At 68.6% G+C, this 57,671-nt stretch carries 51 protein-coding genes, 2 pseudogenes and 1 riboswitch (2 of these 54 only partly in view); of the genes and pseudogenes, 31 read left to right on the forward strand and 22 right to left on the reverse strand.

What is annotated here, in order from left to right:
- On the reverse strand, positions 1–277 hold the 5' end (the start) of the coding sequence (locus SBI80_RS02510; protein WP_318972844.1) for a bifunctional o-acetylhomoserine/o-acetylserine sulfhydrylase. The gene continues 1,058 nt to the left of window position 1, outside the view; the window shows 277 of its 1,335 coding nt (coding positions 1–277); it begins with the start codon at positions 275–277; the stop codon falls past the left edge of the window.
- 136 nt (positions 278–413) lie between these two features.
- A riboswitch (SAM riboswitch) is annotated at positions 414–534 on the reverse strand.
- 86 nt (positions 535–620) lie between these two features.
- Positions 621–1,688 carry an alpha/beta hydrolase gene (locus SBI80_RS02515; RefSeq protein WP_318972845.1) on the reverse strand — a complete coding sequence of 356 codons (1,068 nt, stop codon included), beginning with the start codon at positions 1,686–1,688 and terminating at the stop codon, positions 621–623.
- Between the two features lie 179 nt (positions 1,689–1,867).
- On the opposite strand from SBI80_RS02515, the gene SBI80_RS02520 reads away from it, so the two are divergent.
- Together SBI80_RS02520 and SBI80_RS02525 are read left to right on the forward strand one after the other, a co-directional pair.
- A complete protein-coding gene (locus tag SBI80_RS02520) occupies positions 1,868–4,105 on the forward strand; it encodes an NADP-dependent isocitrate dehydrogenase (RefSeq protein WP_318972846.1) in 2,238 nt (745 codons plus the stop codon).
- 58 nt (positions 4,106–4,163) lie between these two features.
- A pseudogene (locus tag SBI80_RS02525) lies at positions 4,164–5,380 on the forward strand (NADP-dependent isocitrate dehydrogenase).
- Here SBI80_RS02525 and SBI80_RS02530 read toward each other — a convergent pair.
- Positions 5,377–6,216 (reverse strand): epoxide hydrolase EphH, encoded by an 840-nt coding sequence (locus SBI80_RS02530; protein WP_318972847.1) that lies wholly within the window; start codon positions 6,214–6,216, stop codon positions 5,377–5,379. The pseudogene SBI80_RS02525 and the gene SBI80_RS02530 overlap by 4 nt on opposite strands.
- 98 nt (positions 6,217–6,314) lie before the next feature.
- Between SBI80_RS02530 and SBI80_RS02535 the strand changes: the two genes are divergently transcribed.
- The 4 genes from SBI80_RS02535 (at position 6,315) to adhP (ending at position 10,478) form a co-directional block, all read left to right on the forward strand.
- A complete protein-coding gene (locus tag SBI80_RS02535) occupies positions 6,315–7,115 on the forward strand; it encodes an exodeoxyribonuclease III (RefSeq protein WP_318972848.1) in 801 nt (266 codons plus the stop codon).
- Between the two features lie 45 nt (positions 7,116–7,160).
- The gene (gene trpS / locus SBI80_RS02540) at positions 7,161–8,192 is read left to right on the forward strand and encodes a tryptophan--tRNA ligase (protein WP_318972849.1); all 1,032 of its coding nucleotides are present in this window, start codon (positions 7,161–7,163) and stop codon (positions 8,190–8,192) included.
- A gap of 36 nt (positions 8,193–8,228) precedes the next feature.
- A complete protein-coding gene (gene yhjD / locus SBI80_RS02545; RefSeq protein ID WP_318972850.1) occupies positions 8,229–9,254 on the forward strand; it encodes an inner membrane protein YhjD in 1,026 nt (341 codons plus the stop codon).
- A 129-nt stretch (positions 9,255–9,383) separates the two neighbouring features.
- Entirely contained in the window at positions 9,384–10,478 is a 1,095-nt protein-coding gene (gene adhP, locus SBI80_RS02550) for an alcohol dehydrogenase AdhP (RefSeq protein ID WP_413232653.1), read from the forward strand.
- A gap of 167 nt (positions 10,479–10,645) precedes the next feature.
- Here the strand turns inward: adhP and SBI80_RS02555 are convergent, their stop codons facing one another.
- The 3 genes from SBI80_RS02555 to SBI80_RS02565 all read right to left on the reverse strand — a co-directional run bounded on the left by SBI80_RS02555 (position 10,646) and on the right by SBI80_RS02565 (position 13,962).
- Positions 10,646–11,887 carry a D-alanyl-D-alanine carboxypeptidase family protein gene (locus SBI80_RS02555; RefSeq protein WP_318972852.1) on the reverse strand — a complete coding sequence of 414 codons (1,242 nt, stop codon included), beginning with the start codon at positions 11,885–11,887 and terminating at the stop codon, positions 10,646–10,648.
- 171 nt (positions 11,888–12,058) lie between these two features.
- Positions 12,059–13,444, reverse strand: coding sequence for an aspartate aminotransferase family protein (locus tag SBI80_RS02560; protein WP_318972853.1), 1,386 nt, complete (start codon positions 13,442–13,444; stop codon positions 12,059–12,061).
- Complete coding sequence (locus SBI80_RS02565; RefSeq protein ID WP_318972854.1) at positions 13,441–13,962, reverse strand: Lrp/AsnC family transcriptional regulator; 522 nt, start codon at positions 13,960–13,962, stop codon at positions 13,441–13,443. The genes SBI80_RS02560 and SBI80_RS02565 overlap by 4 nt, the downstream gene beginning before the upstream one ends.
- A gap of 123 nt (positions 13,963–14,085) precedes the next feature.
- Between SBI80_RS02565 and SBI80_RS02570 the strand changes: the two genes are divergently transcribed.
- The 8 genes from SBI80_RS02570 (at position 14,086) to SBI80_RS02605 (ending at position 22,452) form a co-directional block, all read left to right on the forward strand.
- Positions 14,086–15,561 (forward strand): gamma-aminobutyraldehyde dehydrogenase, encoded by a 1,476-nt coding sequence (locus SBI80_RS02570; protein ID WP_318972855.1) that lies wholly within the window; start codon positions 14,086–14,088, stop codon positions 15,559–15,561.
- A 3-nt stretch (positions 15,562–15,564) separates the two neighbouring features.
- Positions 15,565–16,785 carry an enhanced intracellular survival protein Eis gene (locus tag SBI80_RS02575; RefSeq protein WP_318972856.1) on the forward strand — a complete coding sequence of 407 codons (1,221 nt, stop codon included), beginning with the start codon at positions 15,565–15,567 and terminating at the stop codon, positions 16,783–16,785.
- 58 nt (positions 16,786–16,843) lie between these two features.
- Positions 16,844–17,521 carry a TetR/AcrR family transcriptional regulator gene (locus SBI80_RS02580; RefSeq protein WP_318972857.1) on the forward strand — a complete coding sequence of 226 codons (678 nt, stop codon included), beginning with the start codon at positions 16,844–16,846 and terminating at the stop codon, positions 17,519–17,521.
- Between the two features lie 156 nt (positions 17,522–17,677).
- Entirely contained in the window at positions 17,678–18,526 is an 849-nt protein-coding gene (locus SBI80_RS02585; RefSeq protein WP_318972858.1) for a transporter substrate-binding domain-containing protein, read from the forward strand.
- 12 nt (positions 18,527–18,538) lie between these two features.
- Positions 18,539–19,321, forward strand: coding sequence for an amino acid ABC transporter permease (locus SBI80_RS02590; protein ID WP_318972859.1), 783 nt, complete (start codon positions 18,539–18,541; stop codon positions 19,319–19,321).
- A 29-nt stretch (positions 19,322–19,350) separates the two neighbouring features.
- Positions 19,351–20,133 (forward strand): amino acid ABC transporter ATP-binding protein, encoded by a 783-nt coding sequence (locus SBI80_RS02595; protein ID WP_318972860.1) that lies wholly within the window; start codon positions 19,351–19,353, stop codon positions 20,131–20,133.
- Positions 20,134–20,176: 43 nt separating this feature from the next.
- Positions 20,177–21,769 (forward strand): gamma-glutamyltransferase family protein, encoded by a 1,593-nt coding sequence (locus tag SBI80_RS02600; protein WP_318972861.1) that lies wholly within the window; start codon positions 20,177–20,179, stop codon positions 21,767–21,769.
- An 8-nt stretch (positions 21,770–21,777) separates the two neighbouring features.
- Complete coding sequence (locus SBI80_RS02605; protein ID WP_318972862.1) at positions 21,778–22,452, forward strand: YoaK family protein; 675 nt, start codon at positions 21,778–21,780, stop codon at positions 22,450–22,452.
- Between the two features lie 25 nt (positions 22,453–22,477).
- Here the strand turns inward: SBI80_RS02605 and SBI80_RS02610 are convergent, their stop codons facing one another.
- From SBI80_RS02610 to sdhC, 8 genes and pseudogenes are all read right to left on the reverse strand, one after another.
- A complete protein-coding gene (locus SBI80_RS02610; protein ID WP_318972863.1) occupies positions 22,478–23,881 on the reverse strand; it encodes an NAD(P)/FAD-dependent oxidoreductase in 1,404 nt (467 codons plus the stop codon).
- Positions 23,882–23,971: 90 nt separating this feature from the next.
- Positions 23,972–24,832, reverse strand: coding sequence for a universal stress protein (locus SBI80_RS02615; protein WP_318972864.1), 861 nt, complete (start codon positions 24,830–24,832; stop codon positions 23,972–23,974).
- A gap of 25 nt (positions 24,833–24,857) precedes the next feature.
- Positions 24,858–26,368, reverse strand: a pseudogene (locus SBI80_RS02620) (APC family permease).
- A gap of 112 nt (positions 26,369–26,480) precedes the next feature.
- On the reverse strand, positions 26,481–28,202 hold the full coding sequence (locus tag SBI80_RS02625) for an APC family permease (RefSeq protein ID WP_318972865.1): 1,722 nt from the start codon (positions 28,200–28,202) through the stop codon (positions 26,481–26,483).
- 296 nt (positions 28,203–28,498) lie between these two features.
- On the reverse strand, positions 28,499–29,284 hold the full coding sequence (locus tag SBI80_RS02630) for a succinate dehydrogenase iron-sulfur subunit (RefSeq protein ID WP_318972866.1): 786 nt from the start codon (positions 29,282–29,284) through the stop codon (positions 28,499–28,501).
- A complete protein-coding gene (gene sdhA, locus SBI80_RS02635) occupies positions 29,284–31,038 on the reverse strand; it encodes a succinate dehydrogenase flavoprotein subunit (protein ID WP_318972867.1) in 1,755 nt (584 codons plus the stop codon). The genes SBI80_RS02630 and sdhA overlap by 1 nt, the downstream gene beginning before the upstream one ends.
- A 23-nt stretch (positions 31,039–31,061) precedes the next feature.
- Positions 31,062–31,481 (reverse strand): succinate dehydrogenase hydrophobic membrane anchor subunit, encoded by a 420-nt coding sequence (locus SBI80_RS02640; RefSeq protein WP_318973650.1) that lies wholly within the window; start codon positions 31,479–31,481, stop codon positions 31,062–31,064.
- A gap of 80 nt (positions 31,482–31,561) precedes the next feature.
- Complete coding sequence (sdhC, locus tag SBI80_RS02645; protein WP_318972868.1) at positions 31,562–31,987, reverse strand: succinate dehydrogenase, cytochrome b556 subunit; 426 nt, start codon at positions 31,985–31,987, stop codon at positions 31,562–31,564.
- A gap of 248 nt (positions 31,988–32,235) precedes the next feature.
- On the opposite strand from sdhC, the gene SBI80_RS02650 reads away from it, so the two are divergent.
- From SBI80_RS02650 to SBI80_RS02660, 3 genes are read left to right on the forward strand one after another with little or no spacing between them, the layout of a single operon-like run.
- A complete protein-coding gene (locus tag SBI80_RS02650; protein WP_318973651.1) occupies positions 32,236–32,649 on the forward strand; it encodes a cytidine deaminase in 414 nt (137 codons plus the stop codon).
- Positions 32,646–33,971 carry a thymidine phosphorylase gene (locus tag SBI80_RS02655; protein ID WP_318972869.1) on the forward strand — a complete coding sequence of 442 codons (1,326 nt, stop codon included), beginning with the start codon at positions 32,646–32,648 and terminating at the stop codon, positions 33,969–33,971. The genes SBI80_RS02650 and SBI80_RS02655 overlap by 4 nt, the downstream gene beginning before the upstream one ends.
- Positions 33,968–35,056 carry an adenosine deaminase gene (locus tag SBI80_RS02660; protein ID WP_318972870.1) on the forward strand — a complete coding sequence of 363 codons (1,089 nt, stop codon included), beginning with the start codon at positions 33,968–33,970 and terminating at the stop codon, positions 35,054–35,056. The genes SBI80_RS02655 and SBI80_RS02660 overlap by 4 nt, the downstream gene beginning before the upstream one ends.
- A 66-nt stretch (positions 35,057–35,122) precedes the next feature.
- Here SBI80_RS02660 and SBI80_RS02665 read toward each other — a convergent pair whose 3' ends face one another.
- Positions 35,123–36,625 (reverse strand): PucR family transcriptional regulator, encoded by a 1,503-nt coding sequence (locus SBI80_RS02665; protein ID WP_318972871.1) that lies wholly within the window; start codon positions 36,623–36,625, stop codon positions 35,123–35,125.
- Between the two features lie 141 nt (positions 36,626–36,766).
- On the opposite strand from SBI80_RS02665, the gene SBI80_RS02670 reads away from it, so the two are divergent.
- Genes SBI80_RS02670 through SBI80_RS02690 form a run of 5 tightly spaced genes read left to right on the forward strand, consistent with a single transcriptional unit; the run spans position 36,767 to position 41,583 of the window.
- On the forward strand, positions 36,767–38,242 hold the full coding sequence (locus tag SBI80_RS02670) for an APC family permease (RefSeq protein WP_318972872.1): 1,476 nt from the start codon (positions 36,767–36,769) through the stop codon (positions 38,240–38,242).
- The gene (locus SBI80_RS02675; RefSeq protein WP_318972873.1) at positions 38,242–38,925 is read left to right on the forward strand and encodes an SDR family NAD(P)-dependent oxidoreductase; all 684 of its coding nucleotides are present in this window, start codon (positions 38,242–38,244) and stop codon (positions 38,923–38,925) included. The genes SBI80_RS02670 and SBI80_RS02675 overlap by 1 nt, the downstream gene beginning before the upstream one ends.
- A complete protein-coding gene (locus tag SBI80_RS02680; protein ID WP_318972874.1) occupies positions 38,925–39,752 on the forward strand; it encodes an SDR family NAD(P)-dependent oxidoreductase in 828 nt (275 codons plus the stop codon). The genes SBI80_RS02675 and SBI80_RS02680 overlap by 1 nt, the downstream gene beginning before the upstream one ends.
- Positions 39,749–40,717 carry an agmatinase gene (speB, locus tag SBI80_RS02685; RefSeq protein ID WP_318972875.1) on the forward strand — a complete coding sequence of 323 codons (969 nt, stop codon included), beginning with the start codon at positions 39,749–39,751 and terminating at the stop codon, positions 40,715–40,717. The genes SBI80_RS02680 and speB overlap by 4 nt, the downstream gene beginning before the upstream one ends.
- Positions 40,714–41,583 carry a polysaccharide deacetylase family protein gene (locus tag SBI80_RS02690; protein ID WP_318972876.1) on the forward strand — a complete coding sequence of 290 codons (870 nt, stop codon included), beginning with the start codon at positions 40,714–40,716 and terminating at the stop codon, positions 41,581–41,583. The genes speB and SBI80_RS02690 overlap by 4 nt, the downstream gene beginning before the upstream one ends.
- Before the next feature lie 7 nt (positions 41,584–41,590).
- Here SBI80_RS02690 and satS read toward each other — a convergent pair whose 3' ends face one another.
- Entirely contained in the window at positions 41,591–42,859 is a 1,269-nt protein-coding gene (satS, locus tag SBI80_RS02695) for a protein export chaperone SatS (protein WP_318972877.1), read from the reverse strand.
- Positions 42,860–43,251: 392 nt separating this feature from the next.
- On the opposite strand from satS, the gene SBI80_RS02700 reads away from it, so the two are divergent.
- The 3 genes from SBI80_RS02700 (at position 43,252) to SBI80_RS02710 (ending at position 46,140) form a co-directional block, all read left to right on the forward strand.
- Complete coding sequence (locus SBI80_RS02700; protein WP_318972878.1) at positions 43,252–44,346, forward strand: GGDEF domain-containing protein; 1,095 nt, start codon at positions 43,252–43,254, stop codon at positions 44,344–44,346.
- A gap of 63 nt (positions 44,347–44,409) precedes the next feature.
- Positions 44,410–45,453 (forward strand): zinc-binding dehydrogenase, encoded by a 1,044-nt coding sequence (locus SBI80_RS02705; protein ID WP_318972879.1) that lies wholly within the window; start codon positions 44,410–44,412, stop codon positions 45,451–45,453.
- Positions 45,454–45,561: 108 nt separating this feature from the next.
- Positions 45,562–46,140: a hypothetical protein gene (locus tag SBI80_RS02710; protein ID WP_318972880.1), complete on the forward strand. Its 579-nt coding sequence runs from the start codon at positions 45,562–45,564 to the stop codon at positions 46,138–46,140.
- 4 nt (positions 46,141–46,144) lie between these two features.
- Here SBI80_RS02710 and SBI80_RS02715 read toward each other — a convergent pair whose 3' ends face one another.
- Together SBI80_RS02715 and SBI80_RS02720 are read right to left on the reverse strand one after the other, a co-directional pair.
- A complete protein-coding gene (locus SBI80_RS02715) occupies positions 46,145–47,224 on the reverse strand; it encodes a C40 family peptidase (RefSeq protein ID WP_318972881.1) in 1,080 nt (359 codons plus the stop codon).
- A 2-nt stretch (positions 47,225–47,226) separates the two neighbouring features.
- On the reverse strand, positions 47,227–47,514 hold the full coding sequence (locus tag SBI80_RS02720; protein WP_318972882.1) for a hypothetical protein: 288 nt from the start codon (positions 47,512–47,514) through the stop codon (positions 47,227–47,229).
- 49 nt (positions 47,515–47,563) lie between these two features.
- On the opposite strand from SBI80_RS02720, the gene upp reads away from it, so the two are divergent.
- Positions 47,564–48,187, forward strand: a complete 624-nt coding sequence (upp, locus tag SBI80_RS02725; RefSeq protein ID WP_318972883.1) for a uracil phosphoribosyltransferase — start codon at positions 47,564–47,566, stop codon at positions 48,185–48,187.
- On the opposite strand, the gene SBI80_RS02730 is transcribed toward upp, so the two are convergent.
- A complete protein-coding gene (locus SBI80_RS02730; protein WP_413232616.1) occupies positions 48,169–49,746 on the reverse strand; it encodes a phospho-sugar mutase in 1,578 nt (525 codons plus the stop codon). The genes upp and SBI80_RS02730 overlap by 19 nt on opposite strands.
- 95 nt (positions 49,747–49,841) lie before the next feature.
- Between SBI80_RS02730 and SBI80_RS02735 the strand changes: the two genes are divergently transcribed.
- Positions 49,842–51,338, forward strand: a complete 1,497-nt coding sequence (locus SBI80_RS02735; protein ID WP_318973652.1) for an HNH endonuclease signature motif containing protein — start codon at positions 49,842–49,844, stop codon at positions 51,336–51,338.
- A 12-nt stretch (positions 51,339–51,350) separates the two neighbouring features.
- Here SBI80_RS02735 and SBI80_RS02740 read toward each other — a convergent pair whose 3' ends face one another.
- On the reverse strand, positions 51,351–51,797 hold the full coding sequence (locus SBI80_RS02740) for a MarR family winged helix-turn-helix transcriptional regulator (protein WP_318972884.1): 447 nt from the start codon (positions 51,795–51,797) through the stop codon (positions 51,351–51,353).
- A gap of 76 nt (positions 51,798–51,873) precedes the next feature.
- On the opposite strand from SBI80_RS02740, the gene SBI80_RS02745 reads away from it, so the two are divergent.
- Positions 51,874–52,974: an AbrB family protein gene (locus SBI80_RS02745; protein ID WP_318972885.1), complete on the forward strand. Its 1,101-nt coding sequence runs from the start codon at positions 51,874–51,876 to the stop codon at positions 52,972–52,974.
- Here SBI80_RS02745 and SBI80_RS02750 read toward each other — a convergent pair.
- Complete coding sequence (locus tag SBI80_RS02750) at positions 52,920–53,726, reverse strand: purine-nucleoside phosphorylase (RefSeq protein ID WP_318972886.1); 807 nt, start codon at positions 53,724–53,726, stop codon at positions 52,920–52,922. The two genes, SBI80_RS02745 and SBI80_RS02750, sit on opposite strands and share 55 nt — an antisense overlap.
- A 57-nt stretch (positions 53,727–53,783) precedes the next feature.
- On the opposite strand from SBI80_RS02750, the gene SBI80_RS02755 reads away from it, so the two are divergent.
- Both SBI80_RS02755 and SBI80_RS02760 read left to right on the forward strand, forming a co-directional pair.
- A complete protein-coding gene (locus tag SBI80_RS02755) occupies positions 53,784–54,962 on the forward strand; it encodes a M20 family metallopeptidase (RefSeq protein ID WP_318972887.1) in 1,179 nt (392 codons plus the stop codon).
- Positions 54,959–56,128 (forward strand): amidohydrolase, encoded by a 1,170-nt coding sequence (locus tag SBI80_RS02760; RefSeq protein ID WP_318972888.1) that lies wholly within the window; start codon positions 54,959–54,961, stop codon positions 56,126–56,128. The genes SBI80_RS02755 and SBI80_RS02760 overlap by 4 nt, the downstream gene beginning before the upstream one ends.
- Before the next feature lie 38 nt (positions 56,129–56,166).
- Here SBI80_RS02760 and SBI80_RS02765 read toward each other — a convergent pair whose 3' ends face one another.
- Positions 56,167–56,640 (reverse strand): gamma-glutamylcyclotransferase family protein, encoded by a 474-nt coding sequence (locus SBI80_RS02765; protein ID WP_318972889.1) that lies wholly within the window; start codon positions 56,638–56,640, stop codon positions 56,167–56,169.
- A gap of 68 nt (positions 56,641–56,708) precedes the next feature.
- On the opposite strand from SBI80_RS02765, the gene SBI80_RS02770 reads away from it, so the two are divergent.
- Positions 56,709–57,671, forward strand: partial view of an NAD(P)H-quinone dehydrogenase gene (locus SBI80_RS02770; RefSeq protein WP_318972890.1) — the 5' portion only. The gene runs 453 nt beyond the window's last position; only the first 963 of its 1,416 coding nucleotides appear in the window; the start codon lies at positions 56,709–56,711; its stop codon lies off the right edge, out of view.

The raw sequence follows: 57,671 nt of genomic DNA on the forward strand, positions 1-57,671 counted from the left end.
GCCCGGAGGACAGGAACAGTGCGGCGACACCGCCTTCGAGGGCGGCGATGCGCTGCTCCACGACGTCCTGGGTGGGGTTCATGATGCGGGTGTAGATGTTGCCCGGCTCGGCGAGGCTGAACAGGGCGGCGGCGTGATCGGTGTCGCGGAACGCATACGACGTGGTCTGGTAGATCGGCAGGGCGCGCGCACCGGTTGCGGTATCGGGGGCCTGGCCGGCGTGCACCTGTTTGGTCTCGAACGCCCAGGTAGCGGACGGATTCGTTGCATCGGTCATGACGGATGTCTCCTGGAAGAGGGGATGGCTGTGCCCAACGGGGCACGAATCAGGTCTGGGGATGGTTCAGCGAGAACTGCACAACGTGGGCCTCCGCATCAGGTTTCCCTGTCTACTCTGGGGGCCCGTCATGGCGGGCCCGCGCTTGCCGTGTAGCCGACTTCGACTACTCAACCTGGTCAATCACCCGGGGCACCCCACCGCGGTTGGAGGGTTGCCGGCCAGCGAGCCGGGGCTTGACGCTGGCACTCATGACCGAAACGAAGCGTATCTCATCACCGCCAGCAGACGAGAAGTGACTACGAATCTTGCTGGTGGGGGCGTCGCCAGGACGGCGCGAGCGTCAGGCCGGGCAGCCCTGGCGGTTGGGTGAGGCGAGCGCGCCGGGGGCGTCCTCGATGGCCTGGTGGATGACGTCGAGCACCGCTGGATCCCACGTCAACGCCGTCTTCCATTCCAGCTTGGCGGCGTCGGAGACGAAGATGCTGTGCGTGTCGTCGAAGGTGTAGCAGCGGCGGTGGGGCAACACCGGGTCGCTGATGTCCTTGGCCAGGGCGCTCTGCAATGCGACCAGGCCGTCGTTCGGCCAGACCGCCGGGTTGGCTCGACCCGCGGGCGCGGTGAACTTCTTGCCGCCGATCAGTACGACCGGGATCTCGTCCAGCACGCCGGCCTGGAAGTCGTTCCAGCCCGCCTTGCCCATCAGGAAGGCCTGGTTGACCTCGCGTCCGGATCCGGCCATCAGCCGGATCACCTCGGTCTTGAAGCCCGTCATGAAGGTCTCGCAGAGCTTGTCGCCCAGACAGTCGGTCAGCGGCACGATGTCGTTGGCGTAGTCGGACAGGTAGGACCCCTGCCACGGGGTGCCGAGCGTGGTGAGCGAGCGGATGCGCACCGGGGAGTTGGTGCTGGTCAGCACGCGGATCGCGGCGCGCGAGTACAGCCCGCCCATGGAATGGGCGACGAGATCGACGTCGGTGACGCCCTTGTCGGTGTGTAGCCAGTTCAGGAAGCGGGCCAGGTGCTCGCCGGCGGTGTCGATGCTGCCGGTCGAGTCGACGGTCATGTTCTCGGGCAGCGTGACGGGGCAGATGCCGAAGGGACCGAAACCGGTTTGGTCGACGACCTGGCCACGCCCGGCCATGGCAGGCGAGGTGTAGACGGTGTACTTCTGCTCGAGCAGGTACCTGCGCAGTTCGGTGTCGGTGTTGCCGGCGGCCAGACCGGTGGCGCAGGCCTGGTCCGGGGTGGTGAACGGGCTGGTGGCGTTTCCACCCGACACTATTACGACGGCTTGCGCCGCCGAGCGCTGCTCGGGCGTGGGTGCGGAGGGCGCCGATGGCTTGCTGCCGCAGGCGCTCGACGTCAGGATCGCCGCCAGCACGGCGGTCACTGCCAGGATTCGTCTCACGAGGCGGGATGCTAACCCTCGGAGGAGGCATTCGATCATGATTCGCGAGCGTTGTGACCGGTGACCTGTTGGCCTCGCCACGGAATTCACCCACGACATCTACGAGACGCATACGGCCGGTAGGTTCGTATGCGACGCGATACTGATGCACGTCGACCGTGACGCCGAAAAGAGAACACATGAGTGCCGAGAAGCCAACGATCATCTACACGCTGACCGACGAAGCGCCGCTGCTTGCGACGTATGCCTTTCTGCCGGTGGTGCGCGCCTTCGCCGATGCGGCCGGGATCGACGTCAAGACGAGCGACATCTCGGTCGCGGCCCGCATCCTGGCCGAGTTCTCGGACTACCTCACCGAAGAGCAGCGCGTCCCGGACAACCTGGCCGAACTGGGCGCGCTCACCCAGGACCCGGACACCAACATCATCAAGCTGCCGAACATCAGCGCGTCGGTGCCGCAGCTGCTGGCCGCCATCAAGGAGCTGCAGGCCAAGGGTTACGCCCTGCCCGAATACCCCGGTGAGCCGAAGAACGACGAGGAGCGCACGCTCAAGGAGCGCTACGGAAAGTGCCTCGGCAGTGCTGTGAATCCGGTTCTGCGCGAAGGTAATTCAGACCGTCGCGCGCCCAAGGCGGTCAAGGAGTACGCGCGCAGGCACCCGCACAGCATGGGCGAGTGGTCCCAGGCGTCGCGCACCCACGTGGCGACGATGAAGCGCGGTGACTTCTACCACGGCGAGAAGTCGCTCACGCTGGACGCCGCCCACACCGTGCGCATGGAGCTGATCCCCACCAGCGGCGAGACGATCGTGCTCAAGCCGAAGGTCGAGCTGGACGCCGGTGACGTCATCGACAGCATGTTCATGAGCAAGAAGGCGCTCTGCGAGTTCTACGAGGAGCAGATGGAGGACGCCTACAAGACCGGCGTCATGTTCTCGCTGCACGTCAAGGCGACGATGATGAAGGTCAGCCACCCGATCGTGTTCGGCCACGCGGTCAAGATCTTCTACAAGGACGCGTTCGCCAAGCACCAGGCGCTGTTCGACGAGTTGGGCGTCAACGTCAACAACGGCCTGAGCGATCTCTACGCCAAGATCGAGTCGCTGCCCGCCAGCCAGCACGAGGAGATCATCCGCGATCTGCACGCCTGTCACGAGCACCGGCCCGAGCTGGCGATGGTCGACTCGGCCAAGGGCATCTCGAACTTCCACTCGCCCAGCGACGTGATCGTCGACGCCTCGATGCCGGCGATGATTCGCCTGGGCGGCAAGATGTACGGCGCCGACGGACGCACCAAGGACACCAAGGCGGTCAACCCGGAGTCGACGTTCTCTCGGATCTATCAGGAGATCATCAACTTCTGCAAGACCCACGGCCAGTTCGACCCGACGACCATGGGCACCGTCCCCAACGTCGGTCTGATGGCGCAGAAGGCCGAGGAGTACGGCAGCCACGACAAGACCTTCGAGATCCCCACCGACGGCGTGGCCAACATCGTCGACGTCGAGACCGGCGAGGTGCTGCTGAGCCAGAACGTCGAAGAGGGTGACATCTGGCGCATGCCCGTCGTGAAGGATGCGCCGATCCGGGACTGGGTGAAGCTTGCCGTGACCCGCGCTCGCAATTCCGGCATGCCGGTGGTGTTCTGGCTCGACCAGGAGCGCCCGCACGAGAACGAGCTGCGCAAGAAGGTCGCGACGTACCTTGCCGATCACGACACCGAGGGCCTCGACATCTCGGTGATGAGCCAGGAACGCGCGATGCGGCACACCATCGAACGCCTGATCCGCGGGCAGGACACCATCGCCGCGACCGGAAACATCCTGCGCGACTACCTGACCGACCTGTTCCCCATCCTGGAGCTGGGCACCAGCGCCAAGATGCTGTCGATCGTGCCGCTGATGGCCGGCGGCGGGCTCTACGAGACCGGGGCCGGCGGGTCGGCGCCCAAGCACGTCAGTCAGCTCGTCGAGGAGAACCACCTGCGCTGGGACTCGCTGGGTGAATTCCTCGCACTGGGTGCCAGCCTCGAGGACCTCGGCAACAAGACCGGCGACAAGCGCACCGCCCTGCTGGCGACCACGCTGGACGCGGCCACCGGAAAGTTGTTGAACGAGAACAAGAATCCGTCCCGCAAGACCGGTGAGCTCGACAACCGGGGAAGTCAGTTCTACCTTGCCCTGTACTGGGCCCAGGAGCTGGCCGCCCAGACCGAGGATTCCGAGCTGGCCGAGCACTTCGCCCCACTGGCCAAGGCGCTGGCCGAGAACGAGGACACCATCGTCGCCGAACTCCGGGAGGTGCAGGGCGATCCCGTCGACATCGGTGGTTACTACTACCCGGACACCGAGAAGGTGGCAGCGGTGATGCGGCCGAGCAAGACCTTCAACGCCGCGCTGGAGGACGTCAAGAGCTGAGCCGTGGCTACCGGTCGGTAGCCCGAGCGGGCTTCCCGGCGCTTGTAGGGTTGGCCGCATGTCCAAGATCAAGGTCGACGGCACGGTCGTAGAGCTCGATGGCGACGAGATGACGCGAGTCATCTGGAAGCTCATCAAGGAGACGCTGATCCTGCCGTACCTCGACGTCGATCTGGAGTACTACGACCTCGGGATCGAGAATCGCGACGCGACCGACGACCAGGTCACCATCGACGCCGCGAACGCGATCAAGAAGCACCACGTCGGGGTCAAGTGCGCGACCATCACCCCCGACGAAGCTCGCGTCGAGGAGTTCGGCCTCAAGCAGATGTGGCTGTCGCCCAACGGGACGATCCGTAACATCCTGGGCGGCACCATCTTCCGCGCGCCAATCGTGATCAAGAACGTGCCGCGCCTGGTACCGGGGTGGACCAAGCCGATCATCATCGGCAGGCACGCCTTCGGCGATCAGTACCGCGCCTTCAATGCCAAGGTCGACGGGCCCGGCACGTTCACGGTGACGTTCACACCCGACGACGGTGGCGAACCGATGGTGCACGACGTGGTGCACGTCCCCGACGACGGCGGCGTCATCATGGGCATGTACAACTTCAAGAAGTCCATCCAGGACTTCGCCAGGGCGTCGCTCGAATATGGCCTACAGCATGACTATCCGGTCTATCTGTCGACCAAGAACACCATCCTCAAGGGTTACGACGGGATGTTCAAGGACGAGTTCCAGCGCATCTTCGACGAGGAGTTCAAGGCCGACTTCGAGGCAAGGGGCCTGACCTACGAGCACCGCTTGATCGACGACATGGTGGCCTCCTGCCTCAAGTGGGAGGGCGGGTACGTGTGGGCGTGCAAGAACTACGACGGTGACGTCCAATCCGACACGGTCGCACAGGGATACGGCTCACTGGGGTTGATGACGTCGGTGCTGATGACCCCCGATGGCCAGACGGTCGAGGCCGAGGCCGCGCACGGCACCGTCACCAGGCACTTCCGCCAATACCAGGCGGGCAAGCCGACGTCGACCAACCCGATCGCCTCGATCTTCGCGTGGACGCGCGGCCTGCAGCACCGGGCCAAGCTCGACGGCACACCCGTGGTCGGCGAATTCGCCGAGACGCTGGAGGACGTCGTCATCGGCACGGTCGAGGGCGGCCACATGACCAAGGACCTGGCGCTGCTGATCGGCACGACCAGCCGTGGGAGACCAGCGAGGAGTACCTCGGCACCATCGCCGAGGACCTCCAACGCGCCCTGCGCTAACCCGCCGGTGGTGCTTGACGCCGAGGCTCGGCGTGACGGTCGACGAAGTCGGCGATCAGCTCGGTGGCCCGGCCCGGCGCCTCGAGCATCGGGATGTGGCCGAGCCCCTCCAGCCGGATCACCTCGGTGCTGTCGGGCAGGTTCTCGATTAGGTAGCGGTGGCCGCGTGGCGTCGGGAACACCCGGTCCTTCTCGCACAGCACCAGCTGGGTCGGGACGCCGACGTCGGGCAACTCCAGCAGGCCGGGTAGTCGCAGCGTCTTGACCAGCAGCTGGAAGTAGGCCGTGCAATGGGTCGCGTCCTCGACCAGGGCGACCAAGTCGGAGTGGCTTGGCCCGTCGGCGGGTCCGCTGACGGGCAGTGTGGCCAGGCGCCGCACGAAGGGGAAGTCCAGGATTCGCGGGCCGAACAATCGGGCGGCGGCCAGCGCCGGTCCGCCGGCGAGGAATTTCAGCACCGTCTCGTACTTGGTCGGGGAGTGGTGCGACCAACCGCCCGCCGGGGCGATGGCCGTCAGCGTGCGGGCCCGGCCCCGGCGCTCCAGTTCGAAGGCCACCCAGCCGCCCAGGGAGTTGCCGACGATGTGCGCCGTCTCCCAGCCAAGCGTGTCGAGGCGTCGTTCGACGTCGTCCACCAGGTGGCTGGTATCCATGAACCAGGAGGTCGCCCGCGGGCCGCCGTGGTGCCCGACCATGGTCGGGGCGAACACCTCGAACCGACCGGTGTCGGCGAGCTGATCGGCCACCGTGCGCCACACCGCCTGCGAACACAGGAACGGGTGCAGCAGCAGGATCGGTTCACCGGAGCCGACGTGGATGGGGGCGCGTTCTGCCATGCCGCCGACACTAAGGTGATACCGGCGGTACCGCAAGAATGGCCGCGGGTGGCCGGGCTAGGCTCGCGGACCGTGAAGCGCATGCGAGGAGCGGTCGGTTGATCGTCAGCACCATCAACGTCAATGGCATTCGCGCCGCCGTCAAGGAGCGCTCACCCGAGAACCAGGGCCTGTTGCCGTGGTTGAAGCAGACCCTGGCCGATGTCGTGTGCCTGCAGGAGACGCGCGCCGACGACGTGCAGTTGGCCGAGGCCCTGGCGCCGGCCGTGGCCGATGGTTGGCACCTGGCGTCGGCCGATCCGCATCTGCGCGGACGCAACGGTGTGGCGGTGCTGAGCCGTCATCCCGTGACACGCACGCTCATCGGACCCGGCGCCGACGAGTTCGCCGCCCACGGCCGGTACGTGGAGGTCGACACCGGTGACTTGACGGTCGCGAGCGTCTACGTCCCGACCGGTGAGGCAGAGACCGAGCGGCAGCTGGAGAAGGAACGGTTCATGGCGGCCATCGCCGCCAGGATGGCCGAGCTGCGTGACGCCGGCCGCGACGCGGTGGTCTGCGGGGACTGGAACATTTGCCACACGACCGACGACCTCAAGGCCTGGAAGGCCAATCAGAAGAAGGCCGGGTTCCTGCCGGTTGAGCGGCAGTGGCTGACCGATCTGATGGCCAGCGGCTGGGTGGACGTGGTGCGGGTGCTGCATCCGGACGTGGCCGGTCCGTACAGCTGGTGGTCGTGGCGCGGCAAGGCCTTCGACAACGACGCCGGGTGGCGCATCGACTACCAGCTGGCGACCCGCGGGTTGGCCGAGCGCGTGGTGTCGGCCCGCGTCGAGCGTGCCGAGGCGTATGCCCTGCGGTGGTCGGATCATGCCCCGGTGACCGTCGAGTACGCCTGACCCCCGAAGAAATGGGATGACGGGGGTGGAAGGATCGACCACACCATGAGCACTCAGCACGATGGCGCGTCCGAAAGAGTCGTCTTCTCCGGCGCGCAACCCACGTCCGACTCCCTACACCTCGGCAACGCGCTGGGGGCGGTCAGCCAGTGGGTGGCACTGCAGGACGGCTACGACGCCTACTTCTGCGTCGTCGACCTGCACGCGATCACCGTGCAGCAGGACCCGACCCAGCTGCGCCGGCGCACCCTGGTCACCGCGGCGCAGTATCTGGCGCTGGGCATCGACCCTGCCCGCTCCACCGTCTTCGTCCAGAGCCACGTCCCGGCTCACGCCGAATTGGCTTGGGTCCTGGGCTGTTTCACCGGGTTCGGCCAGGCGTCGCGGATGACGCAGTTCAAGGACAAGTCACAGCGGGAGGGCGCCGACGCCACCACCGTGGGGTTGTTCACCTATCCGGTGCTGATGGCCGCCGACGTCCTGCTCTACGACACCGATCTGGTGCCGGTCGGGGAGGACCAGCGGCAGCATCTCGAACTCGCCCGTGACGTCGCCCAGCGTTTCAATGCCCGGTTCCCCGGCACGCTGGTGGTGCCCGAGCCGATGATCCAGAAGGCGACGGCCAAGATCTACGACCTGCAGGACCCGACCTCGAAGATGAGCAAGTCGGCAGCCTCGGACGCGGGGTTGATCAGCCTGCTGGACGATCCGAAGAAGACCGCCAAGAAGATTCGGTCCGCCGTCACCGACAGCGAGCGCGAGATCCGGTTCGACCGGGACGCCAAGCCCGGGGTCTCGAACCTGCTGAGCATCCAGTCCGCGGTCACCGGCACCGACGTCGACAAGCTCGTCGAGGGCTACGCGGGGCGGGGTTACGGCGACCTCAAGGCCGACACGGCCGACGCCGTCGTCGAGTTCGTCACGCCGATCAAGGCACGGGTCGACGAATTGCTGGCCGACCCTGCAGAATTGGAGTCCGCCCTGGCGCAGGGGGCACGGCGGGCCCGAGAGGTGTCTGCGCGGACCCTGCAGCGGGTATACGACCAAGTAGGGTTTCTTCCACCGAGCGCGCCCTGAGCTCATCGCGAGCGCTCCCATCGACAGGAGGCCGGCGTGACCGAACCGGCCAAGCCCGGCCTGCTGGATCGACTGCGGGCCAGGTTCGTCTGGTTCGACCGCGTGATGTCCGCCCAGCAGCGTTACACCGATAGCAAGGGCGACTTCTACGCCGCCGGCATCACCTACTTCACGATCTTCGCGTTGTTCCCGCTGCTCATGGTGGGTTTCGCGGCGGCCGGTTTCGTGCTCGCCGCCAGGGCCGACCTGCTTGCCCAGATCGAGGCGAAGATCCGCGGGTCGGTGTCCGGCGACCTCGGCCAGCAGCTCATCACCCTGATGGACTCTGCGATCGATTCGCGCACCTCGGTCGGCATCATCGGGTTGGCGACCGCGGCCTGGGCGGGGCTGGGGTGGATGGCCAACCTGCGGGAGGCGTTGAGCCAGATGTGGGGCCTGCAGCGCGGTGAACCGCCCGGCTTCCTGCGGACCAAGCTCTCCGACTTGCTGGCGCTGCTGTCGGCATTCGCCGCGATCACCGTCACCGTGGCGCTGACGGTCCTCGGCAGGCGCTCGGTGATGCGCAATGTGCTGGAGTGGACCGGGATCCCCGAGTTTCCGGGGCTGGACGTGCTGCTGCGGATGGCCTCGCTGGTGGTGTCACTGGCCGTGTCCTGGCTGCTGTTCACCTGGATCATCGCCCGGCTGCCCAGGGAGTCGGTGACCTTCCGCAGCGCCGCCCGCGCCGGGCTGATCGCCGCGGTCGCCTTCGAGATCTTCAAGCAGGTGGCCTCGGTGTACCTGGCATCGGTGCTGACCGGCCCGGCGGGTGCGACGTTCGGTCCGGTGCTCGGTCTGATGGTGTTCGCGTACATCACGTCACGGCTGATCCTGTTCGCCACGGCCTGGGCCGCGACGTCACCGGAGAACCTGCTCGCCGCCCCCGTTGGACCGCCGAACCCCGTCGAGATCACCCCGAGGGTGCAGGTTCGCGAGGGGCTCGGCGTCGGGGGTGCCCTCGCCGCTGCGGGCATGGGTGCGCTCGGCGCGCTCGGGCTCTCGCGGCTCACCCGCCGCCGCTGAACCTCCGACCCGTCGGCCTCGCGACGGCTGATCCCGACCTTCGACAGCGTGGACTCCCGACACCACATTCGGGGCCGAAGGGCACTTCTCGGCAACACGATCCGAGGGTGTGATGAGGACATGACAGAGATGATCGAGATCCCCGAGCTGACGCGTGCCGCGACGAACACCATGCGCGCGGCCGTCGTCACCGAATTCGGTGCACCCTTGCACGTCGAGGAACTCGACCTCCCGGTTCCTGGCTTCGGCGAAGCGTTGGTGAAGTTGGCGACCTCGGGCATCTGTCACACCGATCTGCATGCCGCCCATGGGGATTGGCCCGTGAGGCCCCAGCTGCCGTTCATTCCGGGGCACGAGGGCTGCGGCACGGTGGTCGCGCTCGGCGACGGGGTCACCGACCTCGCGATCGGCGACGTGGTCGGCAATGCGTGGCTGTGGTGCGCGTGCGGCAGTTGTGAGTACTGCCGCACCGGTTGGGAGACGCTGTGCGAGAGCCAGCGCAACGGCGGCTATACCGTCAACGGCAGCTTTGGTAGCTACATGCTGGTCAACGCCGCCTACGCGGCCCGCATCCCCGACGGCGTCGACCTCCTCGAAGTAGCCCCGATCCTGTGTGCCGGGGTCACCGTGTACAAGGGGTTGAAGGTCACCGATACCCGGCCCGGGCAGTGGGTGGCCATCTCGGGCATCGGCGGGCTGGGACACATCGCCGTCCAGTACGCCCGCGCCATGGGACTGCGGGTCGTGGCCATCGACGTCGACGAATCCAAGCTCGAGCTGGCGACCCGCCTCGGCGCCGAGGTCGCCGTGGACGCGCGCACCAGCGAGGTGGTCGCCGAGGTACAGAAGCTCACCGGCGGTGTACACGGAGTGCTGGTCACCGCGGTGCATCCGCAGGCATTCGGCCAAGCCATCGGTCTTGCGCGCCGCGGTGGCACGATCGTGTTCAATGGCCTTCCGCCAGGCGAGTTTCCCGCGCCGATCTTCGACATCGTGCTCAAGGGTCTGACGATTCGCGGTTCGATCGTCGGCACTCGTCAGGACATGGTCGAAGCGCTGGACTTCTACGCCCGCGGGCTGATCCTTCCGACGGTGACCAGCGCGTGCCTCGACGACGTCAACGAGGTGTTCGGCCGGTTGGAGCGGGGTCAGATCGACGGACGCGTGGTGATCGACTACCGGGAGGCGCCTCGAACGCCTTGCCAATCGAAACACGTCGATTGACGAGGATCTCGATGCCTCCACGGGTCTCCGTTGATGACCTCGAGGTGCGTGCTACGACCAAGTCTGCACCAGGGTCGCGATTTCGTGCTTGCTGCCGTATTTCACGACCGTGGTGTGCGAGAGGCGTTTAGCGCCGAGAACGACACCGTCCAAGGATGGCCCCGAGCTCAGTGCGTGGGACGACGGTTCAACGACCGAGCGGCCATGATGAGGCCGAACACGACGACCGCACCCACGACGCCGACGCCGACCCGCACCGGTGTGGCATCGGCGGAGGGCAGTCCGGCCGCTGCGACGTCCTGGGCGGGAGTCTTGTCACCCACCGGATTGGCGTCCCTGGCGACCAGCGACGGGTCGGGGTCGACCAGAGTGCCGATCTTCGTGCCCGCCGGGGTGGAGAAGCCGTAGTCGAGCAGATGCGCGGCCTGTTCCCACGGGGCGATCGGCAGGCGGGTGCCGTGCAGCATGATCACCACCAGCCGGCGGCCGTCGCGGTCGGCCGCGCCGACGAACGTCTGGCCGGCGTCGTCGGTGTAACCGGTCTTGCCGCCGAGGGCACCGGGGTAGTTGTAGAGCAGCTGGTTGTCGTTCTCGAGCTGATAGCCGGGGCTGTCGGCGCCACCGTCGCGGGCCGGGTGACCGGGGAAGTCGTAGTCCTTGGTGGAGACGATGTTGGCGAATACGGCGTTCTGCCAGGCGTAGCGGTAGAACAGGCCCAGGTCGTAGGCCGAGGTACTCATGCCGGGACCGTCCAGGCCCGACGGAGTGGCCGCGCGGGTGTCGCGCCCACCGAGTTTGCCGGCCAGGTCGTTGATCTTCTGCAGCGCGGTGTCCATGCCGCCCAGCTGGACCGCGAGCGCGTGCGCGGCGTCGTTGCCCGAGTGCATCAGCAGGCCGTGCAGCAGGTCGTTGACGGTGTACTTGCCGCCCTGGTCGACTCCGACCCGGGTGCCTTCGGCTGCGGCGTCGTCGGCGGTACCGATGACCTGCTTGTTGATCGGCAGTTCGCGCAGGGCCTGGGTGGCCACCAGGACCTTGATGATGCTGGCCGGGCGGTGTCGGCCGTGCGGATCGCGGGCGGCGATGACGTCGCCGGAGTCCAGGTCGGCGATCAGCCAGGCTTCGGCGGAGACGTCGTCGGGTACGGGCCCGGTGCCGGGGGCGGTGATGATCCCGCAGCCCGACAGGGCGTCACCGCCGAGCGGCTTGGCGGGTACGGGCAGCGGCTGCGGGGGATCGCCGGACTCGGGCACCTCGGAGGAGTCGACGGCGGGCGGGGTCGCCACCCGGTACGGGCAAGCGTCGTCGGCGTGGGCCAGCGCCGGGCTGCCGAGCAGGCAGAACGCCGCCAGCAGCGGAGTCGCCACCAGCGCGGCCGCTTGCCGGGACGCGGTTCGGAAGGTCGCCATGGTGTCTGCAGATTAGGCGACGGACATCCGCACACCGGGTTGCCACGCTGTTACCAGAGTGAATCTCGTGACCGATGGGGTTCCCAGAGCGCCCGGTCCCCAAACGAGCGTGAGCCCACTGCCAGAGATCGTCGCCGATCTCGCAGTGGGCTCACACTCGTTGGCTCGTGCCTACATTCGGCGGCCGGCCTCGGTCAGCACGCCGTTGAGGATCTCGTAGATCTGGTCGAATTCCTTCTGCCCGCAGACCAGGGGCGGCGCCAGCTGCACCACTGGGTCACCACGGTCGTCGGCGCGGCAGTACAGCCCCGCTTCGAAGAGCGCCGGGGTGAGGTAGCCGCGCAGCAGCCGCTCGCACTCGTCGTCGTCGAAGGTCTCCTTGGTGGTCTTGTCCTTGACCAGTTCGATGCCGTAGAAGTAGCCCTCGCCGCGGACGTCACCGACGATCGGGAGATCGTGCAGCTTCTCCAGGGTCGACCGGAAGGCCGGTGCCATCTGCTTGACGTGGTCGTTGAGGCCCTCGCGCTCGAAGATGTCGAGGTTGGCCAGCGCCACCGCCGCCGACACGGGATGTCCACCGAACGTGTAGCCGTGGCCGAAGACCGTCGATCCATCGTTGAACGGCTCGAACAACCGGTCGCTGGCGATCATCGCGCCGATCGGGGAGTAGCCCGAGGTGAGCCCCTTCGCGCAGGTGATGATGTCCGGCACGTAGCCGAAGTCGTCGCACGCGAACATCGAACCGATGCGCCCGAAGGCACAGATGACCTCGTCGGACACCAGCAGAACGTCGTACTCGTCGCAGATCTCGCGGACCCGCTCGAAGTATCCCGGCGGCGGAGGGAAGCAGCCGCCGGCGTTCTGCACCGGCTCGAGGAAGACCGCGGCGACGGTGTCGGGACCCTCGAACTCGATGGCCTCGGCGATCCGGTCGGCGCAGTAGCGCCCCCATGCCTTGGGGTCGGTGCTGAACTGCTCGGGAGCCCGGTAGAAGTTCGTGTTGGGCACCCGAAAACCACCGGGGGTCGGCGGATCGAACGGCGCCTTGAACGCCGGTATGCCAGTGATGGCCAGCGCTCCCTGCGGCGTTCCGTGGTAGGCGATGGACCGCGAGATCACCTTGTACTTGCCCGGCTTGCCGGTCAGCTTGAAGTACTGCTTGGCCAGCTTCCACGCGCTCTCGACGGCCTCGCCGCCGCCGGTGGTGAAGAAGACCCGGTTCAAGTCGCCGGGCGCGTAGTTGGCGATCCGCTCGGCCAGCTCGATGGCCGGCGGCGTCGCGAAGGACCACAGCGGGAAGAAGGCGAGCGTCTCGGCCTGCTTGGCGGCCGCCTCGGCGAGCTCTGCCCGACCGTGCCCGGCCTGCACCACGAACAGCCCGGACAGGCCGTCGAGGTACTTGTTGCCCTCGCTGTCCCAGATGTGGACGCCTTCGCCGCGGGTGATGACCGTCGGCGTGATGTCGTCACCGTGGCGGGCGAAGTGCCCCCAGAGGTGGCGCTGCGCCTTGGCGGTCAAGTCGCTGGTGATGGTTGGATCTGAATCGATGAGTGTCATCTAGTGCCCCAATTGTATTGCTGCTTAACGAGTTTGAGGTAAACCAATGTTTCGGTGGATATCACCCCTGGTACGGCGCGAATCTTGGTGTTGAGCAGGTCGAGAAGATCTCCGTCGTCCTCGCAGACCACTTCGACGATGGCATCGAAGGACCCGGCGGTGAGCACCACGTAGTCGACTGACTCGATGGCGGCGAGCTTGTCGGCGACCTTGGTGGTATCGCCGGTGCAGCGGATGCCGATCATCGCCTGGCGGGCGAAGCCGAGTTGCATCGGATCCGTCACGGCGACGATCTGCATGACACCGGCGTCGACCATCCGCTGCACGCGCTGGCGCACGGCGGCCTCCGAGAGCCCGACTGCCTTTCCGATCCCGGCATACGACCGTCGTCCATCCTGTTGAAGTTTCTCGATGATCGCCTTGGACAATTCGTCGAGTTGAAACGCGGCGCCCGGGCGGGAATGGCTGATCCGCAGCGAGACAGCACCGACGCCGGGCGGTGCACCCTGATCGACCATGACGATGATTGTGCACGGAATCCGTCGTACCGGGCAACCAAAGCCATGAAATCGTTCGTTCTACCCGTTTGTCACGGCGGTAATGCGTAGCTGGTCTGAGCGGGGTCCGCTAGCGTGAAAGTCATGACGATCGCAAGCAGCTGGATCGACGGAGCCGAGGTGGTCACCGGCGGCGGAATGCACCAGGTCATCGATCCGGCGACCGGAAACGTGGTGGCCGACTGCGCCTTGGCAACGCCGGACGACGTGGACGTAGCCGTCGCCTCTGCGCGGGCGGCCCTACCGGCCTGGTCGACCGCGACTCCGGCCGAGCGCTCGGCGGTGCTGGCCAAGCTGGCCCAACTCGCCGGCGAGCACGCCGAGAAGCTGGTCGCCGAGGAGGTCAGTCAAACGGGCAAGCCGGTGCGGTTGGCCACCGAGTTCGACGTTCCGGGCAGCGTGGACAACATCGACTTCTTCGCCGGCGCGGCGCGCCACCTCGAGGGCAAGGCCACCGCCGAGTACTCCGCCGACCACACCTCCAGCATCCGTCGCGAGGCGATCGGCGTCGTCGCGACCATCACGCCGTGGAACTATCCGCTGCAGATGGCGGTGTGGAAGGTGATCCCCGCCTTGGCCGCCGGCTGCTCGGTGGTGATCAAACCTGCCGAGGTCACCCCGCTCACCACGCTGACGCTGGCGCGGCTGGCCAGCGAGGCCGGTCTGCCCGCCGGGGTGCTCAACGTCGTCACCGGTGCGGGCGGTGACGTCGGCACGGCGTTGGCCGGCCACCGCGACGTCGACCTGGTGACGTTCACCGGGTCCACCGCCGTGGGCCGCAAGGTGATGGCTGCGGCCGCTCGGCACGGCCATCGCACCCAACTGGAATTGGGGGGCAAGGCACCGTTCCTGGTGTTCGACGACGCCGACCTGGACGCCGCCATCCAGGGCGCGGTGGCGGCCTCGCTCATCAACACCGGCCAGGACTGCACTGCCGCCACCAGGGCGATCGTCGCGCGCGACCTCTACGATGACTTCGTGGCGGGTGTCGCGGAGGTGATGAGCCAGATCGTGCTCGGCGATCCGCACGACCCCGACACCGACCTCGGTCCGCTGATCACCAACGCCCACCGGGCCAAGGTCGCGGGCATCGTCGACCGCGCCCCCGGCGAGGGCGGCCGCATCGTCACTGGCGGCAGCGCCCCCGACCTCCCCGGTTCGTTCTACCGGCCGACGCTGATCGCCGACGTCGACGAGCGCTCCGAGGCCTACCGCAGCGAGATCTTCGGTCCGGTGCTGACCGTGCGCGCGTTCACCGACGACGACGACGGCATCCGGCAGGCCAACGACACGGAGTATGGACTGGCCGCCTCGGCGTGGACCCGTGACGTGTACCGCGCGCAACGGGCCTCGCGGGAGATCCACGCAGGCTGCGTGTGGATCAATGACCACATTCCGATCATCAGCGAGATGCCGCACGGCGGCGTTGGCGCCTCGGGCTTCGGCAAGGACATGAGTGACTACTCGTTCGAGGAGTACCTCACCATCAAGCACGTGATGAGCGACATCACGGCCAAACCCGAAAAGGATTGGCACAGGATCATCTTCACGAAGAGGTAGACCATGGCCGGCTCGACTCCGGCCTCGGTGCCGGCGCCACTCATCCTTCGCGACGTCACCGACGCCGACTGGCCGGGCGTGGCGCTGCTGACCGCCACCAGCTTCGGCGCGCACTGGCACTCCGATACCATCGCCCGCTGGCGAACGCTGATGCCCGTGGACGGTTCGGTCGTGGTGTCCGACGGAGACGACGTCGTCGCGATGGCGCACTACCTCGACCTCGAGCTGACGGTGCCCGGTGGCGCTATCCTGCCCGTCGCGGGTATCACCTGGGTGGGGGTTGCGCCAACGCACCGCAGGCGTGGCCTGCTGCGGGCGATGTACACCGAACTGCACCAACGGATCTCGGACGCGGGCTATCCCATCGCCGCGTTGACTGCCAGCGAGGGCGGCATCTACGGCCGGTTCGGGTACGGCCCGGCGACCGTCGAGACCACGCTGCACATCGACCGCCGGTTCGCCCGGTTCCACCGCGACGCCGCCGATCCCGGCGGGGTCCGGGTGGTTCGGCCCTCGGAGCATCGCGATGCGTTCGCCGAGATCTACGACCGCTATCGGCGGACTACGCCGGGTGGCATGGGGCGGCCCACTCCACTGTGGGATGACCTGCTGGCCGACTGGGAGCCGTCCCGCGGGGGTGGCACGGCGTGGTTCGCGCTGCTGCACCAGGACGGTTACGTGCTCTATCGGGTGCATCGCGGGCAGTCGAGAAACGTTGGCGTGGAGGAGTTCACGGCTGCCACGGCGGAGGCGCACGTGGCGCTGTGGCGGGCGCTGTGCGGTTTGGACCTGATCGAGACGATCACCGCGTCGAGTCATCCCGCCGATCCGCTGCCCTACATGCTCGAGGACTCACGAGTCGTGCGCACCACGGGGGCGCAGGACGAGCTGTGGCTGCGCCTCATGGACGTGCCCGCGGCGCTCGAGGCCCGCAGTTACCGGGCCGACGTCGAGGCGGTGATCGACGTCGTCGACGGATTCCGTTCCGACGGAGGGCGATTCGCGCTCGAGATTCGGGATGGGCGCGCGCGTTGTATACCCACCGACGCCCCTGCCGATTTCACCATGGGCCTCGACGTACTCGGCAGCGTGTACCTCGGAGTGCATTCCGCGGCGATCCTGGCCGCCGCTGGTCGCCTGCGAGGCGGCAGCCCGCGACGGCTGGCCGACCTGGATGCTGCGTTCCGCAGCGACGTCCCCGCGCAACTGGGCTTCGGCTTCTGAACCCGCACGCCACGCAGACCTGCGCGGCGTGCCGGGCCGGCGGTGACAGAATCGACGCGTGAAGTACGGACGAGGCTGGCAGCCCGCGGTCGTCGACTGGTCGTCGACGCGGGGTCGCATCCTGCTGGCGTCGTCGTCGCTCTTTGCTCAGCGCGGGTACTTCGGGACCTCGACCCGCGACATCGCCGACGCCGTTCGGATCCGTCAACCCTCGCTGTTCCACCACTTCGGTGCCAAGCACGTCATCTTCCGCACGCTCGTCGAACTCGACCTCGGCCCGTCCATCGACCGGGTCAACCGGCGTCTCGAGGAGCAGTCGACGTGGGCCGAGAAGCTGCACCTGACGATTGCATGCGACGTGCGGGAGGTGCTGATCCAGCCGTTCGATGCCCGGGGGCTGTACCAGGACGCGGTGCTCGGCCTCGACGAGTTCGCCGACGAGCGGGAGGGCATCGCACTGTTCCACGAGCTGGTGCAGGGGGCCGTCTCGAGCGGACGTGCGGCGGGGGAGTTCGTCGACTTCGAGCCAAGCTTCGTCCAACGCGCCATCAACGGTGTCATGTTCGAGACGCTGCGCGAACAGGGTGGTCCCGGTCGCCCCGTCCGTGAACGGCGACCACTGCAGGCCGCCGACTTCGTGCTGCGCGCACTGCTCGTCGACGGGTCGCGGTTGGAGGAGGTTCGCGCGGTCACGGTGCGGCGGCTGGCCGAGCTCGACGTCGTCACCGCCCGCTGATCCGAATCCCTTGCCGCGCCCGGTCCGGGTGTCGGGGGAATGAACTTCTCCGAAAAGATGCCTATCGACCGATAGTCACCTATCGTTCGATAGGCAGTGACCGGCGCGCGTCGACGACGACCTCCCAGACCGGTCGCATCGACGCCTGGAGGAACCGTGAAGAAGATCGTCGTTTCCGGACTCGCCGCGTGCTCGCTGGTGCTCGCGCTGGCCGGATGTTCGAAGTCGGAGCAAAGCGCGCCCGCCGCAACGGGACCCGCGAAGGTGTCCCCGCCGGCGGTGCTGCAGGCGGGGACGCTCAAGATCTGCGCGCCCAACGACGGCACGCCCCCCAACGTGTACCACGACGAGACCGGAGCGCTGGTGGGCAGCGAGGTCGACCTCGGCAAGGCGATCGCCGCGAAGCTCGGGTTGCAGGCCCAGTTCGTCGAATCCGCCTTCGCGGCCGTGATTCCCACGCTCCAGGCCAAGCAGTGCGACGTGATCATGGCCCAGCTCTACATCAAGCCCGAGCGCGAGAAGGTCGTCGACTTCGTGCCCTACGTCTACTCGGGCACCGGCATCGCGGTGTCCAAGGCGCATCCGGCGTCGATCACGGGCATGGATGACAGCCTGTGCGGCAAGAAGATCATGGTCGCGGTTGGAACCACGGCGGAGTCGCTGTCGCAGGAGCAGTCCGACGAGTGCACGGCCGCAGGCAAGTCCGCGATCGACATCAACCGCAACAACCACGCCGACGTGTCCATCCAGCAGGTGCAGAACGGTCAGGTCGACGCCTACCTCGACACCGCGGAGACGCTCGGCTACTACGCGACCAAGACCGGTGCCCAGATCCAGCTGGCCGGTCAGCCGTTCGGCACCATCGAGATCGGCGCCGCCACGCTCAAGGGCAACACCGTCCTGCACGACGCGATCGGCCAGGCCATGACCGAACTCGAGAACGACGGCAGCTACGCCAAGATCCTCGGCGAGTGGGGTCAGACCGACCTCTCCATCAAGAAGTGACCGAGGGTCGTCGTGCGATTCGATTGGGACTTCTTCTGGAAGGCACTGCTCACCCCGAGTGATCCGTTCCTGGACGGGTTGGTACTCACCATCGTCATCTCGGTGGTGGCGATGATCCTGGCCATCGCCGTCGGGCTGGTCGTCGCGCTGATGCGGCGCTCGCGATTGGGTGTGCTGAGATGGTCTGCGGGCGTGTACATCTGGGTCATTCGCGGAACGCCGCTGCTGGTCCAGCTGGTGCTGATCTACACGGGTCTGGCCGCCGTCGGGCTGTACCAGTTCAGCGACGTCGACCTCCTTGGTGTGTCGGTGAAGGCGGCCGTGCAGGCTGCGATCATCGGCCTGACCGTCAACGAGAGTGCCTACATCGCCGAGATCGTGCGCGCAGGCCTGGATTCGGTGCCCAAGGGCCAGTTCGAGGCCGCGGCGTCACTGGGCATGAAGCCGGGGAAGGCGATGCGGTGGATCGTCGTGCCGCAATCGCTGCGGGTGATGGTGCCGCCCTTGGGCAACTCGTTCAACGGCATGATGAAGACCACGTCGGTGCTGTCGGTCATCGGAGTCAGCGAGATGTTCCTGGTGACGCAGTCGATCAGCTCGTACACGTTCCACACCTTCGAGATCTTCATCGTGGCGGCGATCTACTACCTGGCACTTACGACGGTCTGGACGTTCATCCAGGCCAACATCGAGAACCGGCTGGCCCGTCAGCTCGGCATCGAACAGCGGGTGCGGCTGACCCAGCGACTGCTCGGTGCCCGCCGCGCCGCCCCGGCCCTCCAGCCGCAGGGATGAGACCATCGATGGACGTCCAGGAGCCGACCATGAACACGATCCTCGAATCAGCCAGCGCACCAGTGGTTTCCGTGCGCGGCGCATCCTGCACGCTCGGCGGCCGCAAGGTGCTCGACGACGTGTCACTCGACGTGATGCGCGGCCAGGTCGTCGTGCTCATCGGTCCGTCGGGTGCGGGCAAGACCACCCTGCTGCGCTCGCTCAACCACCTCGAGGCGATCGACACCGGGGAGATCCTGATCGAGGGGGTGCCCATCGGGCACCGCGACCTGACGAGCGGCAAGAAGGTGAGCACCGGCGAACTCGCCCGCCGCCGCCGCGAGATCGGCTTCGTGTTCCAGCACTTCAACCTGTTCCCGCACATGACCGCTGCCGAGAACGTGTGGAACGCACCCGTGCGCGTCCTGGGGACGCCGAAGGATCAGGCCCGCCGGGACGCGCAGGAGCTGCTGGAGCGCGTCGGCCTGGCCGACAAGGCGCAGTCGCGACCCAGTCAGCTCTCCGGCGGTCAGCAGCAGCGCGTCGCCATCGCCAGGGCGCTGGCGATGCGGCCGAAGGTCATGCTCTTCGACGAACCCACCAGTGCCCTGGACGTCGAGATGGTGGGGGAGGTGCTCGCGGTCATGCGCGAACTGGCGCGCGAGCACATGACGATGGTCGTGGTCACCCACGAGATGCGGTTCGCCCGCGACGTGGCGGACCGCATCGTGGTGATGGATGGGGGCAGAATCATCGAGGACGCCGCACCGGATCAACTGTTCGCCAACCCCGGACACGAACGCACCAGGGCGTTCCTGTCCTCCATCGACTGATCAATCCGCGGCGACGCACCGACCTTGAGGAGTGATGTCCCCCATGCCCACCGACCCGGCACCGAGCTCGTTCACGGCCGCGCTGGCGACCCCGCACGTGCTGGCCACCGAGGCGGGACTGGCCGCCTACCGCGATGGCGGCAATGCGATCGACGCAGCCATCGCCGCCGCCGCGGTGCTCACGGTCGTCTACCCGCACAACGTCGCCCTCGGCGGGGATCTGATCGCACTGGTACGGACCCCGGACGGCGCGCTGCGGTGCGTCAACGCGTCCGGGTGGGCTCCGGGTGCCGTCGATGCCGACGTCCTGCGGGCCCGGCACGGCGGATCGCTGCCGGCGCGCGGGGCGGATGCCGTCACCGTGCCCGGCGGGGTGCGCGGCTGGGAGTCGCTGCGGCGCTTCGGCGCTCGACTGAGCTGGAGGCGCACGCTGCGCGCGGCCGAGGATGCCGCCAGGGCCGGTGTGCCCGTGGCGCCATCGCTGGCCGCGCACCTGGCCGATGGCGAGAACGCCGATCTATTCGGCGGTGCGGACTTCGACCGGGTGTTCCGGCCAAGGGGCCGAGCCCTCGAGACGGGTGAGCCACTGGTCCAGCCGGCGCTGGCCGATACGTTCGCCGCCCTGCGCCGTCAGGGAGCCGACGAGTTCTACGCCGGGGGACTGGCCGCGCGGACCGTCGAGTACCTGCGCTCGGTCGGCTCGGTCATGGCCGTCGAGGATCTCGCCGACTTCCAGCCCGAGACGGTGGATCCCGTCACCGTCGAGTTCGGCGACCTGAGCGTGCACAGCAGCCCGCCGAACACCCACGGTTTCATCCTGTTGCGGGCCCTACGCGCGGTCGCCGAACTGGGGATCACCGACCCACTCGGCGACGGGTTCGGCACGCTGTTGCGGATCTTCCACCGCGGCAACGCCTTGCGCGCCACGGCCCTGGCGGATCCACGGTTCGCCGACGTCGACGTGGCCGCGTTGATCGACGGTGGTCTCGACGAGATGGCCGAGCCGGCCGGTGTGGGACCCGGCGCGGCCCGGGTGCCGCACGGCGATACCGTCGGCGTCGCGGCGGCCGACGGGGACGGCTACGCGGTGTCGCTGATCCAAAGCGTCTACCACGCCTTCGGATCGGGATTGATCGATCCGCAGACGGGGGTGCTGTTCCACAACCGGGGCACCGGTTTCTCACTCGACGCCGCCTCGCCGAACGTCATCGCGCCGCGCAAGCGGCCAGCCCATACCCTGATGCCCGTGATGACCACCCGCCGCGGGGCGGTCCGGCACGTGCTGGCGACGATGGGTGGCCAGGGCCAACCGCAGATCCTGGGTCAGGTGCTGTTGCGCGCGCTCGCCGGTGCGAGACCCGAGTCTGCCGTCTCGGCTCCACGCGCCGTGGTGGGGTGCCAAATCGATGGCAACACAGCCGATTCGGTCACGGTGGAGGCCGACGCACCCGCGGCGGCGCTGGCGTCGATCTCGGAGGCGGGTCTAATGCCCACCCAGGTTCCCGGCCACTGCGAGTCGCTCGGCCACTCCAACGTCGTCTTCCTCGACGAGGACGGGGCGATGACCGCGGCATCGGACCCGCGCTCCGATGGTGCGGCCGTGGTGGCGCAGTTCGCGCGCCGCGTGACGCGGTAGGGCTCCCGATGGTGGACGTGGACCAAACCCGGCTGCGGCTGTGGTTGATGATGGTGCTGACGTTCGTGACCGGGTTGGTGGACGCCGTCGGCTACCTGCGGCTGGATCGCGTCTTCACCGGCAACATGACGGGCAACATCGTCATCCTCGGCATGGGCCTGGCCGGAGGCGACGACCTGCCCGTCGTCGGTCCGCTGGCCGCGCTGGGGGCGTACGTGGCCGGCGCTGCGGTAGCCGGCCGGTTGGTGCACCGGCACCGGCCGGCGTGGAAACCCGTGGTGACGGCCATATTCGCCTGCAGCGCATGCGTTCTGGTCGCGGTCGCCACCGTCCTCGCGACCGTGCCGATCGGCGGCGCGTCACCCGCGGGTGTCGTGATAGCGGCGGGCATCGCCACGCTGATGGGTGCTCAGGCTGCCACGGCCCGTGCGCTGGCGGTATCGGACATGACGACGGTGGTCGTGACGTCCACACTCACGGCATACGCCAGCGAGACGCTGTTCGCCCCGGGTTTCGCGTGGTTGACCCACCGTAGGCTGTGGGCGATAGTGGCCATCTTCTGCGGGGCTCTGCTTGGCGCGCTGCTGATGCGGATCGACGTCAGCGTGCCGGTCTACCTCGCGGCAGCCTGCACCGCAGTGGTCGCGGTGTTCGGCCACCGCGCGTGGGGCACCGTGGAGTGAGAGCGCGGCCGGCGCCTCGACGGTCCTAGCGGCCGGCCACCACGTCCGCGAGGCGCGCCAGCGGCGACGTCGTCGCCCGACCCTTGAACTCGGAGCGGTCCGCGGCACGGTAGGCGGCGTAGATGCCTTGCACCGCAAGCCATCGCAATGGCTCGGGTTCCCACTTCCTGGAGCGGTGCCCACTCCACGGCAGGCGGGTCAGTTCGGTGTCGTGGCCCAGCACGAGGTCCCGCAGCGTCCGGCCGGCCAGGTTGGTGGCGGTCACGCCGGTGCCGACGTACCCGCCCGCCCAGCCGAGCCCGCTGGCTCGGTCGAGCCCGACGGTGGCCGACCAGTCCCGCGGCACGCCGAGCACGCCCGCCCAGGCATGGTCGACGGGCACCCGAGCCGCGGCCGGGAAGAAGCGGCGCAGCAACGCGGTGAGGCTGTCGATGGCTGCCTGCTGAGTGGCGCCGTCGGTGTCGACCTTGGAGCCGTACCGGTACGGCACACCGCGCCCGCCGAAGGCGATCCGGTCGTCGGCGGTGCGCTGGGCGTACATGTATACGTGAGCGAAGTCGCCGAGCGTTTCCCTTCCGGCCCAACCGATCTCGTCCCACACCGCGGCGGGCAGCGGCTCGGTGACGATCATCGACGAGTTCATCGGCAACCACGTCCGGTGCTCGCCGCGAAGGTTCGCGGTGAAGCCCTCGGTGGTGCGCAGCACGTAGTCGGCCCTGACCGTGCCGCGTTCGGTGACCGCGGCACCCGGCCGGATCTCGGTGACCGCCGTGTTCTCGTAGATCTCGACGCCCAGCGTCTCGACCGCAACGGACAGACCGCGCGCCAGCTTCGCCGGGTGCAGCCGCGCGCAGTGGGGATGCCACAGCCCGCCGAGGGTGCCCGCGACGCCGACTCGCTCGGCGCTGTCCTGCGCCGAGAGCAGCACGGCATCGACACCGGGGAAGTCGGCATCGGCCTTCGCGGTCGCCACCAGGCGGGCGTGCTGGGCGGGCGTGTAGGCGACGTTGAGCTCGCCGCCCTTGACGATGTCGGCGTCGATGCCCTCGGCTGCCGCGGTGGCGATGACCTCGTCGACGGTCTCGTTGAGTGCGCGCTGGTGATCGATGGCCGCCTGCCTGCCGTAGGCGTGGGCGTAGCGCTCCCGTCCGCCGGTCAGCTCGTGGGTCAGCCAGCCGCCGTTGCGTCCCGACGCGCCGAAGCCCGCGAAGCGGCTCTCCAGCAGGGCGATCCGGAGATCGGGCTGCGCCTTCTTGAGGTAGTAGGCGGTCCACATGCCGGTGTACCCGGCACCCACGATCGCGACGTCGACGTCGAGCGATCCGGGCAGCGGCGCACGGAGCTCGGGGGTGCCGATCTGCTGCCACCAGAACGAGATTCCGCCATTGGCGGTCACTAGGGATCTCCCTTTGCCGTTGAGGACGAGCATTCACCGACGATCGCGTCGGTGTTCACCAGAATGCTGCACGAAATCGGTCGCGAGTTGCAACTCGTGCTGCGGATGCCGTAGTTCGACGGCTCAGTCTCCGCGCGGGACGACGATGACTGGGACGTCGACGCCGGCCAGGATGCGCGCGGCCGTCGAGCCGAGGAACAACCGCTTGGGCGCCGCCACTCGACTGGACCCGACGACCAACACGTCCGAGTCGTCCCACTTGAGCTTCTTGAGTGCGGACTCCAGCGTCGTGCCGTCGGCCACCAGAGACTCGATCTCTGGCGCGTCGGGCAGGGCGCGGGCGGCAAGGGCGAGGTTGGCCTCGGCCGCGTCGATCTGCAGCTGGCGCAGTTCTCGTGGGCTATTCATCCGGCCGAGGGTGTCGGTCGAGACGAGGGAGAGCATCCGGATCGGCACGCCCGCCACGCTGGCCAACGTGATGGCGAAGGGCAGCGGATTGTCGTCACCGGCCTTCGTCGGGACGGCCGCGGTCACCGACGTGATGGTCTCCGGCGGGTCCTCGGCGTACCCGCGCGGGGCCAGTGCGACGGGGATCGGCGAGCAGTGCAGCAGCGCTCCGGCCACCGAGCCGATGACGTGGCCGCCGAAGATCCCGTCGCGGGCGCCGCCGATGACGATCAGGTCCGAGTGCCTTCCCTCGGCGAATGCGATGAGCGATTCCGAGTAGGACTCTCCGACGAGCACGTTCGGGGTGGCCGCGACGCCGACCTCGGCCAGCGCGGCGACGGCTTGGCCGGCCCACTCCTGGCCCTTGTGCACCAGCAGTCGTTGGTATTCGGCGCGACCGGGGTGACCGTCGGGATACTCCTCCCGGACCACGAGCACGACGTCGACGGTCGCGTCGAAGGTGGTGGCGATGGCGCCCGCAAGGGCGACGCCGTCGTCACCGGTCGGGGTGGCCAGGTAGCCAACGGTCACGTGCATGCCGTTCACACCCTTTCGTCAGGGGTCAGAAGGTGTCGGGGACCTTGGCCTCGGTGGACGCGTTGAGGGTCTCGCCGCGGAAGAACCGCTTGGTGCCGAAGGCGAAGCAGGCCAACATCAACGGGATGCCGAGCACCAGCATGCCCACGCCGAGGACGAACACGCCGCCCAGCGGGCCGAAGGCGGTGTAACCGTAGTCCGGCGACATCATCTCGATCGCGCTGTAGATGAACGCCCAGGTCATCGCGATCGCGCCGAGCAGCGGAAAGATGCCGCGGAAGAACAGGTTTCGGACGGACTGCAGCAGTGTCCGGCGGAAGTACCAGACACAGCTGTAGGCCGTGATGCCGTAGTAGAACGCGACGGCCAATCCCAGCGACGCCACCGAATCGGCCAGCGCGTTCTCCGACAGGAACGTCAGCACCAGGTAGAAGAACAACGCTGCGAACCCCATCACGATGGTGCCGAACGCCGGCGTCATGTACTTCGGGTGCACGCTGGCGAACCGCTTGGGGATGGCCTCGTAGATCGCCATCGACAGGGTGCCGCGCGCGGTCGGCAGGATGGTGGTCTGGGTCGAGGACAGCGCCGACACCGCCACGGTCAGCAACAGCAGCGAGGCAACGATGCTGCCCGCCACGGGTTCGCCGAGCACCGTCAGCACGTCGTCGGTGTTGTTGGGGTTGTTCAGTCGATTCCCACGTAGCCGAATCCCGCGAAGGATTGGATCGCATAAGCCACCAGGACGTAGGTGCACACCAGGACGAGCGTCGTGATGACGGCGGCGATGCCGGGCGTCTTGCCGGGGTCCTTGGTCTCCTCGCCGACGGCCAGGCACGCATCCCAGCCCCAGTAGATGAATATGCACAGGATGATCGCGGCGGCGATGGACGACAAGTCGAGGCCGCCGGGCCACAGCCAGGACAGTTGCGGGGTGATCGCCTGGGCGCCTGCGTTTCCGGCGAAGACACGGATCAGCGCGACGATGCTGACGACGATGAGCACGCCGAACTGGACGGCGATGAGGACGTTCTGCATCCGCTCCGACACGGCGACGCCGCGCGCGCTCACCAAGGTCATCGCGAGGATGAAGAAGGAGCCGAGAAGTACCTTGGACCACAGGTTCTCGGCGAGGCCGTCCAGGCCGAGGAACCGGTACAGGTAGATCGCGGCCACCTCGGCGACGTTGGCGAGCACGATGATCGCCGACACCGCCAGCCCCCACCCGCCGATCCAGCCGATCCACGGGCCGAATGCCTTCGTGCCCCAGGTGAAGGTGGTTCCGCAGTCCGGGGTGTCCTGGGACAGCTCCTTGTAACCGAAGGCGACCAGCAGCATCGGCACGAACGCCAGCACGAACATCGAGGGCGCCTTCTCGCCGACGGCCAGCACCACGTAACCGAGCGTCGCCGCGAGGCTGTAGGCCGGTGCCACGGCGGCGAGCCCGATGACGACGTTGCCCACCAAACCGATGGCGCCCGCTTGCAGGCCCTTGTCGTTGGTGGCTGGAGCAGCCGGCCGGTCAGCGATAGCCATGCCAGGAATATACGGTCCTGCGAAGTTCCTGGTGACTTACTGAATGCATCCTGCCAGGAAACGTTTCACGGGCTTTACCGGTCGGTCGACTTCGCGGTCCGGCCGCCGGCACTCACCCGCCCCTGGTGAATTCCTCACCGGTGGAGGGGTCGACCGCACGCTCGCCCCGGGGGAGGTTCGACAGGTCGGGGGAGATGACCGTCGGCATGTCACCGGAATCGGGCAACCCGAAGTGTGCGACGGAGGCCGTCGCGGGTTCGAGCAGCAGATCCGCCCGCCGCTCCAGCGTGCGGCCGTGGAAGAAGTCCGGGGACATCACCCACCAGATGGCCATCACGACGAGCCCGAGCACCATGGCGCCGATGCCGACCACCGCCACCGCGCCGTAGCCGAAGATCGTCACGTTGTTGCCGGCGTCGTCGGTGAGCCAGTCGGGCTTGGCGTACTGGATCAGGCCGTAGACGAAGACGACGAGCAGGATGATGCCGCCCAGGAGTGGTATCACGAAGCGCATCATCACGTTTCGGAACGACGACCGGAACGTCTTGCGGTAGTACCAGACGCAGGCGAAACCGGTCAGCCCGTAGTAGAACGCGATCATCAGGCCGACCGAGCCGATCAGCGCGGTGAGCAGATTCTTACTGATGATGGTGAACAGCAGGTAGAACACGATCGATGCGACGCCCATCACGATCGTCGACGTGGTCGGCGTCAGGTACTTGCGGTGGATCTTGGCGAACGAGGTCGGCAATGCCTTGTAGACGCCCATCGATAGCGTGGTCCGGGCCGTCGGCAGGATGGTCGTCTGCGTCGAGGCCGATGCCGAGGTGAGGATCGACGCCGAGAGCAGCAGCAGGCCGACGTGGCCGAGCACACTGTCGCCGAACAGGGCGGGACCGAAGGCGGCGAACACGTCACCGGAGTTGTCCGGGTTGCCGAGTCCGATGCCGTCGGCGCCGACGCCCGAGAACGCGATGGCCGCGACGGTGACGACGGCGTAGGTGGCCAGCAGCAGGAAGGTGGACAGGACCGCGGCCTTGCCGGGGGTGGTGCCGGGGTCGTCGGACTCCTCGTTGCAGGCGACCGCGGTGTCCCAGCCCCAGTAGATGAAGATCGTGGTCAGGATGGCGGGGGCGATGACGTCGCCGAAACTCAAGCCGGAGGGCCAGAACCAGGACAGTGACGGCATGATCGCCTGGGCCCCGGCGGTGTGCGCGTAGACCCTGATGAGGGCGTACACCGACAGCACGATGAGCACCACGACCTCGAAGCCGAGCAGGAAGTACTGCAGTCGCGCCGACACCTCGATGCCGCGGTAGCAGATGTAGGTCATCACGACGATCCAGATGACGCCGGCGACGGTGGACCACAGTGTGCTGTTGGCCAGGTCGGCCACCGAGTGCCAGCCGAGGTCGCCGACGAAGGTGAAGGAGTAGGCGCCCGCGATCTGGGCCAGGTTGGCCATCACGATGACGTCGGCGGCGATGATGCCCCAGCCGCCGAGCCAGCCGACGATCGGTCCGAATGCCCGCGAGCCCCAGGTGAAGGTGGTGCCGCAGTCCGGCTCGGCCTTGTTCAGCTCCTGGTAGGCCACCGCGATGAGGTACATCGGGATGAAGGCGATCAGGACGATGGCCGGCGCCTTCACCCCGGCGAGCACGCCAGCGCTGCTGGCGACGATGAGCCCGAGGGTGGCGGCCAGGCTGTAGGCGGGGGCCGTGGAGGCCATCCCCACGACGACGCTGGAAAGCAGTCCGAGGGCTCCACCCTTGAGGCCCTTGCTGTCGACGGTGCCGTTGGCGCCGGGCCCGACGGCGATTTCACCCTTGCTCATGAGATCTCCCGTTCCGGTATTCGAACGGTTGGAGAATACGGTTTCAGTTGCCAAATCGCTCGGTGACAACGAAATTAGTGTTCACAGGTTGTTCACAGCTACGAAGTCGCTCGTCAGCGTGGTTTGCTGCACTCGGCTTGGCCGCGGCCGGCGGCAACTATTCTGACGCCGTGAGCACCGCTACGCGGGTCGAACCCTTCGAACGACGTTCGTGCGACACCCCGCGCGAACAGACGCCAAGGGCCCTGAAATGGCGGATTTCAGGGCCCTTGGCGTCTGCTCACGGGTAAGCCGGGCTAGCGGGCGAACATCAGCGCGCGCTTGACCTCTTGGATGGCCTTGGTCACCTGGATGCCGCGGGGGCAGGACTCGGTGCAGTTGAACGTCGTGCGGCACCGCCACACGCCGTCGACCTCGTTGAGGATGTCGAGGCGCTCGGCTGCAGCCTCGTCACGGCTGTCGAAGATGAACCGATGGGCGTTGACGATCGCGGCCGGCCCGAAGTACGACCCCTCGTTCCAGAACACCGGGCAGCTCGTCGTGCAGCACGCGCAGAGGATGCACTTGGTGGTGTCGTCGTAGCGGGCGCGGTCGGTCTGGCTCTGAATGCGTTCGCGCGTCGGCGGATTGCCCGACGTGACGAGGAACGGCTTGACGGCGCGAAAGGCGTCGAAGAACGGCTCCATGTCGACGACGAGGTCCTTCTCGACGGGCAACCCGCGGATCGGCTCGATCGTGATGGTGAGCTGCTTGCCCGGCTTCTTCGGCAGCATGTCGCGCATCAGCACCTTGCACGCCAGGCGGTTCACGCCGTTGATGCGCATGGCGTCCGACCCGCACACGCCGTGGGCGCAGGACCGGCGGAACGTGAGCGTTCCGTCGAGGTACCACTTCGCGTAGTGCAGCAGGTTGAGCAGCCGGTCGGTGGGCAGGCAGGGAACGCGGAAGCTCTGGAAGCCCGCGGCGTCCGGGTTCTCGGGGTTGAACCGCGCGATCTTCAGCGTCACCATCACGGCGCCCTCCGGAACGGGAGGGGTCGCCGCGTCGCCCGTGCCGGGCTTGTCGAGCACAGGTGCACTCATCAGTACTTCCGTTCCATCGGCTCGTACCGGGTCTGGACCACGGGCTTGTAGTCCAACCGGATGTCGCTCAGCAGGTCACCGCCCTGCTTGTACGCCATGGTGTGGCGCATGTAGTTGGTGTCGTCGCGGTTCGGGTAGTCCTCGCGAGCGTGGCCACCGCGGGACTCCTTGCGGTTCAGTGCGCCGACGACCGTGACCTCGGCCAGCTCGAGCAAGAACCCGAGCTCGATGGCCTCCAGCAGATCGCTGTTGTAGCGCTTGCCCTTGTCCTGCACCGTGATTCGCGCGTAGCGCTCCTTCAGGGAGTGGATGTCGGTCAACGCCTGCTTGAGCGTCTCCTCGGTGCGGAAGACGGCCGCGTTGTTGTCCATCGACTGCTGCAGCGCACCGCGGATGTCGGCGACGCGCTCGTTGCCGTGCTCGGACAAGATGTCACCGACCCAGTTGGTCACCATGTTCGCCGGCGCCTCCGGCATGTCGACGAAGTCGTGGCCCATCGCGTAGTTGGCTGCGGCGATGCCGGCCCGCCGGCCGAACACGTTGATGTCCAGCAGCGAGTTGGTGCCCAGCCGGTTGGAACCGTGCACCGACACGCAGGCGCACTCGCCGGCGGCGTACAGGCCCGGCACCACGGAGTCGTTGTTGCGCAGCACCTGGCCATGGACCGTCGTCGGGATGCCACCCATGACGTAGTGGCACGTCGGGTAGACGGGCACCAGTTCGGTGACCGGGTCCACGCCGAGATAGGTACGGGCGAACTCGGTGATGTCGGGGAGCTTGGCCTCCAGGACGTCGGCACCGAGGTGACGCACGTCGATGTAGACGTAGTCCTTGTTGGGACCGGCGCCGCGACCCTCGAGCACCTCCAGGACCATCGACCGGGCCACGATGTCGCGCGGCGCGAGGTCGACGATGGTCGGCGCGTAACGCTCCATGAACCGTTCACCGTCGGCGTTGAGCAGGCGGCCACCCTCACCGCGCACGGCCTCGGAGATCAGGATGCCGAGGCCGGCCAGACCCGTCGGGTGGAACTGGTGAAATTCCATGTCCTCCAAGGGAAGTCCCTTGCGGAAGATGATGCCCAGGCCGTCACCGGTCAGCGTGTGCGCATTGGAGGTGGTCTTGTACATGCGCCCAGAGCCGCCGGTGGCGAACACGATCGCCTTGGCGTGGAACACGTGGATGTCACCGCTGGCGAGCTCGTAGGCGACGACACCCGTCGCGACCGGCCCACCGGGGGTGTCCGAGAGCACCACGTCGAGCGCGTAGAACTCGTTGAAGAACTCGACGTCGTGCTTGACGCAGTTTTGGTACAGCGTCTGCAGGATCATGTGGCCGGTGCGGTCGGCGGCGTAACAGGCGCGACGGACGGGCGCCTTGCCGTGGTCACGGGTGTGCCCGCCGAAGCGGCGCTGGTCGATGCGGCCCTCGGGCGTGCGATTGAACGGCATGCCCATCTTCTCGAGGTCGTAGACCGCGTCGATGGCTTCCTTGCACATGATCTCGACGGCGTCCTGGTCGGCGAGGTAGTCGCCGCCCTTGACGGTGTCGAAGGTGTGCCACTCCCAGTTGTCCTCTTCGACGTTGGCCAGCGCGGCGCACATGCCGCCCTGAGCGGCGCCGGTGTGACTGCGCGTCGGGTAGAGCTTGGTCAGGACGGCGGTGCGCACGCGCGGACCGGCCTCGACCGCGGCGCGCATGCCAGCACCGCCGGCACCGACGATGACGACGTCGTAGCGGTGTTCGATGATCATTGGCGCTCGGGTTCCTTTGACTCTCAGGAGATGTTGGCGTCGAAGGTCAGCAACACGTAGGTGCCGAGCACCAGCGTGAACAAGATCGACAGTGCGAGCAGGGTATTCAGCCAGAACTTCGTCGAATCCTTGCGGGCGTAGTCGGCGATGATCGTGCGCATGCCGTTGCCGCCGTGCAGCTGGGCCAGCCAGAGCAGCACCAGGTCCCAGGTCTGCCAGAACGGCGAGGCCCAGCGCTGCGCGACGTAGTTGAAGTCGATGCGGTAGACGCCGCCGTCCCAGATCAGGCCGATGAACAGGTGGCCAAGGGCCAGGACGACGAGCACGACCCCGGAGAAGCGCATGAACATCCAGGCGTACTTCTCGAAGTTCGGCGTCGCGCTGCGGCGGCGCGGCGCGCGCGGGTTGTCCAACCCGGCGGGCCGGTCGTGGCTGCGCTGCATCACGGGGGCCGGGCCGCCCCGCTCGCTGAGGTGGTCGTACGGGTTCTCGCCGCGCACGGCGCTCTGGCCCTCTGCGGCGCTCACAGGAAACGCTCCGCCATGTGCATGCCCATCACGCCGAGGGCGACGATGAACACCGAGATCCAGACGCCGAGCACGATCCACAACATCAGGCGCTGGTACTTCGGCCCCTGCTCCCAGAAGTCGATGAGGATGATGCGGATGCCGTTCAGCGCGTGATAGAGCACCGCGACGACCAGGCCCATCTCCATGAGGCCGATGATTGGCGTCTTGTAGGTGTCGATGATCTCGTTGTAGGCCTGCGGGCTGACCCGGACGAGTGCGGTGTCGAGCACGTGCACGAAGAGGAAGAAGAAGATCGTGGCGCCCGTGACGCGGTGCAGCACCCACGACCACATGCCTGGGTCGCCGCGGTAGAGGGTGCGACGACGCTGAGGCGACGTTCGCGGCGCGGGTATCGCGGAGCCTGCGGTTGTCTGCGTCATGTCCGAGTAATCACTTCCGTACCTCCAACGTCATCGGTGGACGCTTCACACACGTCGGTCGGAGCACCCTTGGCATGCGCTCTTACCTCGGGGCGACTCTAATCCCAATAGTCCTCCCGAAAGAACTAGCGTGGGTGTCGTGACGGCTCCGGTAGCGCGAAACTTAGGGTGGCCTAATCGACTATCGCCCTTGGCAATCGGTAGTTTCGGAATGGATTCAGAAACCGATCGACGGAGCTGACGTGACGATGAATGTGGATTGGAACCTGTTGCGTGACAAGGCAATAGAGGTTTCGCGACATGCCTACGCGCCGTACTCCCGGTTCCCGGTCGGAGCGGCTGCCGTCACGGCGGATGACCGAATAGTGACCGGTTGCAATGTGGAGAATGTCTCATATGGCTTGGGTCTCTGTGCCGAGTGCGCTGTGGTCTGCGCCCTGCATTCCACCGGGGGCGGCAAGCTCGTCGCGCTGGCATGCGTGGACGCCAATGGAACCCCGTTGATGCCCTGCGGGCGCTGCCGGCAGGTGCTGCTCGAGCACGGCGGACCCGACCTCCTGATCGACCATCCGGCCGGCCCGCGGCCGCTCGGGCAGCTGCTGCCGGACGCCTTCGGCCCCGAGGATCTGGACTCCGTTCGGGAGGGGGAGTCCGCGCGGTGACGTCCTTGTCGTTCGACGCGCCAACCGTCATCCGAACCAAACGCGACGGCGGGGTGCTCTCCGATGCCGCGATCGACTGGGTGATCGACGGCTACACCCGCGGGGTGGTGCACGACGAGCAGATGTCGGCGCTGCTGATGGCCATCTTCCTGCGCGGTATGACGCCGGACGAGATCGCCAGGTGGACCGCCGCGATGATCGACTCCGGGGACCGGTTCGACTTCGGTGACCTCCGACGCGACGGCAAGCCGCTTCGTCTGGTGGACAAGCACTCCACCGGTGGGGTCGGCGACAAGATCACCATTCCGCTGGTGCCGGTGGTGATGGCCTGCGGTGCTGCGGTGCCCCAGGCAGCCGGCCGCGGACTCGGCCATACCGGTGGCACGCTCGACAAGCTGGAGGCCATCTCGGGCTTCACCGCCGAGCTGTCCAAAGCCCAGATCCGCCAACAACTTCAGGACATCGGGGCCGCGGTCTTCGCCGCCGGCGACCTGGCACCCGCCGACCGCAAGATCTATGCCCTGCGCGACGTCACCGCCACCACCGAGTCGCTGCCGCTCATCGCGAGTTCGGTGATGAGCAAGAAGCTCGCCGAGGGTGCCGAAGGGCTGGTGCTCGACACCAAGGTGGGACGCGGTGCGTTCCTCACCTCCGAGGCCGAGGCCCGTGAGTTGGCCGCCACGATGGTGGCGCTTGGCAACGCCCACGGTGTCGAGACCAGGGCGCTGCTGACCGACATGGACCGGCCGCTCGGCCGGGCGGTCGGCAACGCCGTGGAGGTGGCCGAGTCCCTGGACGTGCTGGCCGGCGGTGGCCCGGCCGACGTCGTCGAGCTGACGCTGGCGCTGGCCCGCGAGATGCTCGACGTCGCCGGGATCGCCGACGTCGACCCGGCCCAGACGCTGCGGGACGGCACGGCGATGGACTGCTTCCGCGCTCTCGTCGCCGCCCAGGGCGGCGACCTGTCCAAGCCGTTGCCCGTCGGAGTGCACGCGGAGACGGTGACCGCATCGCGGGGTGGCACGATGGGCGACATCGACGCGATGGCGGTGGGATTGGCGGTCTGGCGGCTCGGTGCGGGTCGCTCGACTCCCGGTGGCGCGGTGCAGTTCGGCGCGGGGTTGCACATCCATCGGCGCCCCGGTGAACCCGTCGCGGCGGGCGAGCCGCTGTTCACCCTCTACACCGACACCCCAGAGCGTTTCGCCGGGGCGATGGCCGAGCTCGACGGCGGCTGGAGCGTCGGCGACGAGGCGCCGTCGACCCGCCCCTTGATCATCGACCGGATCACGCAACCGCAGACGAGGAGCGACCAGACATGACGACCCCGTTGACGCTGGAGAACATCCAGCGGGCGCCCAAGGCCCTCCTGCACGACCACCTCGACGGTGGGCTGCGGCCGTCGACGGTCGTCGACCTGGCGGATCGGTTCGGCTACGACGGGCTGCCCACCACCGACGTCGACGAGCTCGCCACCTTCTTCCGCACCGCCGCGCACAGCGGGTCGCTGGTGCGCTACCTCGAACCGTTCGCGCACACCGTCGGCGTCATGCAGACCCCGGAGGCCCTGCACCGGGTCGCGCTCGAATGCGTGGAGGATCTCGCGGCCGACTCGGTGGTCTATGCCGAGATCCGGTTCGCCCCCGAGCTGCACATCGACGGCGGCCTGTCGCTGGACGCCGTCGTCGAGGCGGTGCTGGCCGGCTTCGCCGACGGTGAGAAGGCCGCGGCGGCCGAGGGCCGGACGATCACCGTGCGGTGCCTGGTCACCGCGATGCGCCACGCCGCCCGCTCGCGTGAGATCGCCGAGCTGGCCATCAGGTTCCGCGACCGCGGCGTGGTGGGTTTCGACATCGCCGGCGCCGAGGCGGGTTACCCGCCAACGCGTCACCTGGATGCCTTCGAGTACATGCGGAACAACAACGCGCGCTTCACCATTCACGCCGGTGAGGCGTTCGGACTGCCCTCCATTCAGGAGGCGATCGCGTTTTGCGGGGCCGACCGGCTGGGTCACGGTGTCCGCATCGTCGACGACATCACCGTCCACGACGACCACGACGCCACCCTCGGCAGGTTGGCGGCGATCCTGCGGGACAAGCGCATTCCGCTCGAACTGTGCCCGAGCAGCAACGTGCAGACCGGTGCCGTCGCGAGCATCGCCGAACACCCCTTCGCGCTGCTGGCCCGGCTGCGGTTCCGGGTGACGGTGAACACCGACAACCGGTTGATGAGTGACACCACGATGAGCCAGGAGATGCTGCGGCTCGTCGAGGCGTTCGGGTACGGCTGGAGCGACCTCGAGCGGTTCACCATCAACGCCATGAAGTCGTCGTTCATCCCGTTCAACGAGCGGCTGGCGCTCATCGACGACGTGATCAAGCCGCGGTACGCCGTCCTCGTCGGCTAGCGCCCACCCTCGGCGATGTGGGCGCGCAAACCGTCGCCCGGCGAACGGAAGCGCCTAGCGGGGAGGTCAGGCGGCCGGACTGAGCAGGTCCCTGGCGCGCAACGCCAACCAGAACTCCGCGATGGTCGCGGTGTCGGTGATCCGCCGGCCGGTGATCTCCTCGACGCGTTGGATCCGGTAGACCACCGTCTGCCGGTGCACGCCGAGCGCCGCCGCGGTTTGCACCCACGACCGCTCGCACCGCAGGTAGGCATCCAGCGTGTGGACCATCTCACCGCTGCGCGCGGTGTCATAGGCGATGAGCGCGCCGAGGACGCGGTCCACCACCACCTGGGCCTCCTCGGTGTCGCGCAGGACCGACAGCATCGTGACGTCGCCGTAGCGGGCCGTGCGATCGGGTGTGCTGTCGGCGGCGCGCATCGCCCACGTCGCCTCCCGGACGGCGGTGGGCCCGCGCCGCGGGTGGGCGAGGGGATCGCTGACCCCGATGGCCGCAGCCGCTCCGACGCGATGACGCAGGGCGGTGAGCGGACCGTCACCGGCCGGAACCAGCGCATACAGCACCGACCCCCGGCGCAGCAGCAGATGCGGGACCTGACGACGGCCGAGGCTGACGTGCAGGTGCCGCTCGGCGCTCTGCGAGCTACCCGAGATGGCGATCAGCGAACAGCCGGCGGGGCGCAGCCCCCGTTCGACCAGCACGCGGGGAGATTCGGCGCCAGTGAGGCGCCCGTCGCAGAGCGAGGCGAGCACCTCGGCGCCGATCCGGCGGTCGTGCTCGCGGCGCACGTTCTGCTGAGCCAGCAGCACCGCCATGGCCGACGCCAGGTGCTGCAGCTGCACGACGTCCGGCGGGGTGGCCCGAAACCCGTACGCCACCAACACCGTCGGCTCCTCGTCGGGGACCTCGACCACCAGCGCGCGCTCGTCACCGGTGGAGACGTGCAGCACGCCGGGAATCGCCCCGCGCCGTCCCGCGATCTCGTCGGTCAGCGCCAGCCGCAGGGCGTCGGGCACCCGATCCGAGGAATCCAGCGCGACCTCACCGGTCGCGGCGTCCAGAACCGCCAGCCGGCAGGCCGCGTCGCGGCCGAGCTGGCCGAGCACGTTGACCGCGCCGCGCTGGGTCACCGACTGGCGGATCACCTGATAGACCCGCTCGGTCACCGCGATGCGCCGGCTGTCACCGCTCTCGGCGCCACCCGCGACCGCCCGCCCGATGGCGGCGAAGCCGACCGAGTACGGCACCAGCAGAACCGGGAAGCCGAGCTCGTCGGCCAGCGCCACGGCTGCCGGGGTGAGCTCGGGAGTGGCGGCGTCCAGGCCGATGACGACGCCGCAGATCCCCTTCTCGGCGAGACCGCGGATGAATGCGGTCTGGCCGGCGGCGGACGGCGGCAGCGTGCGCCCGTTCTTCATGAGCAGCTCCCCGCCGGCCAGCCACGACCACGGCTCCTCCAGATCGGAGGTTTGTGCCCACGACACCGGGCGGTCCAGTCCGATCGCCCCGGCCCGCACTTCCAGGCGCAGGTGAGGGATGTCGACGAGATCGGCAAGGCGGTGCGTCACACGACCTCCTCGGACGGCATCATCGGGTTACGCCGAACCTAGACGATCGTACGGACATCAGCCAAGACTTCAGACGATCGCGGTCTTCTGTTTTGGGCCGAAGCGGTACAGGGTCGCTGCAACCCGTCACGAGGAGAACCGATGACAGAGCACCACCCCGGCACTACGGTGTCGCCGACCGAGTCGCCCTCGAGGTTGAGTCGCGGCTTCAGCTTTCGTTCGGCATTGGCGCTGGCGTTCGCCGACGTGTCACCCATCGCCGCGGTGTACGCGATCTTCACCCTCGGCCTGTTCGCCGCCGGGCCGAAGTTCTTCTGGGCGTTCCCCGTCGTGCTGATCGGCCAGCTGCTCGTCGCGGGTGTCTTCGGGGAGCTGGCGTCGCGGTGGCCGTACGCGGGCAGCGTCTACCAGTGGTCCCGGCACGTGCGCGGCACCACGTCGGGCTGGGCCGCCGCATGGGCCTACATGTGGGGGCTGACGATCGCGCTCGGCACCCTCTCCTACGCCGCCAGCGGATTCCTGCTGCAGATCTTCGGCGTCGTCGAGCCCACCCGGTGGGTGACGGCCGGCGTGGCGATCGGCATCATCGCGCTTGGCACGCTGGTGAACGTGGTCGGCCGGCAGGTCCTCAAGGTGATGGTGATCGCCAGCATCACCTGCGAGGTGATCGGCTCGGTCGGCCTCGGCATCGTGCTTCTGGTGTTCTACCGCGAGAACCCGTTCTCGGCGCTGTTCTCCAACGCCGGTCTTCCCGACGCCGCGACCTGGACGTCGGGTCCGATGCTGCTGGCCGTCGCCTTCGTCGGCTGGTCCTTCCTCGGGTTCGAGGCCGCGGGCTCGGTCGCCGAGGAGGTCGACGACCCGGAGCGCAACGTGCCGAGGGCGATCATCTTCGGTCTGCTTCTGGTCGGACTGGTGGTGATGTTCTCCAGTGCCGCACTAATTCTCGCGATCCCGAACCTCGATCAGGTGGTGGCGAACCAGTCCGGTGACGTGGTGGCGGAGACGCTGACCGCGCACCTCGGCGCCGGCGTGACCAAGCCGCTGCTGGCGATGTTCGTCATCGGCTTCATCTCCAGCTTCCTGGCCGTCCAGGCGGCCGTCTCGCGGTGCATCTGGGGCGCCGCCCGCGACCGCAGCCTGCCCGGCTCCAAGGTGCTGGGCCGGCTCGCCGGCCCGGAACGGTTGCCCGTCAACGCCATTGCGCTCACTGCGGTCGTCGCCATCGTGTTCATCCTGCTGGCCGGTTCGCAGTTCTACAACATCCTGGTCAACTTCAACATCATCGGCTTCTACATCGCGTTCGGCGTGCCCGTGATCGGTGCGGCCATCGCGCGGCTGACCGGAAAGTGGAAGCCAGGCCCGTTCAACCTCGGCCGGTGGGGTGCCCCGGTCACCTACCTCGCGTCGCTGTGGATCATCTTCGAGACCGTCAACGTTGCATGGCCGCGGACCCAGCCCGGGCAGCCGTGGTTCATCAACTGGGCCAGCGTGCTCACCACGGCGGTGCTCGCCGTCGTCGGCATCGCCATCTACCTGACCGTGCGGCGCAACATCTCGGCACCGGTCGGGGAGCGGTTCGCCCTCGAGGCTGACGCCGCGGCGTCTGGAACGTGATGTCGCCCAACGCAATCGTCACCGGATCGGCGTCGGGCATCGGGGCTGCCGTCGCGCAGGCGCTGCGGGTGAGCGGCTGGACGGTCAGGGGCATCGACCTGTCCGACGCCGCCGACCACGTCGCCGACGTGTCGGATCCCGTCGCGGTGCGCGCCGCGGTCGAGGCCATCCGCGCGGACGTCGGCGAGATCGACGGCCTGGTCTCGGCGGCGGGACACTACGAGATGACGCCCGTGTCGGAGATCTCCGCGGCCGCGCTGCATCGCATGCTCCGGGTGCACCTCGGCGGGTTGCGCAATACCGCGCGGGCGGTGCTGCCGGCGATGCTGGTCCGCGGCTCCGGTGCGATCGTCGCGGTGACCTCCGAGCTCGCGATCGGCGGTGGCGACGGTGACGCACACTATGCGGCGGCCAAGGGGGCGGTCATCGGTCTGGTGCGCAGCCTGGCCGCCGAGGTGGCCGGCCGTGGGGTCAGGATCAACGCCGTCGCGCCGGGGCCGACGGACACGCCGCTGCTGGCGGCCGACTCTCCCTGGCGGGCACCGGAATACCTGGCAACCCTGCCCAACCGACGACTTACCCGACCGGACGAGGTGGCCCGCGTGGTGCAGTTCCTGCTCGACGCCGATGCCGCGTTCTGCACCGGCGAGATCGTCTCACCCAACGGCGGGGCGGTGATCTGATGGCGGAGCAGCCATTGCGCGGTCGGCTCGCCCTGGTCACGGGGGCCGCCCAGGGCATCGGCGCGGCGATCGCCCGCCGGCTGGCGGCCGACGGCGCCGACGTCGGGGTGAACGACCTCGTCGACGGCGCGGCCCTGGCCGAGGTGGTCGCGGCGACCGGAGGATTCTCCGTGATCGGCGACATGACGGACCCCGGTTTCGCACAGCTGATCGACGACATCGAACGAAATCGCCGACCCGTCGACGTCCTGGTGTGCAACGCGGCCTACATGACGATGGCGCCGTTCAGCACCGACGAGCGCTTGCGCGAGGAGCCGTTGGGCACCGACGAGCGCTTGCGCGAGGAGCAGCAGGACGACGACGAGGACGACTGGTGGCGGGTCGTCGACACCAACCTGGCCGGCACCCTCGCAGTCATCCAGGCGGTGCTGCCGGGCATGCGACGCGCCGGGGGAGGCAACATCGTGGTGATCGCCTCGGAGTGGGGCGTCATCGGATGGCCCGGCGCCAGCGCCTATTCCGCGTCCAAGGCCGGGTTGATCTCGCTTACCAAGACCCTGGGCCGGGAACTGGCCAGGGAGGGCATCACCGTCAACGCCGTCGCGCCGGGGGTGATCGACACCCCGCAACTCCTGGTCGACGCCGACGCCGCAGGCGTGCCACTGGCCGACATGCACGCCAGCTACGCCGCCGACATCCCGGTCGGCCGCATCGGCCGACCGGAGGAAATCGCCAGTGCGGTGGCACTTCTCGCACGCCGTGACGTCGGCGCGCTGGTCGGGCAGACACTACAGATCAACGGAGGATCCACGCGGTGCCGGGTATGAACGACGACACGGGTGCCGGCCACGGCATCACGGGCCAGGCCGACGGTCAGGCGATTCCGCGGTATGCGGGGTTGACCACCTTCGCGCGGCTTCCGCGCCGAGAGGACGTGCCCCGGTACGACGTGGCCGTCGTCGGCATCCCTTTCGACTCCGGCGTCACCTACCGGCCGGGTGCCCGTTTCGGTCCGTCGCACATCCGGCAGGCCTCGCGGCTGCTGCGACCGTACAATCCCGAACTGAGGGTGTCCCCGTTCGCCAACCAGCAGGTGGTAGACGCCGGCGACATGGTGGCCAACCCCTTCGACATCGCGGCTGCGGTTGCCGAGATCGACGAGCAGGCAACCGAACTCATTTCCACCGGGGCTCGGTTGGTGACCCTCGGCGGTGACCACACCATCGCCTATCCGCTGCTGCGCGCCCACCACCGCCGATACGGTCCGGTGGCGCTGCTGCACTTCGACGCTCACCTCGACACGTGGGACACCTACTTCGAGGCGCCGGTCACCCACGGCACGCCGTTCCGCCGCGCCGCCGAGGAGGGCCTGTTCGTGCCCGGCCACAGCGCCCACGTCGGCATCCGCGGATCACTCTACGATCCAGGCGATCTGATCGACGACGCCGGATTCGGCTTCACCGTCGTGCACTGCACGGAGTTCGAGCGGCGCACCACCGACGACGTGGTGGACCAGCTGCGCGCCACGATCGGCGACCGCCCGTTGTACGTCTCGATCGACATCGACGTCCTCGACCCGGCCCACGCGCCCGCCACCGGCACCCCCGAGGCGGGCGGCATGACCAGCCGCGAACTGCTGGCCATCCTGCGCGGGCTGGTCGGCTGCGACCTGGTCGGCGCGGACGTCGTCGAGGTGTCACCCGCCTACGACCACGCCGAGATCACCGGCGTCGCGGCGGCTAACGTTGCCTACGAACTGATCTCACTGCTCGCCAGGAGGACCGCCTCGTGACCGTCCCCGCCGTCCCCGTCCCATGGCCGGGTGCCGCGCGGGCGGCCGCGTCGTTCAGCTTCGACGTCGACGCGGAGTCGGCGATGCTGGCCGTCGACCACGCGCACGCCAACCGCATGTCGGCCATCAGCCACCAGGCCTACGGCCCGCTGGTCGGAGTTCCCCGCCTGCTGAAGCTGCTCGCCAGGCACGACGTCACCTCCACGTTCTTCGTGCCCGGGTACACGGCGCTGCGCTACCCAGACGTGGTCCGCAGCATCGTGGCCGAGGGACACGAGATCGCCCACCACGGCTACCTGCACGAGGCGATGGCCGGGTTGTCCGCCGAGCAGGAGGCCACGATCCTCGACCGGGGCAGCGACGCGCTGGAGCGAGTGACCGGCGTCCGGCCCGTCGGGTACCGAGCACCGATGTGGGAGTTGAACTGGCATTCCCCGAAACTGTTGCACGACAGGGGTTTTCTGTACGACAGCTCGCTGATGGATGCCGACCATCCCTACGAGCTCGCCGTCGGGGGCGATTCCCTGGTCGAGATTCCGATCCAGTGGGCCCTCGACGACTGGGAGCAGTACTGCTTCGTGCCCGACTTCTCGGGCACCGGGTTGATCGAGAGCCCGGTGAAGGTGGCCGAGATGTGGCGCCTGGAGTTCGACGGCTTACGCGACGCCGGGGGGTGCTTCGTGCTGACCAATCACCCGTTCCTGTCGGGGCGCCCGTCGCGCGCCGCGGCGCTCGAGGGCCTGATCGAGTACGTCCGTTCCCACGACGACGTCTGGGTGGCGCCGCTGGGCGCCATCGCCGAGCACGTTCGCGGACTTGGCCTGACGCCGCGCTCGGTGCAGCGCCCCGATCCAGCCGACTTCTAGGAGCTGGTCACTCCTCGCGGAGGCGGGACTCCACGAATGCCTCGACCTTCTCCCACTGGGCGACGGCCTTGGCGTACGGCGGGGCGGGCTTGGCGACCTTCTCGGGTGCCAGCACGTGGGCGATGAACTGCCCGAGCGGTTGATCCTCGGCCAGGGCTTCCTCGACGGTCGCGTCCTCGGCGTAGTCGGCGACGTCGCGGATCAGCTCGACGGCGAGGTCGAGCTGGTCGACGTCGATCGCCTCGGGTCCGTCGGCGATGTCGTCGGACAGGGTGCGCAGGACGTAGACGTTGTCGTCGGTCACCCGGATCTGCAGGGAGCCGTCGGTGGCGGCGGTCTTGATGTCGTCGAAGGTGGCGAGGTCCGACAGATCGCTCTCGTGCTCGTCGGCGAGGTAGCGCGCCAGCGCCCGCTCGGAACCGAAGACGCTGATCCGGCCGTTGCGGCCGAGGAAGATCGGCTGGTCCTCCAGGTAGCAGCGCAGGGTGTAGAACGTGCCACCCCGGGTCAACAGCCGGATCGGGTCGATGCCGACGTGCACCCAGAAGTCCTCGTCGCTGCCCAGCACCTGCTCGGTGGCCTGGGCGGCCAGCACGGCCTCTTCGTCGTCGGTGTCGACCTCACCCTCGATCACCGCTTCGTCGTCGGCCTCGGTTTCGTCCTCGACCGGCTCCGGGGCGGGTTCGGCCAGCTCCGCGGTGGCCTTCTCGGACTCGGCGGGGTCCACTTCGGGGGTGGTGACGATCTCGTCGATCGCGTCGACGACACCGTCCCAGCCGCGCGCGATGACCCCTTCGATCTCGGCCCAGCGCTTGCGTCCGGTGCGGCCCTCGAAGGCCTCCAGCCCGCCGCCGAGGGAACCCAGGACGGGGTTGCCGTTGAAGAATCTGGACACCACCGGCAGGTCGCACACCGAACCGATGGCCTGGACCACGGCCAGTGCCCGCAGCAGCGTGCCGACCGACTCCTCCGTCGGCTTCTCGGCCGCCAGCTCGGGCACGCCGATCAGATCGTGCTGCTGGTCCTCGCTCGGATCCAGCCGATGCGCCGACGATTCGGTCAGCGCCTGCCACGCGGGGTGGTCGGTGAGGTCGTTGTCGGAATTGGTCCGGACGAACGCCACCAGGTCCGCCGCCGACTCGAAGCCGTAGAGATCGTCGTCCTTGCCGAGGAACGCTTGCCACTCGTCATCGGCGTCCCGCCACGACGGAGCCCACAGTGTGTACAGATCGCCCTTGGTGAGCCCGAGCCGTACCGGCACGATGTCAGCAGCCATGCGGCACAGCCTAACGACGCCTATGGGGCAGCTTGCTGTCAGGCGGTTGGGCGTTCGATCCCGTCGGGTGCCCCTCGGCTGCGCGGGTTGTGAGGGTCCCGGTCGGGGTGGGGGTGCACGCTAGCCCATCGAGCGCGTAGGTGGTCGCACAGTTAAGTCACATCGAACTCCCATGTGCACCAGCATGCGGTTACAGCCATTACTACTGAAGATGCTGGTGGTGCCACTCTGGCAGCTGTTACTGACGTTAACCTAGGTAATCAGGTGGTAGTAACGATTAACTCGACGACTACTGGCAACTCATCGCTACACTGGAGTGAGAATTTACGGGGGTGTCAGGCAAATACTCGGGTGCGTGCGCCCGGTGACGGATGGGTCGGGGTGGGTCGTTGGTGAAGCGCATTCAGTCGTGGTGGGCGCAGCCCGACCACTTCGCGTGGTTCGGTTCGTACCTGCAGCTTCGGGGCATGACCGGGATGACCCGGGTGGTCCTCGTGGCGATGACGGGATCGTCGGCGCTGCTTCCGCTCGGCCTGCTGCTGAGCGACGAGCACTCGGGCGGCCTGGTGCGCGTCGCGCTGGCGGTTCTCTCGATCGCCGGCGGCGCCACCTGCTCGCTGATGTGGATCCTGCGCTGGCCCACGAAGTCCGAGTCGGTTGCCTTCGCGGTCCTGGCCTCCACCAGCATCGCGGCGGCTGCGCTGGCCCAAGGCGATCCGATGATCGCACTGCTGATCTGCACCGCGTTCGTCATGGTGTCGGCCTATGTAGCGATCTTCCACACGGCCGCCATGATGGTCGCCCACACCGTCGTCGTGGTCCTCGTCTCCGCCATCCCCGCCGCCGCGCTGGCCGCGAACGACGGATGGGTGCGGGCGGTGAGCCTCTACGGCCTGGTCGTGGTCGTCAACGTCGCGGTGCCGTTCGGCATCCAGATCCTCACCCACGCCCTCGGAGTCGATCTGGTGGAGGCCGATCGGGATCCCCTGACGGGTCTGCTCAACCGGCGGGCGTTCTACGAACGCACCTGCCAACTCGTCGCGACCTACGGGGGGACGGATTCGCACGTCGTGGTGGCGATGGTCGATCTCGATCGATTCAAGCTGCTCAACGACACCCAGGGGCATGCCGCGGGGGACCGGGCCCTGATCGCGGTCGCGCAGGCCCTGCGCGAACGCACTCATCCCGACGCCGTCGTCGGCCGCGCGGGTGGTGAGGAGTTCCTCATCGCCGACGTCTTCGTCGACCCCCGGTCCGTTCTCCTGGGAGCCCGGTTGTGCGACGGGGTGGCCGAGCTGCCGTATGCCATCACCGCCAGCGTCGGCACTGCCAGCGCGCGCTGCGACCAGGTCCTCGACGGCGATGATCCGAACCAGGTGCTCGCCGAACTGGTCGCAGCCGCCGACGCCGCCATGTACGACGCGAAGCGCAACGGCGGCAACCAGTCCCGGCAGCGGTTGGCCCCGCTCGGCGAGTTCTCGCGCTGATCCGCGCCCGCCCACGACGGAGTTGGTGTCGTCGGCGCCCTCCATCTGCGGGACGATGGCACGGTGCGCGCGGTGATGTTCGACGAGTTCGGTGGTCCGGTCGAGGTGCGGTCGGTTCCCGATCCGGTGCCCTCGGTCGCCGGCGTGGTGGTTCGGGTCGACGCCACCGGATTGTGCCGCAGCGATTGGCACGCCTGGGCGGGACACGACCAGGACGTCGCCCTTCCGCACGTCCCCGGCCACGAGCTCGTCGGCGAGGTGGTCGCGGTCGGCGCGGACGTGCGGCGCTGGGCCGTCGGTGACCGCGTCACCACCCCCTTCGTCTGTGGGTGCGGCACCTGCGAATGGTGCCTCGGTGGTCAAGCGCAGGTGTGCCCCCGCCAGACTCAGCCCGGGTTCACCCACTGGGGTTCCTTCGCCGAGTTCGTGGCCCTGCACGCCGCGGACACCAACCTGGTCGCGGTGCCGGAGACCATTGGTGATGCCGCCGCCGCGGGGCTCGGGTGTCGATTCGCGACCGCCTACCGCGCGCTGCACGCCAGGGCCGAGGTCACTGCCGGCGAGTGGGTCACGGTCGTCGGCGCAGGCGGGGTGGGCCTGAGTGCCGTCCAGATCGCCGTGGCCGCCGGGGCGATGGTCGTTGCGGTCGACCGCACGCCAGCCGCCTTGGACCTGGCCAGGCAGCTGGGTGCCACGCACACCGTGCTCGCCGATGGCGGCGACGTCGCCGCCCGGGTGCACGACCTCACCGGCGGCGGCAGCCACGTCGCGGTCGACGCGGTCGGGTCGCCGAGCACGTGCGCAGACGCCATCGGCAGCCTGCGCCGCCGGGGACGTCACGTCCAGGTGGGTCTGCTGCCGAGCGTCGGCGGCCGCCCCGCGGTACCCATGGATCGTGTGATCGCCTGGGAGCTCGACGTTCTGGGTAGTCACGGCATGGCCAGGATGGACTATCCCGCGATGCTGCGTCTCGTCGCGGACGGCACCCTGCGGCCGCAGGACCTGGTCGAGCGCGTGGTGGGGCTGGCCGAGGGCGCGCGCCTGCTGCCCGGGGTCGACACCGCCTCCCCGGCGGGCGTCACCCTGATCGACCCGCGGTCGAACTAGGGCCGTCCCGAGGGAGGACGTCGTGACCTTCTGCCCTGTGATCGGACCCGACGGCACAGGATCATTCGGAGGTCGACCGCATGCCGGTCCCGTCCGGAAGGTGTTCTCGTGGGGTTCCTCAAGCTGGTCGTGTCCTTCGCGCCATGGATCGCGTTCCTGATCATCGCCAGGGATTCCATGATCCGCGTGGAGATCGGTTTGGTCACCGCACTCGTCCTCACCGTCGCCATGGCCGTGCTGCGTCTTCAACGCGGCGTCGTCATGTGGGTCGGTCTGGCGTTCTTCATCGGTGCCACGATCGCGGTCCTGGGGTTTCATGACCATTGGGTCCTACGACGTCTCGGGGTGCTGGCCAACGGTGCCCTTGCGATCGGGGCGTGGACCACCCTGCTGGTCGGACGGCCGTTCACCCTCGAGTACGCCCGAGAGCACACCGATCCCTCGAAGTGGCGGGATCCGGTGTTCGTGCGCACCAACGAGATGCTGACCGTCCTGTGGGCGTCGGCATTCACCGTCAACACGGTGTTGGCCTGGTTGACGATGAAGCACCTCCTGCTGCCCCAGTGGGCGTGCCAGACGCTGAGTTACGCGGTCCTGCTTGGTGCGGCCGCGTTCACGTCCTGGTATCCCGTACACCTCAGGGGACGGGCCGTCGCGGCGCAGGCCGGCACGTCCGATCGGCCGTGAGGCATCAAGCCGTCGGCCGCCAGAAGCCCTCAAAACCCTGGCCGGCGTTGGTGGTTCGAATCGGCGACAACTGGACGGGGTCGCCCGCCTCGACCATCAGCCCATTGCCGACCACCATCGCGACGTGGCCGTCCCAGACCGCAAGATCGCCGGGACGCAGTGCAGCGCGGTCGACCGCAGCGCCGACGTCTTGCTCCTGAGCCAGTCGCGGAAGATCCAGTCCCGCTTCGTGATACGCCCACTGGGTGAGACCGCTGCAGTCCAGCCCGACCCCCGGTGTGGTGCCGCCCCAGTCATAGGGCACGCCGAGCTGCGTCAACGCGTGCCTAACTGCGCTCGCAGCAGTCGCATTCGGGGCGCTGGCCGTGCTGCCGTCGGGCAGGCGCACCTCCACGCCGCTGCCGAACACGCCGGGATCGGCGGGCGGTCGCGGACCTCGGTTGGCCGTCGCCGCACCGGCGGGGTGCTCGGCCGTCGCGCCGGTGGACCGCGAGGCACGTACGGCCGACCCCAGGCCGGTCGCGGATCCGAGCCCGCCGCCCAGCGCGCCGAGGCCTGGCAGCGCCCCCATCGGTGTCGTGGGCGTCACGGGCGGTGTGGCGGCTGCCGGCTCGGCGACGGCGGCCCGGTGCCCATCCAGCTCGGCCACGAGCTCGTCGATGACGGCGTGCGCCTGGGCCAACGAGCGGCGGCCCTCCTCGATCAGGGCGTCCACGGTTCCCGGTTCGTCGAGCTCGGACTCCAGCGCGGCGGCACGGGCTTCGAAGTCGTCGACGATCGCCTGCAATCGCTGCCGCGCTCGAGCCACCGAAGCCGCCGCCTGAGTCGTGACGGCTCCGAGGCGGTCGGCGCTCGTGGCCAGCGACTCGACGGCGGTGACGGTCACGCGGCTGAACTCGGCGGCAGCATCCGCGGCGTCGCCATCCCACTGCGTGCCCTGCCACGACCGCCCAGTGCTGGCGGCGACGTCGGACAGCGTGCTGCCGATCATCGTCAACGCCACCGCATCCGGCGTGCCCGTGCCCAACTTCTCCTGCACCGCGCGCAGGGGCGCCGCCAGCCCGGCGACCAATGCGCTGGCCACCGTCAGTCCTGGATCGGCGAGATGGCCCGGCCGTCCGCGATCCGGTAGGCGTCGGCAGTCGCGTCCGCGGTTGCCCTGGCTGCGGTGAGACGTTCGGCGAGCTGCGCCGCGAGGGCGGCGTCCCGTGTGAGTGCCTCGTTCAGGGCGGTCAGGAAGTCTGCCCCGACCGCGCCGAAGGCGTCGGGGGCGACGGTCGCGGCGGTCAGGTCTGCCGCGACGGCGCCGAGTACGTCGGCCTGACCTAGCTGGGCCACACCGAACGCGTGGATGTGGGAGGTATCGGCGATCATGCCGTTATGACGTCGGCCGACTCGGTTCGGTTCCACTAGGGTTCGCCGCATGGACGTCCGCGTTGTCGATCATCCCCTCGCCGCCGCCCGGCTGACCACGCTGCGCGACGCGCGCACCGACAACGCCGGCTTCCGCGCAGCCCTCTGCGACCTCGCGCTGATGCTGGTCTATGAGGCCATGCGCGACGCCAAGTCGACGTCGGTACCCATCCGCACGCCGTTGGCGGACACCACCGGCTCGCACCTGACCTCGCCGCCGCTGCTGGTGCCGGTACTGCGGGCGGGCCTCGGCATGGTCGAGAAGGCGCATCAGCTGATCCCCGAGGCGAAGGTCGGCTTCGTCGGGGTCGCCCGCGACGAGGAGACCACCCTGCCGACGCCGTATCTCGAGTCGCTACCGGATGACCTGAGCGCCACCCCGGTCATGGTGCTCGACCCGATGCTGGCCACCGGCGGGTCGATGGCGCATACCCTTGGCCTGCTGTACGCCCGCAAGGCCGTCGAGGTGACCGCGGTCTGCGTAGTGTGTGCGCCGGAAGGCATTGCGGCACTTGAGAAGGCGGCACCGGACCTGACGCTGTGGACCGCGGCCATCGACGACGGTCTCAACGACGTCTCCTACATCGTGCCCGGTCTCGGCGACGCCGGGGACCGTCAGTTCGGTCCGCGCTGAAGCAGGCCGGTGACGTCGGCTCGCAGCTGGTCGAGCCGGACCGCCGCGTCCAGACGGGCGGCAGTCACGTCGTCGCGAGGTGGGAGACGAATCTCCAAGTATGCCTTGACCTTCGGCTCGGTTCCCGATGGCCGGACGGCCACCCGCACCGAATCTCCTTGGTAGACGAGCGCATCAGTGCGGTGGTGGCCGGGATCGTCCAGCAGGTCGGCGGCCCCGATCGACTCACCGCCGAGGTGCGTCGGCCGCGTTGCGCGCAGGCGGCCCATCAGGTCCGCATCGGCAGGCGCCGACAGGGCCGAGGTCGCGTGCACGCCGTGCCGGCGCGCCAGGGCGTCGAGCGCGTCGGTCGGGGTGCGGCCCTCGTCGCGCAGCACCGACATCAGATCGCAGGCCAGGATGGCGGCACTGATGCCGTCCTTGTCCCGCACGGCCGATGGGTCGACGCAGTGGCCGATCGCCTCCTCGTAGGCGTAGACCAGCGTGCTGCCTGGCAGGTCGGCGTCCGCACGGGCCAGCCACTTGAACCCCGTGAGGGTCTCGACGTGCTGAGCACCGTGGCCGGCCGCGATCGAGGCGAGCATTCGCGAGGAGACCAGCGTGCTGGCCACCACGCTGCGGGCCATGACGTCGCCCGGCTCGGTCTGGGACAGGATGTAATCGCCCAATAGCCAACCGGTTTCGTCACCGGAGAGCATTCGCCAGCCCGACGTCGTCGGAATGCCGACCGCGCACCTGTCGGCGTCGGGATCCAGTGCGATCGCCACGTCCGCGTCCACCTCGGCGGCGAGTCGAAGAAGCAGATCCGTCGCACCCGGCTCCTCCGGGTTGGGGAACGCGACGGTGGGAAAGTCCCCGTCCGGAGCGAACTGCTCGGCGACGGTGTGGACGTCGGTCAGGCCGGCCTCGTGCAGGGCACGGACGGCCGGCTCTCCGCCGACACCGTGCATCGGGGTCAACGCCACGCGCACCGAGCCCGTCGCCCGGCGCACTTCAGCGGCGCGCCGCACGTAGTCCACGATCAGCTCGGTGCCGGTCGGATCCACACTCGAGCGCTCGACGCGGGTCGGTGCGATCGCCATCGCCGCCTCGATCTCGCGGTCGGCCGGCGGGACGATCTGCATGCCGCCGTCGAGGAACACCTTGTAGCCGTTGTCATTGGGGGGATTGTGCGACGCGGTGATCTGCACCCCGGCCACGGCACCCCGGCGACGCACCGCGAACGCCACCACCGGCGTTGGGGCGGGATCCGGCAACAACAGCACGGAGAACCCTGCGCCGGCGAGCACCTCGGCGGTGGCCAGCGCGAAGTCGTCGGAGCGGTGGCGCGCATCGCGGCCCACCACTACGGTCGAGCCGCCAAGGCCTCGGTCCTGGAGCACCCTGGCCACGGCCCACGTCGCCGTGGTCACGGTCTCGACGTTCATCCCGCCGGGGCCCGGACGCATCGGGCCGCGCAGGCCGGCCGTGCCGAAGGTGAGGGGCGGCTCGCCGGGTGCGGTCATGGGCCCATTGTGTCTGGCGTCGTGTCCGGCGTGTCGACGTGGGTTGGGAGTCAACGACTTTCGGTGAGACTTTCTTCGAGATTCCTCATGAAACACGTCGCTGATTCCTCATACTTCGAACATACGTTCGAGATGTGACGTTCACGGCCATGCGGGAGGCGCTGACCGCGCTGCGCGCCGCGTACGACGCACTGGCCGGCTGCGACGTCGACGGGCTCACCTGCCCGGAATTGCTCGAGGTTCTCGACGAGGTGCAGACCCTGAGCTGTCAGTTGCCGAGTCAGAACCACCGCCTCCTGGCGCGGCTGCGGATTGAGGCGACGGCCAGGGACCTGGGCGCCAAGTCCTGGCGTGACGTGGCGATGATCCGCTGGCGGCTGTCCTCCGAGGAGGCGAACCGTCGCCTGGCCGAGAGCGACCTGCTGGGTCCGCGACGCACCGTCACCGGCGAACCGCTGCCCCCGGTGCTGGAGGCGACTGCAACCGCGCAGCAGCTGGGGTTCGTCACCCCCGAGCACGTCACCGTGATCCGCCTCGCCACGAGGCGCCTGCCCGGCTGGGTCGACGGCGAAACCCGGGCGAGGATCGAGTGCGACTGGGTGCGCCACGCCGTCGGGTCGGGCCCCAAGGAGCTGACGGACCAGGTGAACCGGACGTTGTTCCTGCTCGACCAGGACGGGCCCATGCCCGACGACGCCGAACGCGCCCGCCGCCGCGGCGTGTCGGTCGCCAAGCAGCAGCCGACCGGCATGACCGAGTTGAAGGCCGCACTCACCCCGCAGGCGTGGGCGGTGTGGGAGGTACTCTTCGCCCGATACGCCGCCCCCGGGATGTGCAACCCCGCCAACGAGAACCCCTGCACCACGGGCATCCCGACCCAGGCTCAGATCGACGCCGACACCCGCACCCTGGAGCAACGCCGCCACGACGCGCTGGAGTTCATCGGACGCGCCGCCCTGGACAAGGGCGAATTGGGTCAGCTCAACGGGCTGCCGACCTCGATCATCGTGCGAACCACGCTTGCGGAACTTCGCGCGCAAGCCGGTATCTGTGTCACCGGCGGGGGCGCCCTGATCCCCGTTGTCGACGTGCTGAAGATGGCCGCCCGGGTCGACACGACCAACTACCTGGCCGTGTTCGACGACGCCACCGGGTCCGCCCTCGACCTGTTCCGGGCCCGACGCACCGCGTCCGTGGCCCAACGCCTGACGCTGATCGCCCGCGACGGCGGCTGCACCAAGCCCGGCTGCACGGTGCCCGCCTATGGTGCTCAGGTCCACCACGCCGCCAAGGATTGGACCGCCGGGGGTGACACCAACGTCGACGATCTTGCGCTGGCGTGCGGCCCCGACAACCGGGCGGTGGGACCCGGGGGCTGGACCACTCGCTTCGGTCAGCACCATGACGTCGAATGGCTTCCGCCACCCCACCTCGACAGCGGACAGAAACGCACCAACGACTACCACCACCCCGAAAGGCTGCGCCTACCAAGCGAAGACGCCTGGCAGTCCGCCAAGCCCGGCGTGGGCCCGGACTTTCGCGCCGGCGGTGTGGCCACCCCGCCCGGAGGGTCGGTGACCGTCTCCGATGAGCACGCCGATGGCCAGCCCGGCGGTCCGGCTCCGCCGAGCAGCACGGCGGCTTGAGCCCCCTGGCGTTCAGGCCCCGCGTGAACGCTCATCGCCGTCGGCGAGCTTGCGCAGCACCGGGGCCACCAGCATCAGCAGGTTGAACTCCAGCTCGGTCAACGTGTCGCGCATCGCGGCATTCAGCCATTCGTCGCGCTCGGCGCGGTCGGCCTCGAGCAACGCCATGCCGGCGTCGGTCACCTCGACGAGTTGGCGGCGTCGATCGTGGGCATCGGTGCGCCGGGCCACCAAGCCCTGGGACTCCAGATGGTTGATGCCGTCGGTCAGCGACTGCACCCGAACGTGCATCCGGGTGGCCAGCTCGGCGGGCGTGGTGACACCGGCCCGGCTGACCTCGCCGAGGATCTGCTGCTGACCGAGGGTGAGGCCGTTGTCGCTGCGGTGCCGGCGAAGTTGCCGGGTCAGCGCCATGATCGACTCCCGCAGCTCCGTCGCATTGGCTGTGTTCGACTGCATTACCAAGTTATACCTTGGTATTTCCATAACTATCGCCAGGTTGAGATCTTTCTTTGACAAGCGCATACTTGTAGACATGTGGAAATGGGTACTGCTGGCGGTCATCACGATCGCGGTGACCGTGCCCCTGAACCTCATCGGTGTGCCGTCCGCAGCCCTGTTCGCCGCCTTGATCGTCGGCATCGTGCTGGCCCTGCTGTCACTCGCGCCGGCCGGCGTGCCCCGCCGGGCAGGGATCGCCGCCCAGGGCGTGCTCGGCGTCTACATCGGCACCATGGTCCACCGGGACGCACTGACGGCGCTCGGCTCGGACTGGCCCATCGTCGTCGCGGTGGCCCTGTCGACGCTGGTGCTCAGCATCGGCGCGGGCGCCCTGTTGGGTCTGCACCGCGACATCAGCCCGCTCACCGGGTCTCTGGCACTGGTCGCCGGTGGCGCATCGGGTCTGGTCGCGATAGCCCGGGAGCTGGGTGGCGACGATCGGGTGGTCGCGGTGGTGCAGTACCTGCGGGTCGCGCTGATCACCGCCTCGATGCCGATCGTCGTGACGCTGGTCTTCCATGCCGAGAAGAGCGGTCCGTCGGCCGCTCCGGTGCAAACCGGTTCCGCCCCTTGGTATCTGAGCCTGGCCATGCTGGTCGTGATCGTCCTCGTCGGGGCCACCGCCGGTCGGTTGGCCCGCTTGCCCGGCGCCGGGCTGCTCGGCCCGATGGCCGTTACCATCGCACTGGAGCTGACCGGGACGTCATTCGGGCTCGAGGTGCCGATGGTGCTGGTGCAGCTCGGGTACGCCGTGATCGGCTGGCAGGCCGGGGTGGCGTTCACCCGGGAGTCCATGCGGGCCATCGGTCGCGCGTTGCCGACCGCGCTGGGCCTGATCGTGGTACTCAACCTGGCCTGCGCGGGGCTGGGCATCCTGCTGGCCGACGTCACCGGCATCAGCCCGCTGGAGGGATACCTGTCCACCAGTCCCGGCGGCATCTACGCCGTGCTGGCCACGGCCGTCGAGACCGGTGCCAACGTCACCTTCGTCGTCGCCGCGCAGGTGGTGCGCGTCCTGCTGATGCTGTTCGCCGCGCCGATGATCTCCCGCGGCCTCGCCGCGCTGTCGCAGCGGTCCGCCTACAGGCGCGCCAGCACCTCGGACAGCAGGGAACCCATCCGCGTCGCCGACTGACGTCCCGCCTCCAGCACCTCGAGGTGGCTGAGCGGCTCGCCCGTCATGCCCGCCGCCAGGTTGGTCACCAGCGATACCGCCAGCACCTCCGCACCGGCAGCTCTGGCTGCGATCGTCTCGTGCACCGTGGACATCCCCACCAGGTCCGCGCCCAGCGTGCGCAGCATCCGGATCTCGGCCGGCGTCTCGTAGTGCGGCCCGGGCAGCCCCGCGTAGACGCCCTCTGCCAGCGACGGGTCGACCTCGCGGGCCAGCTCCCGCAGGCGCGGCGAGTAGGCGTCGACCAGGTCGACGAACTTGGCACCCACCAGTGGTGAGCGGGCCGTCAGGTTGAGGTGATCGCTGATCAGCACGGGCTGCCCGACGGTGAAGTCCGCGCGAAGCCCGCCCGCGGCGTTGGTCAGCACGACGGTGCGGGCCCCCGCCGCACATGCGGTCCGGACGGGATGCACCACGTGGCGCAGCTCGTGCCCCTCGTAGGCGTGAATCCGGCCCAGCAGCACCAGGATTCGCTTGTCTCCGACCGGCACCGCCAGCAACGTTCCGCCATGCCCGGCGGCGGTCGGGGGAGTGAAGCCGGGCACGTCGGCCATGGCGACCACCGCGCTCGGCTCACCCAGTTCGGCTGCCGCGGGCGCCCACCCCGACCCGAGCACGACGGCGACGTCGAACGCGTCGATCCCGGTACGCGCCCTGAGCTGGTCGGCGGCCGCTTCGGCGGTGGCTTGCGGGTCGGTCGGCGTACTGGTCACAGCGAGGCAGCCTAGCGCTCGCGCGAGAAGGGAATTGGTCGGTGAGATACTTCTCCGATGCCCACCGACACAGCCGCGGCGACCGTCGAGGACGTCGTCCAGCGACGTCGTGGCGACCTCGTCGAGCTCTCGCACTCGATCCACGCCGAACCCGAACTGGCGTTCGCCGAACACCGCAGCTGCGCCAAGACCCAGGCGCTGGTGGCCGAGCGCGGCTTTCGGATCACTGCGGCGCCCGGGGGGCTGGACACCGCATTCCGGGCCGACTTCGGCAGCGGCTCACTGGTCATCGGCATCTGCGCCGAGTACGACGCGCTACCGGGCATCGGCCACGCCTGCGGCCACAACATCATCGCGGCCTCCGCGGTCGGGACGGCGCTGGCCCTGGCCGAGGTCGCCGAGGAGCTGGACCTGACGGTCGTGTTGCTCGGCACTCCCGCCGAGGAGTCCGGCGGTGGCAAGGCGGTGCTGCTGGAGGCGGGCGCGTTCGACGACCTCGCTGCGACGGTGATGCTGCACGCCGGCCCGATCGACATCGCGCGGGCCCGGTCGCTGGCGCTGTCGCAGGTCGCCGTCGAGTACACCGGTCGCGAGGCCCACGCGGCCGTCGCACCGTATCTCGGGCTGAACGCCGCCGACGCGATCACGGTGTCCCAGGTCGCGATCGGGCTGCTGCGCCAGCAGCTGGCGCCCGGTCAGATGGTGCACGGCATCGTCACCGACGGCGGACAGGCCACCAACGTCATCCCCGCCCGTACCGAGATGCACTACACGATGCGCGCCAACGACGCCGGGTCGCTCAGCGAGCTGGAGAGCCGGATGGCGGACTGCTTCCTGGCCGGCGCGGTGGCCACCGGCTGCGGCCACCAGGTGCGTGCGACGGAGCCGTCCTACCTGGAGCTGACACCCGACACCTGGCTAGCCGAAGTGTTCCGTGCCGAGATGGTGCGCGTCGGCCGGACACCCGTCGCCGCCGAGTTCGAGGCCGCCATGCCCCTGGGCAGCACCGACATGGGCAACGTCACCCAGCTGATGCCGGGCATTCACCCTATCGTCGGCATCGACGCCGAGGGGGCGTCCATCCACCAACCGGCCTTCGCCGCGGCGGCGGCCGGACCCAGCGCCGACAAGGCCGTGATCGAAGGAGCCGTGATGCTGGCCCGCACCGTCGTCCAGTTGGCCGAGACGCCCACCGAGCGCGACCGGGTGCTGGCAGCGAAGGCGGCGCGCAGGTGAGCATCGCCGAATACACCGAAGCCTGGCTGGCCGCCCACTACGACGAGCTGGTGGCCTGGCGGCGGCACATCCACCAGCACCCCGAACTGGGGCGCCAGGAGTTCGAGACCACGCAGTTCGTCGCATCGCGGCTGGCCGATGCCGGGCTCAATCCGAAGGTGCTGCCCAGCGGTACCGGGCTGACGTGCGACTTCGGCCCCGAACACGCGCCGCGGGTGGCGCTGCGCGCCGACATGGACGCCCTGCCAATGGCCGAGCGGACCGATGCGCCGTACTCGTCGCTGGTGCCGGGCGTCGCGCACGCCTGCGGGCACGACGGGCACACGTCGATCCTGCTCGGCGCGGGCTTGGCGTTGGCCTCGGTGCCGGAGCTGCCGGTCGGCGTGCGGCTGCTGTTCCAGCCCGCCGAGGAGCTGATGCCGGGCGGCGCCATCGACGCGATCGCCGCCGGGGCGCTGGCCGGGGTCTCGCGGATCTTCGCGCTGCACTGCGATCCCCGGCTGGAGGTCGGCAGGGTCGCCATCCGGCCGGGGCCCATCACCTCGGCTGCCGATCAGGTCGAGATCACCCTGCACTCACCGGGCGGGCACACCTCACGGCCGCATCTGACCGGCGACCTGGTCTACGCGCTGGGCATGCTGATCACCGGTCTGCCCGGCGTGCTTTCGCGGCGCGTCGACCCGCGCAACAACACCGTGATGGTGTGGGGTGCGGTGAACGCCGGCGTCGCGGCCAACGCCATCCCCCAGGCGGGCACCATCGCGGGCACCATCCGCACCGCCAGCCGCGAGGCCTGGGTCGCGATGGAGGACCTGGTCGGCGAGATCGTCGCGTCGATCCTGGCGCCGCTGCAGGTGGAGTTCGGCGTGCACTACCGCCGGGGTGTGCCGCCGGTGGTCAACGAGGAGATCTCGACGCGGATCTTCACCCACGCGATCGAGGCCATCGGGCCCGACGTGCTGACCGACACCAAGCAGTCCGGTGGCGGCGAGGACTTCTCCTGGTATCTGGAGGACGTCCCCGGCGCGATGGCGCGCCTGGGCGTGTGGCCTGGGCACGGGCCGCAGCTGGACCTGCACCAGCCGACGTTCGACCTCGACGAGCGGGCACTCGGCGTCGGCGTGCGGGTCTTCACCAACATCGTCGAGCAGTCCGCCGGCTTCTAGCGGTCGAGTCTGCGCCGATCGGGGCGGTCGGTGACGGGTTAGGTGCCCGGGCCGACGTTCCCAGCGGGCCGGGTGCGCAGATCGTGGACGTACTCGGCGGGCGCACCGGCGATCTCGGCGGCCTCGGCCATCACCCCGAGGTAGCGGGCCGACGGGATGCCACCCTCCCACGCGTCGAGGACGTACAGCCAGGCGAGCACCGGATCGGTGTCGGTGTCGGAGGTCTCGCGATGCACGCGGCAGCGGATCTTCTTGTGGAAGCCGAGTTCGGAACCCTCCCAGCGGTCGAGGTTCTCCTCGTCCTCCTTGGTCATGTCGTAGAGCACGACGAAGACCTTGGACAGGGGGTCCTCGACGAGGGTCGCGAGGGCACCCTCCCAGCCGAGATCCGCGCCACCGAAGGTCAGACGCCAACCATGCAGCCAGCCCGTTCCCGCCATCGGCGAGTGGGGGGCGCGCTGCAGCATCTGCTCAGGATGCATGTTCGACCCGTAAGCGGCGTAGAGCGGCACGGGGGCAAGCCTAAGGGGTCGCGGGACTACTGGGCGATCGACTCGACCCACGGGGTTAGATGTACCCCGTGGCTACCCGAATCGTGATCATCGGCGGCGGTCCTGCCGGATATGAGGCCGCACTGGTCGCCGCGGGCCGCGGGCCCGACGTCGCGCAGGTCACCGTCATCGACTCGGACGGCATCGGCGGCGCCTGCGTGCTCTGGGATTGCGTGCCATCGAAGACGTTCATCGCGTCCACCGGCGTGCGCACCGAGCTGCGGCGCGCCGACGGACTCGGGTTCGACATCAAGATCGAGGACGCCAAGATCTCGCTGCCGCAGATCCACAATCGGGTCAAGACCCTGGCGCGGTCGCAGTCGGCGGACATCGGGTCCAATTTGCTGCGTGAGGGCGTCACGGTCGTGCACGGCCGCGGTGAACTCGTCGACGACAGCCCCGGCATGGCCCACCACCGTGTGAAGGTCACCACACCCGATGGCAAGGTGGGCGTACTCAAGGCCGACGTCGTACTCATCGCCACCGGTGCCCGCCCGCGGGTGCTGCCCCATGCGGTGCCCGACGGCGAGCGGATCCTGAACTGGCGTCAGCTCTACGACCTCACCGAGTTGCCCAAGCATCTGGTCATCGTCGGTTCTGGTGTCACGGGTGCCGAATTCTGCAATGCCTACACCGAGTTGGGCGTGCCGGTGACGGTGGTCGCCAGCCGCGACCAGATCCTGCCCCACGAGGACTCCGACGCCGCCGCGGTACTGGAGGAGACGTTCGCCGAGCGCGGCGTGAAGCTGGTCAAGAACGCCCGCGCCGACTCCGTGACGCGCACCAGGGACGGCGTCGTGGTCGCGATGGCCGACGGCCGCACGGTCGAGGGCAGCCACGCGCTGATGACGGTCGGGTCGGTGCCCAACACCGAGGGTTTGGGACTAGAGAGGGTCGGCATCGAGCTCGCTGCCGGCAATTATCTTTCGGTGGACCGGGTTTCGCGTACCACCGCGGCCGGGATCTATGCCGCCGGGGACTGCACCGGCCTG

This window comes from Mycolicibacterium sichuanense (genome assembly GCF_033741125.1).
Lineage (GTDB): Bacteria > Actinomycetota > Actinomycetes > Mycobacteriales > Mycobacteriaceae > Mycobacterium.

Coding starts and splice junctions, on each gene's coding strand:
- SBI80_RS02560 (WP_318972853.1), bottom strand. CDS start 13,444: ATGACACTCATCGATTCAGATCCAACCATCACCAGCGACTTGACCGCC.
- SBI80_RS02670 (WP_318972872.1), top strand. CDS start 36,767: ATGACAGAGCACCACCCCGGCACTACGGTGTCGCCGACCGAGTCGCCC.
- SBI80_RS02735 (WP_318973652.1), top strand. CDS start 49,842: ATGCGGGAGGCGCTGACCGCGCTGCGCGCCGCGTACGACGCACTGGCC.
- SBI80_RS02520 (WP_318972846.1), top strand. CDS start 1,868: ATGAGTGCCGAGAAGCCAACGATCATCTACACGCTGACCGACGAAGCG.
- sdhA (WP_318972867.1), bottom strand. CDS start 31,038: ATGATCATCGAACACCGCTACGACGTCGTCATCGTCGGTGCCGGCGGT.
- SBI80_RS02600 (WP_318972861.1), top strand. CDS start 20,177: ATGCCCACCGACCCGGCACCGAGCTCGTTCACGGCCGCGCTGGCGACC.
- SBI80_RS02720 (WP_318972882.1), bottom strand. CDS start 47,514: ATGATCGCCGATACCTCCCACATCCACGCGTTCGGTGTGGCCCAGCTA.
- SBI80_RS02755 (WP_318972887.1), top strand. CDS start 53,784: ATGCCCACCGACACAGCCGCGGCGACCGTCGAGGACGTCGTCCAGCGA.
- SBI80_RS02565 (WP_318972854.1), bottom strand. CDS start 13,962: ATGGTCGATCAGGGTGCACCGCCCGGCGTCGGTGCTGTCTCGCTGCGG.
- SBI80_RS02675 (WP_318972873.1), top strand. CDS start 38,242: ATGTCGCCCAACGCAATCGTCACCGGATCGGCGTCGGGCATCGGGGCT.
- SBI80_RS02570 (WP_318972855.1), top strand. CDS start 14,086: ATGACGATCGCAAGCAGCTGGATCGACGGAGCCGAGGTGGTCACCGGC.
- SBI80_RS02740 (WP_318972884.1), bottom strand. CDS start 51,797: ATGCAGTCGAACACAGCCAATGCGACGGAGCTGCGGGAGTCGATCATG.
- SBI80_RS02630 (WP_318972866.1), bottom strand. CDS start 29,284: ATGAGTGCACCTGTGCTCGACAAGCCCGGCACGGGCGACGCGGCGACC.
- SBI80_RS02530 (WP_318972847.1), bottom strand. CDS start 6,216: ATGGCAGAACGCGCCCCCATCCACGTCGGCTCCGGTGAACCGATCCTG.
- sdhC (WP_318972868.1), bottom strand. CDS start 31,987: ATGACGCAGACAACCGCAGGCTCCGCGATACCCGCGCCGCGAACGTCG.
- SBI80_RS02745 (WP_318972885.1), top strand. CDS start 51,874: ATGTGGAAATGGGTACTGCTGGCGGTCATCACGATCGCGGTGACCGTG.
- SBI80_RS02660 (WP_318972870.1), top strand. CDS start 33,968: ATGACGACCCCGTTGACGCTGGAGAACATCCAGCGGGCGCCCAAGGCC.
- SBI80_RS02555 (WP_318972852.1), bottom strand. CDS start 11,887: ATGGCGACCTTCCGAACCGCGTCCCGGCAAGCGGCCGCGCTGGTGGCG.
- SBI80_RS02640 (WP_318973650.1), bottom strand. CDS start 31,481: ATGCAGCGCAGCCACGACCGGCCCGCCGGGTTGGACAACCCGCGCGCG.
- SBI80_RS02680 (WP_318972874.1), top strand. CDS start 38,925: ATGGCGGAGCAGCCATTGCGCGGTCGGCTCGCCCTGGTCACGGGGGCC.
- SBI80_RS02615 (WP_318972864.1), bottom strand. CDS start 24,832: ATGCACGTGACCGTTGGCTACCTGGCCACCCCGACCGGTGACGACGGC.
- SBI80_RS02575 (WP_318972856.1), top strand. CDS start 15,565: ATGGCCGGCTCGACTCCGGCCTCGGTGCCGGCGCCACTCATCCTTCGC.
- upp (WP_318972883.1), top strand. CDS start 47,564: ATGGACGTCCGCGTTGTCGATCATCCCCTCGCCGCCGCCCGGCTGACC.
- adhP (WP_413232653.1), top strand. CDS start 9,384: ATGATCGAGATCCCCGAGCTGACGCGTGCCGCGACGAACACCATGCGC.
- trpS (WP_318972849.1), top strand. CDS start 7,161: ATGAGCACTCAGCACGATGGCGCGTCCGAAAGAGTCGTCTTCTCCGGC.
- SBI80_RS02650 (WP_318973651.1), top strand. CDS start 32,236: ATGAATGTGGATTGGAACCTGTTGCGTGACAAGGCAATAGAGGTTTCG.
- speB (WP_318972875.1), top strand. CDS start 39,749: ATGAACGACGACACGGGTGCCGGCCACGGCATCACGGGCCAGGCCGAC.
- SBI80_RS02605 (WP_318972862.1), top strand. CDS start 21,778: ATGGTGGACGTGGACCAAACCCGGCTGCGGCTGTGGTTGATGATGGTG.
- SBI80_RS02595 (WP_318972860.1), top strand. CDS start 19,351: ATGAACACGATCCTCGAATCAGCCAGCGCACCAGTGGTTTCCGTGCGC.
- SBI80_RS02610 (WP_318972863.1), bottom strand. CDS start 23,881: ATGCTCGTCCTCAACGGCAAAGGGAGATCCCTAGTGACCGCCAATGGC.
- satS (WP_318972877.1), bottom strand. CDS start 42,859: ATGGCTGCTGACATCGTGCCGGTACGGCTCGGGCTCACCAAGGGCGAT.
- SBI80_RS02625 (WP_318972865.1), bottom strand. CDS start 28,202: ATGAGCAAGGGTGAAATCGCCGTCGGGCCCGGCGCCAACGGCACCGTC.